The organism is Streptomyces sp. NPDC088553, assembly GCF_044752965.1.
Taxonomy (GTDB): domain Bacteria; phylum Actinomycetota; class Actinomycetes; order Streptomycetales; family Streptomycetaceae; genus Streptomyces.
The window spans coordinates 280599-337230 of sequence record NZ_JBIVMG010000001.1 but is presented as its reverse complement, the minus strand read 5'-3'; the positions used below and the strand labels follow the sequence as shown (position 1 = coordinate 337230).

The window sequence follows — 56632 nt, the reverse complement described above, 5'->3', positions numbered from 1 at the left end:
ACGCGTCCGGGAGAGCGGGGACGGTGAACAGCGGGAGATCCGGGAGGCCCTCACCCGGGTCGCGGGCCCGGTGGAGGTGGAGCGCGACGACCTGATCGGCCCCAGCCTGGGAGGCGAGCTGCGCACCCACGCCCTGCTCGCGCTCGGACTCGCGGTCGCGGCCCAACTCCTCTATCTGACCGTGCGGTTCCGCTGGACGTACGCGACGGCGGCGGTGGCCGCCATGACTCAGGACGTGCTGCTCGTGATCGGCCTGTTCGCCTGGCTGGGCAAGCCGGTGGACAGCGTCTTCCTCGCCGCTCTCCTGACGGTCGTCGGCTACTCGGTCAACGACTCGGTGGTCGTCCTCGACCGGCTGCGGGAGCTGCGGCGGCGCGGTGGGGGTGTCCCGCTCGCGGACCTCGCCGACCGGGCCGTCGCGCAGACCTTGCCCCGTACGGTCAACACCGGCATGGGCGCGCTGTTCGTCCTGGTGGCGCTCGCCGTCCTGGGCGGCGACTCGCTCACGGACTTCTCCGTCGCGCTGCTCGCCGGAGTCGTGCTCGGCATGGCGTCCACGGTGTTCACGGCGATGCCGTTGGCCGTGGCCCTGGAGACCAGGAACCCGGCGCCGGCCGCCGCGTCGGGCTCCGGCTCCGGCTCCGGCAGGCGGCAGCGGGCGGCCGGTGCCGGTGCGGACCGGGACCGCTCGGGCGCGGTGGTCTGACCCGGACGAAGCCCTCGTACGGTCTCCCTGTACGGCTTCTCCGCATGGAGCCCTCGTACGGTCTCCCCGTACGAGGGCTGACGGGTCGCCCCGGTCAAGCTCCCCCCCCCGATGACGCCCCCGATCACGCCCCCGCGGTCCCCCTCCCTCGATCACGCCCCCGCGAGCTCGGCCTCGATCAGGTCGGCGGCCCGGCTCGTGCCGCCCTCCCGGGCCATCGACTCCTGGATCTCCCGGGCGCGGCGGGCCACTTCGGGGTCGTCGAGGAGCGCGAGCACGTCCTTCCGCAGCCGCTCCGGGGTGACCTCGTCCATCGGCAGGTGCCGCGCCACGCCCAGCGCCTGGAGCATGTCGGCGTTCCCGAACTGGTCGACGGCCTGCGGAACGGCCACCATGGGCGTGGCCGTCGCCAGGCCCTCCTGACTGCCTCCCGCACCCGCGTGGGTCACGAACGCGTCGGCCTGCCGCAGGATCGCCAACTGGGGTATCCAGGAACGCACTTCGACGTTGGCCGGCACATCCCCGAGCTCGGCGGGGTCCACGAACTTCCCGATCTGGAGGACGACGTGCCAGCCGGGGAGCCCGGCGAACGCCGCCACGCAGTCCCGGTAGAAACCGGGCAGCTTGGTGAACGCGGAGCCGAGGGAGACCAGGACCACCTTCTCCGCGTCCGCCGGCCGCTCCCAGCCGCCCTGCTCGGCGCGCTCGCCCTGGCAGGCGCCGACGAAGGTGTAGACGGACTCGTCGACCCGGTCGGCCTGCGGCTGCAGTGCCTTCGGGATGAGGACGAGCGCGCGGCGGGGGCGGGCGACGAACCTGTCCGGGTCGGTGTCGAGCCCGTGCTCGGCGAGCCAGGCCTCGAACCGCGCGTAGTACGCCTTGCCGCGCGGTGACGCCTTGAGCTCGGCGAACATCGGCTCGGCGACCTCCTCCTCGTACCCCTCCCACGGCACGAGGTTCGGCCACAGCGAGACCGCCGGTACGCCCCAGCCGTGGGCGAGGACGCGGGCCGGGTAGGCGGTGATGTCGTGGAGGACGAGGTCGGGCACGTCCCCGTCGAAGGCCTCGGCGAGCTGCGGCAGGGCCTGCACGGCATCGTTCAGGAAGGGTTCGATGTTGTCGATCAGTTCCGTCCCCCAGGCCTCCGGGTCGTCGTCGGTCGGCAGGGTCGAGGCGTAGACGACGGGCGTGGCACCCGTCTCGGCGACCTTCTCGGCGAACGACGCGGGGATGGCGTAGCTGACGCGGTGGCCACGCGCGACGAGTTCACGTATCACCTCCAGGCTCGGGTTCACGTGGCCGTGCGCGGCGATGGAGAACATGGCGATGTGTGCGGGAGACGCGGTGGTGGTCATGACGACCACTCTAAATGAGACGAGACGTCTCGTCTATTCGATGTCCCCGAGGCGCCGGGTCGGAGTCGCGCTCCGGTCGACGGCGGCTCCGTGTCGGCCGGAGCGGTGGGGTGATCGGTCGCGGTCGCGTCGCGCCGAGTTCATGATCGAGCCTCACTCTGTATGAGCTGTCCATGCCAAGATGTCGCCTGTCGAATCATGCCGCCCGACCCAGGGGACACAGTGAAGACACAGGTGTACGCCACCAGGGGCGCGCTCGCCCTCGCCGCCGCCCTCACGATGATCATCGCCCTGCCCGGCAGTGCGTTCGCCGCACCGCCTCCTCCGCTCCCGGCCGACGCCGACGGCCTGGAGCAGACCTTCCAGCCGGCCTACGACTACGACACGGACGGCTGCTACTCCACCGCCGCGATCGGACCCGACGGCACCATCAACGGCGGGCTCAACCCCTCCGGCGCCCTCAACGGCCAGTGCCGTGACTCCTGGGACCTCACCCAGACCAACGGCTACTCCCGCGCCAAGTGCAACAACGGCTGGTGCGCGATCCTCTACGGCCTGTACTTCGAGAAGGACCAGGCCATCATCGGCAGCGGCCTCGGGGGACACCGCCACGACTGGGAACACGTCGTGGTCTGGGTGCAGAACAACCAGGCGCAGTACGTCTCCACGTCCGCCCACGGCAATTTCAACACCTACGGCCGGGACGCGATCCGCTGGGACGGCACCCACCCGAAGGTCGTCTACCACAAGGACGGCATCGGCACGCACTGCTTCCGACCCGCCAACTCCAACGACGAGCCGCCGGAGAACCACCAGCACAGCTGGCAGTTCCCGAGCCTGGTCGGCTGGAACGGCTACCCGCCCGGCCTGCGCGACAAGCTCAGCCAGGCCGACTTCGGCAGCGCGGTGTTCGGCCTGAAGGACGGCAACTTCGCCCCCCATCTGGCCAAGGCCAAGCCGGCGGGCATCCCCTTCGACCCGTACGCCTGACCTGACGGAGCCCTGAATCCCCGGCGGCGCGCGGCCGGCAGCCCGGTCCATGTCTGCCGACCCCGGCTGCCGCCGGCCCGCCGGAGTCGGCGGAACCCTCCAAGTCCGGCCGGGCATCGTTGTACCGGGTCAAGATCACCGAGCTCGTCCGCGCGGCAGCAGACTTGCGGGACGAGGCCGCCGCCGCGGCCTCGTCCGTATCGACACCTGGGACACCACACGTGAGCGAACGCGTCATCACGCCCAAGAGCCGGGGCTTTCTGTTCCTCGACTCCCACCCCGGCGGCTGCCGACAGCTGGTGGACGAGATGTGGCAGGCGGTTCCCGCCCCGGCCGCCGCCGGGGGCGAAGGGCCGGTGGCTCTGGTCATCGGCTCGTCCGCCGGGTACGGCCTGGCCGCGACGATCGCGGGCCTGGCCCGCGTCGGCATCCGTGGCATCGGCGTGTGCTTCGAGAAGGCGCCCGCGCGCCGCACGGGTACGGCCGGCTGGTATCGCACCGCCGCCACCGCACGGCTCGCCCGACAGCACGGGCGGGACATGGTCTTCCTCAACGGCGACGCGTTCAGCGACACGATGAAGGAGCAGGTCGCCGACCTCCTGACAGAGCGGTTCGGGGGACGACTCGACCACCTGATCTACTCGGTGGCCGCGCCTCGTCGCACCGACCCGGACACCGGCGAGGTGTACTCCTCGGTCCTCAAGCCGGTCGGCGCGCCCCACACCACCAAAACCCTCGTCTTCGACGAGCACGGCGCCCCGGAGGTCAAGGACGTCACCACGGCGCCGGCCGAGGGCGACGACATCGAGCAGACCGTGGCGGTGATGGGCGGCGCCGACTGGGAGCGCTGGATCACCTTCCTGGCCGACCGGTCCCTGCTCGCCGACGGCTTCACCACAGCCGCCCTGTCCTACATCGGCTCGCCGCTCACCGCGGCGATCTATCGGCAGGGCACCATCGGCGCGGCGAAGGCCCATCTGGAAGCCACCGCACGCACGTTGGACGAGCGCCTCGGCAAGACCCTGGGCGGTCGGGCCGTGACCTCGGTCAACGCCGCCGCCGTCACCCAGTCCTCCACCGCCATCCCCGGCATCGCCCTGTACGTCGGGCTGCTGCGCGGCGTCCTCGGCGACGCCATGACGGCCCCGATCGGTCAACTGGTGGAGCTGTGGGACCGGTTGACCGGCACCCGCCCCCTCGACGTCGACGACGAGGACCGGGTCCGTCTCGACACCTGGGAACTCGACCCCGCCGTGCAGAACGCCGTCGCCGAACGCTGGAGCAGCGCCACCAGCGACACCATCACCGAACTCGCCGACCTCGACTGGTTCAGCGACGAGGTCCGCCGCCTCTACGGCTTCTCCGTCCCCGGAGTCGACTACACCATCGCCGTCGAGACAGACGTCCCCTGGCCCGCTCCCACCACCTGAACTCGCGCCACGAGCACCACCGTCGCGCGAGCGTCGGCAACCCTTCCCCTTCCCACGACGACCACCGGGGGCCCGCCTCGTCCGGCGGGTCCCACGCGGAATCCCCAGACCTCCTGAGTCCCCCCGCCCCCGCTGCCGTCGCCCTCGTCCCGGTCAGGGCTCAAGCGGAGGGAGGCCGGCGAGACCCGTGTCACGCATGATGCGCTCGACGGTCTCGGCCAGAGAGCTGTCCGCTCCGATGACGGTCTCGACGCCGCCGGGCAGCAGATCGCGCTCCCGGTACCAGGAACGCATCTCCAGCTCGCCGTACGTGGCCGACTGAGGCTTGGTGGCGTGGCGGGCCACGGTCTCCGCGAACGGCACGTCCAGGTAGTAGCCGTGGGTCGGGCCGCGGTGGTCGGCGCGCAGCCGGGCGAGCATCGCGCCGTAGTGGTCGGCGTACAGGATGCCCTCGACGACGACGTGATACCCGGCGTCCAGGGCGTAGCGGGCCGTCACGTCGATGAGGCCGATGTTCGCGGCGCCGGGGCGGTCCCGCTCGCGCAGGACGCCCCGACGGAGGTTGTCCTGGCCGACCACGGCCAGGCCGCGGCCGAACTCCTCGCGGAGGCCGGCCGCGGCGCTCGACTTCCCCGAGGCGCTGTTGCCGCGCAGGATCACGAGCCGGGTCTCTTCGCTGCCCACCATCACGACGGCGACCCTAGCGGGCCGAGGAGGCCTGCGGGCGCCCTCGACCGGCGGCATCGTGCCCCCACCGACGTCGCCCGCCGCATGCGCGCATATTCACAGGCGAAGGGAGCAGGCCCGCGCCTGGGCTCGGCCCATGAGCAACTCCCTGGCCTCCGCCGTCCGCACGACCCCCGACCTGGTTGAGGCGGTGCGCGCGGTACGCACACTGCTGGCGGTCGCCGAAGTCCACGGGGCCGAGGGATCCGCGGAGGCGGGGGGCGAGGATCGTGGCCGGGGCCGCTCCTGATCCGCCGGGCAGGCTTCAGCCGGCATCGCCCGCGCCGCCGTGCGCGCGCACGGCCGGGTCCCGTGGGCCCCTGAGCTGCCGCGACACCCCGAAGTCCGCCATGGGATCATGCGACTGCCCCGGGGGTGGGCCGCCCGATCGGGCGTGTGCGATGCGAGGAGCGCGTGTGACATCGGGTGGGGACCGGGGCGATTCGTCCGTACCGGACGACGTTTGGGAGCAGTTCCTGCGGGATTCCGTGGAAGGTGTCGCGGACGCGCCCAAGGAGCCGTCCGCGCGGGCGCGGGTCGTGACGGAGCGGCTGCGCGACCAGCCTGCGGGCAACGACGGTTGGCGCGCGTACACGCCCGCCGCCCCCGCCCGGCGCACGAAGGGCTGGTACCTGGTCGGGCTGCTCGCCGCCGTGGCGCTGCTGGTCGCGGCGTTCGACCCGTGGAACATGATCGGCGCGTCAGGCGGGGACGGGGCGTCCGGACCTCCGCTCGCCCAGGAGTCGGCACGTCCGACCGACGCGCCGCCCGTGGAGCCGGCCGAACGTCCCACGCTCGCCGAGCCGTTCAGGGGCTCGCCCGCCGTGCGCTGGGCGGACGGCGCGGCCGGGATCACCGTCCCCGCCGCACGGGCGACCGGGTGGATGAGCAAGGAACAGGTGGAGAAGGCACTCCGGCAGACGCGCGACTTCCTCGTCGCGACCAGCCTGGACCCGGCCGTGCTGCGCGGCGAGCGTCCCGCCGAGGCGATCGCCCTGATCAACCCGCACCAGAAGGACGTCAAGGACTACCTGGCCGTCGCGTTCGGCACGCCGACGGAGGAGAACGACCCGCTCCTCCTCTTCAGCCGCTTCGACACGTCGTACGCGCGCCTGGCCGGCGACGTCGTCAAGACCCGGGGCCGGATGACGTTCCGGGAGGGCGATCGCGGCGCCCTTCAGGTGACCACCGACGTCACCTACGTCTACCCGGTGGTACGGGCCGGGGCCGGCGGCGACGAGGTCGTACGCACGATCGCACGGCGCGAGGTCGTGGTGAACTGGGACGACCCCTCGAAGATCATCACCAAGGCGGGAACCCTCTCCCTCGTCTCGTACAAGGTCGACATGACCAACGGCGGCTGCGACACCCACACCGGCTACTTCACCCCGGAGTTCGGCACCCGGGGGGCGGACAGCGGTTCGGCCGAGGGCGAGACCGTCGACCCGTACGACCGCAGCACGTCGATTTTCGGTGGGACGGGAAGCCCCGGCGGCGGGTGCAGGACCGCGTCGCGCTCCTGACGATCGGCCGGCCCCCGCTCCCGCCCCCCCCCGCTCCCGTACATTCCCGGCCGCCGTTCCATGGTCACGGGCGCACGGGGCGGGCACGATGGTGGCCACCGCGGCGGGGCGCCCCGAGCGCGTCGACAGGAACCGGAAGGGACACGTCACCCCATGCCCCAGCACTACGGCGACTACCAGCACGAGATCTACTTCGACGGGCTCTTCGGCGTCCTGCCCACCCAGCCGATGACCTTCGCCGAACTGGAGTCGAGGGCGCGGGCCGCGCTCCCGCCCTCGCTGTGGTCGTACGTGGCGGGCGGCGCGGGTGACGAGTCCACCCAGGAGGCCAACGTCACGGCCTTCCGCGGCTGGGGGCTCGTGCCGCGCATGATGGTCGGCGCGGCCCAGCGCGACCTGTCCGTCGACCTGTTCGGGCTGAAACTGCCGTCCCCGCTGTTCATGGCGCCGGTCGGCGTGATCGGCCTCTGTGCCCAGGACGGGCACGGCGACCTGGCGACCGCCCGCGCCGCCGCCCGTACCGGCGTGCCGATGATCGCCTCCACGCTCACCGTCGACCCGATGGAGGACGTCACCGCCGAGTTCGGCGACACACCGGGCTTCTTCCAGCTGTACACGCCCACCGACCGCGACCTCGCGGAGAGCCTCGTACGCCGTGCCGAGGCCGCCGGATTCAAGGGCATCGTCGTCACGCTCGACACCTGGATCACCGGCTGGCGGCCCCGTGACCTCGCCACCGGCAACTTCCCCCAGCTGCGCGGACACGCACTCGCGAACTACACCTCCGACCCGGTCTTCCGCGCCCGCCTGGCCAAGAGCCCGGAGGAGGACCCGCGCGCCGCCGTCCTGGAGTGGGTGGGCGTCTTCGGCAAGCCGCTCGTCTGGGACGACCTGGCGTGGCTCCGCTCGCTCACCGACCTGCCGATCGTCCTCAAGGGCATCTGCCACCCCGAGGACGTCCGCCGCGCGAGGGACGGCGGCGTGGACGGCATCTACTGCTCCAACCACGGCGGCCGCCAGGCCAACGGGGGTCTGCCCGCCCTGGACGCCCTGCCGGAGGTGGTCGCCGCCGCCGACGGACTCCCCGTGCTCTTCGACTCGGGGGTCCGCAGCGGCGCCGACGTCATCAAGGCGCTCGCCCTCGGCGCCACGGCGGTGGGGGTCGGGCGCCCGTACGCGTACGGACTCGCCCTCGGCGGCACCGACGGCATCGTGCACGTCCTCCGCGCCCTCCTCGCCGAGGCCGACCTGATCATGGCCGTCGACGGCTACCCGACGCTCGCCGACCTCCGTACGGACGGCGCGCTGCGCACGGTCCGGGCATAGGGGCGCGGGCCGCGGCCCTCGCCCCCGCACGGGGAACGGCTCCACCCACGCCGACCCCTACCCCTCCTGTCCCTCCTGCCCCTCCTCCTCGAAGCTGGCGAAGTAGGCGGCGGCCATGTCCTCCTCGCCGTGGCCCTGCGCGGCGGCGCGGGCGAAGCGTTCGGCGCCGGCCGCGGCCACGTCGAGGCGTACGCCGTGCCGGAGTCCGGCATCGACGATCAGCCGGGCGTCCTTCTCGGCCGTGGTCACCGCGAAGCTGGCGGGCGACAGCCGGTCCTCCAGGACGAGCGCGGCCTTGGCGTGCAGATAGCCCATGTCGAGGGGCCCGCCCGCGATGACGTCGAAGAAGCTCCGGGGATCCACACCGAGGGCCTTGGACAGGGCCAGGACCTCGCCGGTCGCGTTGGTGGCGGCGAGGACCCAGCTGTTGGCCACGAGCTTCAGGCGCGTGGCCGCGGCGTCCCCACCGTCCTCGCCGGTCCACACGGTGCGGGAGCCGACGGCCGCCAGGACGGGCGCGACGGCCTGCCGGCCCTCGCTCGGCCCCGCGGCCAGGACGACCAACTGCCCTGCCTCGGCAGGCGCGCGCGTTCCGAGGACGGGCGCGTCGAAGAAGACCAGCCCGTGCTCGCGCGCGAGGCCGGCCAGCTCGCCCACCTCCTCGATCCCCGCGGTCGTGGACTGCACCCAGGCGGTGCCCGGCCGCAGCCCGGGCGCGGCCTCCCGCATGGTCCGGAGCACGGCGGGACCGTCGTGGAGCACGGTGAGCACGACGTCCGCGCCCCGTACGGCCTCGTCGGGGGTGCCGGCGACGTACGCGCCGTCCGCGGCGAGGGGCTCGGCCTTGGCTCGGGTACGGTTCCAGACCCGGACGCCGAGTCCGGCCCGGAGGAGGCTGCGGGCCATCGCGGCGCCCATGATCCCGGTGCCCAGGACACCCACGGTCAGCTTGTCGGTCATGAAGTCGCTTCCTGTTCTCGGCGGTTGGTGGCGGTGCGGTGGTGCCGGTGCGTCAGTAGCCTGATCCGGTGACACCGTCAGACAGTCTCCTCCGGGCCCTGCACACGCCGGCCGATCCACCCCTTCGGCCGCTCCCGCCCCCGGTGGCGGAGCTCCTCCAGTCCCTCGCCGCGCCGCCGCGGTTGGCCGCCCACCTGCGGGCGGTTCACGACGTGGCGGTCCACCTGGTCGACTGGCTGGAGCGGCACCGTCCGGGCCTCGACGTGAACCGCGCGGCCGTTCTCTTCGGAGCGGCCACGCACGACATCGGCAAGACCGTCCACGTCGCCGAGCTGTCCGGGCCCGGCTCGGCGCACGAGGAGGCAGGGCGGGAACTCCTCCTTGCCCACGGGTTCAGCCCGGACCTGGCCCGCTTCGCCGGGACCCACGCCTCCTGGACGGCTCCCGACGTGACGCTCGACGACCTGCTGGTGAGCACGGCCGACAAGGTCTGGAAGAACAAGCGCGTCCCGGAGCTCGAAGACCTGGTCCTCACGCGGCTGACGCGGGCGTCGGGCAGAGAGCGCTGGGAGGAGTACCTCGCACTCGACGACCTCCTCGGACGCATCGGAGACGGCGCCGATCACCGGCTCGCCTTCCAGGCTGCCTTCCCGGTGTCCGGGTAGGAGCGGGGCGCACGGCGTACGGAGATCCGGCCCCGGTACGGGCTCAGCCGAGGGTGTCGGGGTCCGGCCCGGTGCGCAGTCCGCGGTCGAGGGCGCCGAGCGCGGTCATCTCCTCGGCGGAGAGGGCGAAGTCGAAGACGTCGATGTTCTCGCGGATACGAGCGGGGGTGACGGACTTCGGGATCACGACGTTCCCGAGCTGGAGGTGCCAGCGCAGCACCACCTGGGCGGGGGACTTGCCGTGCCGGGCGGCGATGTCCACGATGGCCGGCTCGGCGAGGAGGGCGCCCTGGGCGAGAGGGCTCCACGCCTCGGTGGCGATGGAGTGGGCGGCGTGCAGCTCGCGGAGTTCCCGCTGCTGGAGCGCCGGGTGGAGCTCGATCTGGTTGACGGCCGGCACGAGGCCGCCGCTGTCGAGCAGCCGCTTCAGGTGCGCGGGCTGGAAGTTGGAGACTCCGGCCGCGCGGACCCGTCCGTCGGCGACCAGCTTCTCGATCGCGCGCCAGGTGTCGACGTACAGATCACGCGCCGGGGCCGGCCAGTGGATCAGGTACAGGTCCACGTGGTCGAGGCCCAGCCTGGCGAGGCTGTCGTCGAAGGCCCGCAGGGTGGAGTCGTACCCCTGGTCGGCGTTCCAGAGCTTGGTGGTCACGAAGAGCTCGTCGCGGGCGATGCCGGAGTCGGCGAGCGCCCGTCCGACGCCGGCCTCGTTGCCGTAGATGGCGGCTGTGTCCAAGGAGCGGTAGCCGGCCCGGAGGGCGTGGCCGACGGCGGCGGTCGTCTCGTCGTCCGGGACCTGGAAGACACCGAAGCCGAGCTGCGGGATCTCCACGCCGTTGTTGAGCGTGACGGTGGGGAGGTGGGACATGAGTGAGCTGCTTTCTCTGCGGATGCGCTGCGGATTCTCAGCGGGCTCTCTGCGGGTCTCTCCGCTGGTGTCCCCGCGGAGAGAGTTGCGGGCTTCTCGCCGGTACGGATCAGGCGAGGGCCGCGGTGGCCGTGACCGCGAAGGAGTGGTCCTGCTCGGGCGCGCCGCCGCCCACACCGATGGCGCCGATGAGGGTGCCGTCGCGGTGGACGGGGACGCCGCCGGCGATGAAGAGGAGCGGGCGGTCCAGGGCCGTCGTCAGGGAGTGGAAGGGGCCGTCCGGCTTGACCAGGTCGACGAGGTCGGCGGTGGGGGCGTCGAGCTGCAGGGCGGTGTAGGCCTTGCGGGTGCTCGTCTCGCCGGAGATCAGTACGGCGCGGTCGTCGCGGCGGAAGGCGAGGAGGTGGCCGCCGGCGTCGAGGACGGTGACGCTGACGGTGACCCCGGCGGCCTCGGCGGCGCGACGGGCGGCGGTGAGCAGGATCTCGGCGTCCTGGGTGGTCAGCGGGACGACGGCGGTGGTGGTGGTGGTCATGGCGATTCTCCTGGGGTGGTGTGCGGCGGGGAAGGGGGTCAGTGGTGTACAGGGATGCGGGCGACGGCCTCGGTGCCGGCGGCTTCGGTGCTCGCGGGGGCCCGGCGCTCCAGCGCGGCCGACCAGAGGGCGAGGCCGAGAGCGGCTCCGGCGAGGACGGCGCCGACCCAGTTCGGTGCGGTGTAGCCGAGGCCGGCGGCGATCACGAGACCGCCCAGCCAGGCGGCGAGCGCGTTGCCGAGGTTGAAGGCTCCGATGTTGACGGCGGAGGCCAGGGTCGGTGCGCCGTGCGCCTGGTCGAGGACGCGCTTCTGCAGCGGCGGGACGGTGGCGAAGCCGAGCGCTCCGACGAGGAAGATGGCGATCGCGGCGAGGACCTTGTCGTGGGCGACCGCGGTGAAGAGGGCGAGGACGATCACGAGCCCGCCGAGGGCGGCGTACAGCAGGGGCATCAGCGCGCGGTCGGCGTACCGGCCGCCGAGCAGGTTGCCGAGGAACATCCCGACGCCGAAGAGGACGAGCAGCCAGGTGACCGCGCCGTCGGAGTAGCCGGCGACCTCGGTCATCATCGGTGCGATGTAGGTGATCGCGGCGAAGACACCGCCGAAGCCGAGCACGGTCATCGCCATCGCGAGCAGCACCTGGGGGTTGCGGAACGCCTTCAGCTCCCGGCGCAGGTGGGTGCCCTCGGGACGGGGCATGGCGGGGACGAGCTTGGCGATGCCGAGCAGGCCGATCACTCCGAGGGCGGCGACGATCGCGAAGGTGGTGCGCCAGCCGACCGCCTGCCCGATGAGGGTGCCGAGCGGCACGCCCACGATGTTGGCGACGGTGAGGCCGGTGAACATGGTGGCGATGGCGCCGGCCTTCTTGTCCGGGGCGACGAGGTCGGCGGCGACGACGGACCCGATGCCGAAGAACGAGCCGTGGGCGAGCGAGGCGATCACGCGGCCGGTCACCATCAGTCCGAAGCTCGGCGCGATCGCGGAGAGTATGTTTCCGGCCACGAACAGTCCCATGAGCAGCATGAGCATCCGCTTGCGGCTCACCTTGTTGCCGAGGACGGTCAGCAGGGGCGCGCCGACGACGACGCCGAGCGCGTAGCCGGTGACGAGCAGGCCGGCGGTGGGGATCGAGACGCCGTAGTCGCCGGCGATCTCGGGCAGCAGCCCCATGACGACGAACTCGGTCGTGCCGATGCCGAATGCCCCGACTGCCAGGGCGAGGAGTGCGAGCGGCATGGCTCCATCCTTCCGTGTTTGCTTGATCAAGCTGTTTACGTGCTGCCACAATAATTGCAGGCGCGCTATAAACGCAAACGCGGATTGCATGCTGCTGTTGGAAGGAGGCGTTGTCCTTGAGAATGCGCTGGCCCTGCGAGGCTGCGTCGGAACGCGCGAAGCCGGCCGGTGCCCGGTGCCGTGGTCAGGGGTCTACTGCTGGGTCGCGCAGCGGTTCATGTGTCGGAGCCGGATGACGGCGGCCGCCGCGGTGGCGCAGTCGCAGGGCGGGCCGGAGACGGCCCCGCCCTGACCGCACTCCCCGCCGCGGCCGCCGGTCGCCTCACCCGTTCTTGAGGAGGGCGCAGGCGAAGTCCTCCTGGACGGTGCGCAGCCGGGCCAGCAGGGCGGGCTTGATGCGAGGGCTGGTCTGGGTGTTGATGGAGAAGGTCAGGGAGCGGGTGCCGTCCGGGGTGGCGGCCATGAGTTGGGTGTAGCCGGCGGTGTTCCCGGTGTGGCCGTAGAGCACGCCGCACCGGGTGGTGTACTGGAAGATCGCCAGCCCGGCGGCGTTCGTGCCGGGCCCCGGGGGCTCGGAGGAGTCGCCGGGGCGGAACGCGAGTTGCGCCGTACGGGTCTGCTGCGAGAGCAGCGTGGGTCCGGCGTAGGCGCGGATGAACCTGCCCAGCTCCCGGGGGGTGGAGACGATTCCGCCCGAGGCCCAGGCTCCGGAGGCGCCGAAGGCCTCGCTCACGTCCTCGGGCGCGGCCGGCGGGGCGACGGCGTAGCCGTGGATGAAGGGCCGCGGGAGCCGGTAGCCCAGCGGGAGGCTGGTGCGGGGCAGGCCGAGGGGCCGGTACACGAGCTCTTCGAGGAGGTCCTCGTAGGAGCGGCCGGTCGCCGCCTCCGCCATGAGCGCCACCGCGATGTTGTCGGAGTTGGAGTACTCGTACAACGAGCCGGGACTGAAGAGCAACGGCTTGTCGGCGACGAAGTCGAGGAGCCGGCGCGGGTCGAAGACGTGGTGGGGGTCGGCGGTCAGGATGGCCACGAACTCGGGGGCGGCGGAGTAGTCGGGCAGGCCGCTGGTGTGCGCCAGGAGCTGGCGCAGCGTCACCGCGCCCCAGGCCGCGGGCTGGCCGGGAAGCAGGTCGGCGATGGTGTCGTCGAGGGAGAGTCGGCCCTGATCGACGAGCCGGAGGGCGACGGCGCCGCTGAACGCCTTGGCGGCGCTGGCGATCCGCATGTGGTCGTCGGGGCGCGGCGGGCGGCCGGTGGTGATGTCGCCGACTCCCGCGGTGTACACCTGCGTCCGGTCGCCCCTCGTGAGCAGGGCGATCACCCCGGGCGGCCCGTCCGCCTGGGCGACGAGCCGGTCGAGCTGCCGCTGCAGGTGCGGGTCGTGCCGCGTCGGGTGGCCGTCGGCGGCCTGCGCGGGCTGGAGCAGCGTCGCGCCGAGCACGGCGGCGGTGAAGGCGGCGGCGGACAGTGCGATGCGTGGGCGGCGGCCACGGGTGCGGGTGGGCACGTGCGGATCTCCCTGGGTGCGGTGAGCTGTCGGCGGCGAGCTCGCGCCCGCCCCGGCCCTGGGCCCGGGCCGGGAGACCCGGTCGGGGCATCTGCCTGCCTAGCAGAGCGGGAGCCGTACGGGCCCGCGGCACGCCCCGGCCAGGGCCGGTCGGCGGACCCGCTCCACCGGTACGTGCGGGGCGGACCCGCTCGGGGCAGAGAGCGGCGCGCAGGGATGCGCGGTGCCGCGGGGGATGCTCGGCGACGCGCGAGGCGACGACTCGGCGTCCCGACGGAAAGTCCAAGCGCCTCGGCGATTCGTCCCTATGAGCCGTGACGCAGGTGCGAGGAGTCTGAGTGCCGCTCGGCCGCATGCCGTGCACCCCGAGCCCTCACCCTCGCCCTCGCGGCTCCTCCGATCAGGGAGAACCATGCGCACTCCTCGTAGCAGACTGGCCGCGGCGCTCGTCGCCGCCGCGCTGGTCGTCACCGGCGGCAGCACGCTGGCGACGCCCATGGCGTCGGCGGCGGCCACGGCGGCCGCCGCACCCAGCGCCGCCACCTACACCGTCACCGTCGGTGCCAAGGGCTCGTGGACCCACCCCGACGACACCCCCGCCGGCACGTACATCGACAAGGACGGCACCTTCTACTTCCAGCAGGCGCACGCGCTGTACGGCGCGAGCGACCCCCGCAAGTGGACCTTCTACACCGGAACGGACTTCGACACCGCCACCCGGTCCGGCGCCCTCAGCGACGCGGTGAACCCGGCCAACTCCAGCGACCGCAACAACGACACCACCTGGCGCTGCAACAACAGCCCGACGGGCGTGGAGTCCACCCAGGCGCCGTCCACCGGTTCGTACGCGCACCGCAACTACTGCGACCTCGCCGGTGTCTGGGTCGACCCGGACACCGGCGACTGGTACGGACTCGTGCACAACGAGTTCACCCCGCAGCCCTTCGGCGACGGCGTCCACTACGACGGCATCGACTACGCCGTCTCCAAGGACCAGGGACGTACGTGGACCATCAAGGACCACGTCATCACCTCGCACTACAGCACCGAGCGCGGCGACACCGCAGCCTTCCCGCAGCAGACCTACCACTACGGCACCGGTGACCAGCGCCTGTTCGTCGACACGGCGTCCGGCTACTTCTACGCCTTCTACGGCTCCCGGATCGTGAACAAGGGCGGTGGCTGGGCCGCGTTCTACGGGCACGTCGCCCGGGCTCCGATCGCGTCGAAGATGGCGCCCGGCTCCTGGCAGAAGTGGTACGACGGCGCCTGGTCCGAGCCCGGCGTCGGAGGCCGCGAGAGCACCATGGTCCCGGTCGGCGCCGGCAGCACGACCGGCTACACCCCGCCGTCGAAGGAGTACGACCCGGCCAGCAGCGGCACCGTGAGCCAGCAGGTGGCCGCCGGACTGACGCCCCCGACGTCGCCGTTGTTCGTCATGGACATCACGTACAACGCCCATCTCGGCCTGTACATCGGCCAGCCCCAGGCGGTCGACCAGAGCGGCAACGCCTCCCAGGAGATCTATGCCACCGACAACCTGGCCACCCAGAAGTGGTTCCGCCTCGGGGACACCGGCAGCTACAAGAACGCGTCCTGGTACCGCTGGTTCCTCGACAGCGGCAACAAGACCAGCTCCGGGATCGTCGGCAAGAACTTCCGCTCGTACTGCTCCTTCGGCTGTTCCAGCGGCGCCGGCAGCGAGTACGTCAACCTGACGATCGGCACCACCGAGCCCGCTGCCCCCGTCGACACGACCAAGGCGTACCGCGTCTCCAGCGCCGGCGGCCGCGTCCTGGCCCAGGTCTCCGGCGGTTCGGCCACCACCTCGCTCGCCGCCGCCACCGGTTCCGGCCTCGAGTCGTGGATCTTCACCCCGAACGGGGACGGCTCGTACCGCATCGCCAACTCCGCCTCCGGACAGCTCCTCGGCGTCGGCACCACCTCCACCGCCACGCGGGCCTGGGGCACCAAGCCCACCGTCACGGCCGCCCCGACCGGCGGCCCCACCGTCGGACAGCAGTGGTTCGTCCTCCGGGGCACCTCGCCCACCGACGGCACCGCCACCGGCACGTACAAGATCGTCAACCGCTACAGCGGCCTCGTCATCGGCCTCTCCGCCGACTCCGGCCGCTTCGCCGAGACCACGCCCACCCGCAGCTGGAGCAACACCACGGGCAACGCGGTCGGCGGCACCCGGACGGCGGGAGAGCAGGCCCTCACACTGACCCCGACCACGCAGGTCCCCGAGACGGTCACGGTCACCCATCCCGGCAACCGCGCCACCACCCTGAACAAGCCCGTGTCCCTCCAGATCGAAGCCGCCGACTCCGCCGGCAAGCCCTTGACCTTCACCGCCACCGGCCTTCCCGCCGGTCTCGGCATCAGCGCCGGAGGACTGATCACCGGCACCCCCACCACGGCGGGCACGTCGACGGTCACCGTCACCGCGTCCTCCGGCAGCGCCACCGGCACGACCACGTTCACCTGGACCGTGACGGCCTCCCTCGACGGCGTCCACACCCTCACCGCCGCGGGCAAGGCACTCGACAACCCCGACCACAGCACCACCGCCGGCACCCGGCTCATCACCTGGGCGCCGACCGGCGGCCTCAACCAGAAGTGGAGCCTCACCCAGCAGACCGACGGGACCTACGAGCTCAAGAACAGCGAGTCCGGGCTGTGCGCCGACGTCGAGGGCGGCTCGACCGGCGCGGGGGCGCGCGTCATCCAGTGGACCTGCACCAAGGGTGCCAACCAGCGCTGGAACGTCGTCCGCCAGTCCGCCGGCACCTATACCGTCGCCTCAGCGGCGAGCGGGCTGCTCCTGACCACCGCCTCCGCCGCCGACGGAGCCCCCGTCACCCAGCAGCCCGACACCGGTACGTCGCTCCAGCGGTGGACCGTCAACTGACGGTGCCGCCACCGAGGCGGTGACCGACCTGCCGGGCCCTGGCGCAGCAGCCAGGGCCCGGCAGACGTTCCGTCGCCGGTCCGGCGTACGAGGTGCGCGGGCGTCGGCCCACCACCGAGAGCGTCCGCGCGTCCGCACGCCCCGTTCACCCGTACGGAGTAGTTGAACGATCGCTCCCGGAGCGACGGCCGGACGATGACCCCATGAGCCAGAACACCGCACCCCGCCCGCCCGGCCCCGACGCGAGCACCAGAGGCGCCGCAGGCGGAACCCTGTTCGCCGGTGTCCTCATGGCGGTCATCGGTATCCTCGACATCCTCCAGGGCATCGCCGCCATCGCCAAGGACGACGTCTACGCCGCCGTCGGCGACTACGTCTTCGAGTTCAACCTGACCAGCTGGGGCTGGACCCACGTCGTCCTCGGCATCCTCGTCGGCCTCGCCGGCACCGGAATCCTCATGGGCTCCGAGTGGGGACGGATGGGCGGCATCACGCTGGCCGGCCTGAACACCGTCGCCCAGTTCCTGTTCCTGCCGTATCACACGTGGTGGGCGCTCTTCTCGATGGCCATCTCGATCGTCGTGATCTGGGCCCTGGCCACGGACGACACCTCCTTCAAGAAGCACGGGGCGGCCTGATCGGCCCGAGGCCCTGCTCACGAAGGCGGCCGCGACCACGCGGCCGCGGCGGATCGTGAGGCGAGCAGGACCCCTTGGGTACTGAAGGGCACTGCGGCCTCGCCCACGAGGCCCACGAGGTGGCCCCCGGCCGTGACGCGTTCCAGGACCGCGCGGATCAGGGTCTCCGCGGCCGCGTCGACGGCCGTGACGTGCACGAGGTCGATGACGGCGCGTCCGTGGCCGGCCTCGGGCAGGCGCTCCGCCAGGGCGTAGGCCAGCCGTTCGGCGGCGGTGAAGTCGAGTTCACCCTGCGCCGAGACCCAGGCGGGCCGATCGCCGGCCGCCGTGTCGCCTCCGGCCCGTGACCACGCGGCCCCGCCGGGTCCTTCGCCCGGGCCGGGCTCGATGATCGTCGGCGTGCCGGGCGGAGGGTTGTGCATCAGATGGAGCCCGAGCTCCTGCGACATCACGGTCAGCGCAGCGACCGCGCGGACGGGGTTTCCGGCGGCGTCCAAGAGGGGGCTGTAGCAGCCCATCCCGGATCGCCCCGGACTGACGGCCACCAGGCCCCCGGAGACGCCGCTCTTCGCCGGCAGCCCCACGCGGAGCAGCCAGTCGCCCGAACCGTCGTACATCCCGCATGTCGCCATGACGGCCAGGACCTGCACGGTCACCGGCTCCGGGACGACCCTCGCGCCGGTGACGGGATTGACCCCGCCGTTCGCGAGCGTCGCGGCCATCACCGCCAGGTCGACGGCATGGACCCGGATCGCGCACTGCCGGAAGTAGACGTCGAGCGCTCCTGACGGGTCACCCGTGAGGGATCCTGCCGCGCGCATCAGGTGCGCGAGGGCGATGTTCCGGTCGCCCGTGGCTGCTTCGGCGCGGTAGACCTCCTCATCGACGTCCAGGGCCCGCCCGGCGAAGCCGCTCAGCGTCTCCAGGATGCGCGAGAAGCGCTGCTCCACGCCCGCGGCCGGCACCAGGGCGGTGGTCGCGATGGCCCCTGCGTTGATCATGGGGTTCGCCGGTCGGCCCGTCTCCGGATCCAGACTGATCGCGTTGAACGGCTCGCCACTCGGTTCGGCCCCCACGCGGCGGAAGACCTCGGCCGCGCCGAGTTCGCTCAGCGCGAGCGCGAGGACGAACGGTTTGGACACCGACTGGATCGTGAAGAGTTTGTCCGCCTCGCCCGCCTGGTAGCGGTGCCCGGACGCACTCGCCAGCGCGATGCCGAAGTCCGCCGGATCCGCCCGCGCCAGAGGCGGAATGTACGTGGCGAGGTGCCCGCTGTTCAGTTCCCGGAACTCACGGCACAGATTCGCCAGCACGGCGTTCACCGCGTCGACCACGACACCCTTCACCATGCGGCCATCCTCGTCCAGATCTCGGTGACGTCCCACCGGAGGACGGCGTCGGGTACGCAGGACGTGGCTGCGAGGAGGGCCGCGGTTCACCCACCGCGAGCCGCGGCGATCGCCTCGCCGAGTGCCTCGCGCGTCCGGGTCGACAGGCGGATGTCGCGGCCGGACGCACACCGAAGGGCCCGTTCGGCGTCGGCGGCACCCTGGCCCTCGTCCGCCTGCGGCGCATCCTGAACCCCGAGCGGACGCGGCGGAGCCACTGTGGCGCCGTGCGGCCGAGGCAGGTCACCCGGCGGCGCGGCTCAACCTCGTAGAGGCCCCGGCGCGCACCGGCCGCATGGCGGAGGCGGAACGCCGGCTGCGCTCCGTCGACACCGGCGCCGCCGCGTCCGCGACCTCGGCCTCCGCTCCCCAGGGCACGGGTTCGCCGGAAGCGCCGGCCGCCGAAGAGCAGCCGATCGGACCCGACCTCGCGGCCGTGGCCGACTGGCTCAGCGGCCCCGCCCGCGCGGGCGACGCCGACGCCCGCGCCGCGCTCGACCTCCTGGACGGCGCACCAGGCACCCGCTGGAATCAGCGAGCGCCGCGCGCGTCCGTGCGGGAGATCCGGTACAGCACACACGGGCGCAGCGGCCCCTCGGGCACGCTCGGGTCCTCGAAGTCGTCCGCCGGGTCCCGGGTCATGCCGATCCGGCGCATCACGGCTTGGGAGCGAAGGTTCCTCACCGTCGTCGTCGCGATCACCTCCGGCAGCCGGAGCGTCTCGAAACCGAAGGCCAGGCAGGCCAGGGCCGCCTCGGTGGCGTAACCGTGTCCCCACGCCGAACGGGTCAGCCGCCATCCGACGTCCACCCCCGCGAACGGCATGTCCGGACCCACCACGTCCAGGCCGGCGCGGCCGATGAACTCACCGGTCTCGCGCGCTTCGAGCGCCCACCACCCGAAGCCTCGTTCCTGGAAGTCGGTTCGCATGGCGGACAGCACGGCGTCGCTCTCCTCCCGCGTGAGCGGTTCACCCAGGTGCTCCCGGACTTCGGGGTCGGCGTTCATCGCGGCCCATGGTTCGCGGTCGGATTCCCTCCACGAGCGGAGCACGAGACGTTCGGTACGCAGCTCTGGCATGCCGACCAGCCAACCTGATCGACATCGGGGTGTCGAGGGGTTTCGTCGCGCCCTTGTGGATCACCGCGCTCCGGTCGCCGATCGGTGTGCGTGGAGTTGTGATCACTTGTGTAGACCCGGCGACCATGTGTGATCACTGCGTGATTAAGATGCGCGCGTTGGACTGCACCAAACCAACCAAAGCATCCAGAGCACCAAGCGTCCGAGCATCCGAGTAGTCGTCAGACTGCTTCTCTCCAAGGAGCATGCCCTGCGCACGCGCCCGTCACGGCGGACCCGTACGACATCGTCCATGTCGCTGGGAACAGCCCTGCTCATCCTCGCGTTCGTCCCCGGCGTCGCCCTGGTCGCCCTCTGGGGCGTCACCAGTGGCCAGACGTTCCTCGACTTCCAGCGCCAGGCGGGCCAGGGGCTGTTGGCCGAGAAGGCGGGACAGCCGTCCAACCTCGTGTACTTCAACCTCCAGGAGGAGCGACGGCTCAGCGCCGAGGTCCTCGCCGGCCGCGCCGGCGCCCCCGACGCGCTGGCCGGTCAGCGGGTGAAGACCGACAAGGCGGTCGAGCGGTTCCGGGAGCTGTCGGACGTGACCGAGGACGAAGCCCCCGACGAGGTCCTGAACGCCGTCGCCGGTGCCCGCGACGCGATCGGCCGGCTGCCCGTACAGCGTTCCCTCGTGGACGGAGGCGACGACGACCAGCAGCAGGCCGTGTACGACTACTACACCGACCTGATCGCCGTCGACCTCGAACTCTTCGCCGCGCTCAGCCGCGTCGACAACGGCCGGATCACCACACTCTCGCAGCCCCTCGTCGACCTCTTCTGGATCAAGGAGATGACCTCCCGCGCGGACGCCCTCCTCGCCCGCGGCCGGCACGACGGCGAGCTGAGCCCCGCGGAGGTCAGGGCGTTCCGGGAAGCCTCCTCCGCCCAGACCTTCCTCGCCACCACCCACGTCGTACCGCTCCTGCCGGCCGAGGAGCGGGCCATGTGGACCGCGATCGTCGAGAGCCCGGCCTGGAAGACCAAGACCGAGATCGAGACCGAGGTGCTGCGCCCGGCCCCACCGGCCCCCGGCGGCGCGGTCATCCTGCCCACCGGAGGCGCCGCCGGGGAGGAGCGCTGGCGCGACGCGATGGACACGCTCACGCCCCGGCTGGAGGCGCTCCTCCAGCACCGGACCGCGCTCGTCGTCGAAGAGGGCAAGGCCAGCGTCCTCTCCCTCCTCACCCGCATGGCGCTCACCACGGTCATCGGCCTCCTCGCCGTCATCGCCGTCATCTGGACCACCTGGCGCCTCACCCGCACCCTGCGCCTTCGCATCGGCCGGCTCCAGGAGCAGGCCGAAGCCCTGGAGAAGGCCCTGCCCGAGGTCGTCGAACGGCTCGGCAAGGGCGAACGCATCGACGTCGAGACCGAGGCGCGAGCCATCCGGCAGGACGAGGGCGACCGGGCGTCCGACGAACTCACCCGGCTCGGCGAGGCCCTCAACCTCGCCCGCACCAGCGCGCTCCAGGCCGCCGTCCGCCAGGCCGACCAGCACCGCGGCTTCGAACGGCTCCTCCAGCGCATCGCCCGCCGGACGCAGCAACTGATCGGCCAGCAGCTCAAGAAGCTGGACGAGCTGGAGCGCCGGCACGAGGACCCCGAGATCCTCGACGGACTCTTCGACCTCGACCACCTCACCGCCCGCCTGCGCCGGTACGAGGAGAACCTGGTGATCCTCGCCGGCGGCGCCCCGCACCGGCGCTGGCGCAAGCCCGTCCCGCTGCTCGACGTCATGCGCTCCGCCCAGGGCGAGGTCCAGGACTACCGGCGCGTCGTGATCGACCTCGACGACAGCCCCTGGATCGCGGCCCGCGCCGTCGGCCCGGTCGCCCACGTCCTCGCCGAACTGACCGAGAACGCCCTCGTCTTCTCCCGCCCGCCCAGCCCCGTCGAGATCCGCGCTTCCCAGGTGGGCCACGGCCTGGCCATCGAGATCGAGGACCGCGGCCTGGGCATGGAGGCGGAGCAACTCGCCGAGGTCAACGACCTGATGATCCACCCGCCCCGGATGGACCTCCTCGCCCACGCCGAGGACATCCGGCTCGGACTGCACGTCGTCGCGCAGCTCGCCCAGCAGTACGGGCTGCGGATCGAGTTCCGGACCTCGGCGTACGGAGGCACCCGCGTCGTCGTCCTCGTCCCTCAGGACCTCGTGGTCGAGGGACTCGACACGGAGCCGCAGTCGAAGGCCGGCCCCGCGCCGGCCGTCGCCCCCGTCCCTGTCCCCGTATCCGCGTCATCCGCGTCGTCTGCGCCCGACGCCGTGTCCGCGGCCGCGACCCTTCCCGCCGCGGGATCCGCCCCGGCGCCCGTCAGCCCCCGGCCGCTGCCCGCCCCGCGTGCGGCGGCGGGGGACGGCGCCCTGCCCACGCGCGTACGGGGGAGGGCACTGGCCGATACGGCGGCCTCCCCGGCGCAGGACACGGAATCGCCCCTGCCCCGCCGGGTCCGCCAGGCCAGCCTCGTGGAGGAGCTCCGCGTCGCACCGGCCCCGGCGCCCGCACCCGCTGCGGGCCCGGCCCCCGGCCCCACCACCTCCGCGCCCGCCCAGCGCCGCGCGGGCGCGACCATCGGCGCGTTCCAGCGCCGGTCACGCGCTGCCCGTACGACCGCGGAAGGGCCGGCGGCCCCCGAGCCCACCGCACCCACCCACCCCACGGGAGAAGACCGGTCATGACCCGCACAACCGCCACCCACAAGGACCTGGACTGGCTGCTCGACGGCCTGGTGGACTCCGTGGCCGAGACCCGTCACGCCGTCCTGCTCTCCGACGACGGCCTCGTCGTCAGCCACTCGCGGAGCATCGAGCGGGCGGACGCGGAGCGGCTCGCCGCGATCAGCACCGGCCAGCAGAGTCTGGCCCGCGGCGTCGGCCGGCTCTTCGACGGCGGCGACGTGCACCAGGTCATCGTGGAACTGTCCGGCCTCTGGCTCTTCGTCATCTCGGCCGGCCAGGGCACCCATCTGGCCGTCGTCGCCTCGCAGGAGGTGGACGCCGAAGTCATGTCGCTCGCCATGCACAACCTCGTCCAGCAGGTCGGCCAGAAGCTGGGCACCCCCGCGCGAGCCCCGTTCGAAGCCGACGGCACCGGGGTCGGGCAGGGCACGTGAGCACGGGCGGGGAGAACGGGGACGGTCACGAGGGCATGGGCGAGGGAGTCCGCGAGGACGACGGGAGGCGCGACCGTGAGACACACGGCGCGTACGACTCCGAGCACGATCCCGAGTTCGACGGGGGTGGCGAGGACGGCTCGGGAACGATGGTGCGCCCGTACACCATCACCCGCGGCCGCACCGCCCCCGACCGCGACGACCTCACCCTCATCACCGTCCTCACCACGGTGGAGCAGCCCCCCGACGAACAAGGCCGGTCACCCCGCCCGGCCCTCCGCCTCCAGCCGGAACACCGGCTGATCCTCGAACTCTGCCGTCGGCCCGCCGCCGTCGCCGAGGTCGCCGCGGGTCTCGACCTCCCCGTGTCGGTGACCAAGATCCTGCTGGCCGACCTCGTCGGCCACGGCCTGCTGACCGCCCGGGCGCCACTCCTCGTGGCGCGGGCGGCGGGAGGCGCCGACGGCAGCCTGCTGGCCGCCGTCCGTGACGGACTCCGGAGACTCTGAACCCCATGAGCAGCACTCAGGCGGCCCCCGCCGCAGTCAAGATCCTCATCGCCGGCGGTTTCGGCGTCGGCAAGACGACCATGGTCGGCGCGGTCAGCGAGGTCACCCCGCTGCGCACCGAGGAGTACCTCACCAAGGCGAGCGTCGGCGTGGACGACCTGGCCGGCGTCGGAGCCAAGGAGACGACCACGGTCGCCCTGGACTTCGGGCGCATCACGGTCAGCGACGACATCGTCGTGTACCTCTTCGGAACGCCCGGCCAGGAACGCTTCTGGTTCATGTGGAACGACCTCGTCAACGGCGCGCTCGGCGGAGTGGTCATCGCCGACACCCGCCGGCTCGACACGAGCTTCGCGTCGATCGACTTCTTCGAGAGCCGCGGGATCCCGTTCGTGGTCGCCATCAACTGCTTCGACGGGCACAACACCCGTACGGCGGAGGAGATCAGGGCCGCGCTCGACCTCGACCCGCAGGTCCCCCTGCTCATCGGCGACGTCCGGCTGCGCGGCTTCGACAAGGACGTGCTGCTCTCGCTCGTCGATCACCTGATGGGGCTGCCGGCACCGGCCTGACCGACCCGCCTCCCGCTCCCGCACCTCCCGTGCGCCCCGAGTTCCCCCGTCACCTTCCCTCGCCTCCCCGACACGTTCTGGAGACATCCGACATGGCATCATCCCTGCGCGTCCTCATCCACGGCGGAGGCATCGGCGGTCTCACGCTCGCCGCCGACCTCGCCCGGCGCGGCCACACCGTGGAGGTCGCGGAGATCCGCGACGAACTGGACGCCCTCGGCGTGGGCATCATCCAGCCGACGAACGCCCTGCACGTCATGCGGGAGATCGGAGTCCTCGACGCGTGCCTGGAAGCCGGGTTCGAGTGGGAGGTCCTCACGATCGCCGACCCCGCGGGGAACGCCCTCGCCCGCATCCCGCAGCCGCGCATGGGCGAGGTGCCGGCCGCCAACGGCATACCCCGGCCCGCGCTCGCCAAGGTCCTCGGTGACGCCGCCGTCGCCGCCGGCGCGAAAGTCCGGTTCGGCGTGACGATCACCGAACTCGACGACGACGGTGCCGGCGTCGATGTGACGCTCTCCGACGGCTCCACCGGCCGCTGGGACCTGGTGGCCGGCTTCGACGGGATCGGTTCCCCGCTCCGTACCCGGCTCTACGGCGACCGGTACGCGCCCGCGTACACCGGCTTCGCCAACTGGCGGGTCACCCTGCCCCGCCCCGCCGACGTCCAGGGTGTGGTGATGGCCACGGCGGGCAAGGAGGCGAAGGCGCTGCTCACCCCGATCACGGACGAACTGATGTACCTGGGTGCCGTGTTCGCCGAGGCCGAGGACTTCCGCCCCGACCCGGAGCACGCGCACGAGGAGCTCGCGAAGCGCCTCGCCCTGTTCTCCGGCCCCGTCGCCGAGGCGCTGGCCGCCGTCACCGACCCCTCGGCCGTGGTCTACTCCCGTATCTCCCAGGTGACCGTCGAGGAGCCCTGGCACGTGGGCCGGGTGGTCCTGGCCGGTGACGCGGCCCACGCCTCCACCCCGCACCTCGCACAGGGCGCGGCCATGGCCGTCGAGGACGCCCTCGTCCTGGCCGAGTCCCTGGACACGGCGACCACGGTGCCGGCGGCCCTGGAGGCCTGGGAGGCCCGGCGCAGGCCCCGGGCCATGTGGGTGCAGGCCATGTCGCGCGCGGTCCTCAAGCAGGAGATGGGCGCGGAGACGACCGCCGAGGAGGACGCCCTCCTCGCGGTCGGCATCCCGGGCGCCGCCCACGTCCTGGCGAAGCCCTACTAGGACACCTGCGACCTCCGCGGGCGGCGCGCCCGCTCGGCGGAACACCCGACGGCCGGTCGGCTCCGGCCTCTCCACGTCACGGAGGGGCCGGAGACGACCGGCCGTCCCGCTGTGCGCGGAAGGGGTTCGGGGACGCCGGCCAGGGGTCCTCAGGACACGGTCCAAGGGCGTTGTCAGTGGCCGGGGTTAAGTTCGTTCCTGTTCCGCCGCGACGGCGAGAACATCCCCTTTGACGTGCATGGGAGAGGTACGTTGCCGGTCTGGGAGCTGTCGAGCGCGGCGCGGGTGGTACCGCCCGCGCGACCGCGGAAACTCGCCAAGGTGCCGTTCGTCGAACTGGCCGACGGACGGCTGCAGGGAGTCGTGTCCAGCGGGTCCGACGCAGGACGCGTGTACGTGTCCTCGATCGCGACCGGGACGTACGCCTTCGCCTGCAGCACGAACAACAACCGCCCCTGCGGCGGCGCTCGGGGCGGCTTCTGCAACCACATCCGGGCCCTCGTCGGCGAGGCCGTCCTGCAGTACGGCGCCGAGCGCGTCGCCCGCTACCTGAAGGCCGACACGGGCGACACGCCGGGCACCGAGCCCGACGCGCACAAACTCGTCGCCTCGATGACCGCCACGCGGCCCTCGCAGGGCGACACCTCGGCGGCGGCACCGGTGTTCAGCCGCTTCCTGCGGCACCTCGCCTATCTGGAACTGGAGCCGACCACCGCACCGCTGCCCGAGATGCAGTGGTTCCCGCCGACGAGGACGGTCGCCTGATGCGTACGGACCTGTTCACCGACCCCGTCGACGGGCTCGACGAGGCACTGTCCGCCGTCGACGCCTTCGACCGGGCACTCGTCCCCGGACTGCTCCGCCCGCAGCCCGACCAGGCCGCGGGACTGGCGGCACTCGCCACCGCCGTCGCCGGAACGCCGCTGGCAGCGCCGGTCGCCGAGGCGGCCGACAAGGCCGCCGCCGGTGCCGCCGGTGAGGACCACCTCGTGGCGCTCGCCGCCGCCCGCACCGCCCTCATGGGCTCCGTCCACGACGCCCTGACCGAACGCGTCGCGGACATCACCGGCCGGCCGCGCGCCGGACGGGACGCACCGGGCGCCGCACCGGACGCCGCACCGGACGAGCCCGGCGCCAACGTGCTCGCCGCCGCACGCGCCTGGCTGTGCGACCTCGCACGCGCGGGCTGGCAGGGCATCGACCACGATCTGGTCGCCGGCGCCGCGCCCGTCGTCTCCGCGATGCTGCCGGACATGCGGCTGCGCCGCCAGGCCACCCTCCTCGACGGCTTCGCCGCCGAACTCGCGGCCTCCTGCCCCGGGGCCACCCTGGACCGCGTCCCGGTCCGCCGCTGGGCCGACCTGTGGACACGCGCCCTGCTCCTGACCCTGCCGGGCGCCGCCCGGACCCCGGCCCCGTCCACCGCCACCGGCCGGCTGCTGCCGCTCGGCGTGGACGTACAGGAGCACGCGACGGCCGTACAGGCCCAGGTCCACGCGGTGTTCGAACCCGCCGACGGCACGGAGCCGCGGCTGGTCCGGGCGGCCGTGTCCGCGCCCAAGCCGGACACGGTCGTGGGCGCGGGCCTGTGGCAGCTGCTCCGGCCGCGGATGTCGCTGCTCGCCGCCGCGGGGGAGTGCCGCGCCATGGAGCTCGACGGCATGCCGGTCACGGACGAGGGCGACCTCGTCTGGGACGACGAGCGGGCGCGTACGGGAGAGCCCGTCGACCCGTTCGGCACGGCCCGGGTCGTCCTCTCCACCGCCACCGACCCGGTGACCGCGCCCCTGGACCGCCACCCCGCGCGGATCGCCGTCCCCGTCCTCCTGGAGGGGTACGCGGTGGAGGACGAGGGCGACGGCCGGCTGACGTTCGCGCTCGCCGGACACCGGCTGGCCGTCGACACCGACCGCGTCCCGACCGCCGGTCCGCTCACCCCGGAGGCGGTCGCCGCGTCCGGCGCGTGCCTGGGGCTGCTCCGGTGGGACGCGGGGGAGTTCGTCCTCCAGCCGCTGGCCGTCGAGACGACCGTCCGGAAGAAGGCCGTCGCCGTCCACGCGGGCGCGTGGGCCGGGGGCACCGCCGACAAGGTGGGTGCCAGGGCGGAGAAGGCGGCCACGGACTCCGTCGCCGTCCTGCGCGAACGAGCCGGGAAGCTGCTGCGCGCATGACCGACGCCGACACCTTCTCCACCGACGTTCCGCCGGCCGGCCCCCGGCCCACGGACCTCCCGCCGGCCGGCCCCGACCCCGACGACAACCGTCGGCAGGTCCTCTACTGGCGGCTCCTCGCCCGGCTCTTCGACCCAGAGGAGCAGGCCGCCCTGGAAGCGGCGAGCCTCGCCGTCGTCGAGGACATCGGCCTGCCGTCCACGCTGCTCGACCCGGGCGCGTCCGTCGACTCCGTCGTCCAGCGCCATCCGGAACTGGCCGACGAGTTCGACGGCTTGATGACCCCCGAGCCCGATCCGGACGGCGCCCGCGACCGGGCGGCCGAGGTGCGGCGCGCCGCACTCGCGTCGAAGCTGCTGCTCAACGTCTTCTCCACCGGGTCGGGGACGGTCTCGGCCGGACAGCTGGCCCGCTGGCAGTCGGACGCCGGCTGGCTGGAGCGATCGCTAGGCTGCCCGCCCGGCGGGCTGCGCGGCGGCCGGGGCGCCGGGGCCGTCTTCGACGGCGGCGGCGCGGGGCTCGAACTCGGCGCCGTCGAGGCCGACCTCGTCCGCCGGATGCACCTGCGCGAAGTGCTGGCCGATCCCGCACTCGCCGCCCGGCTCACCCCCAGCATGTCCTTGATCGAGCAGCTCCTGCGCGACAAGGGAAACCTGTCCGGCGTCGCGCTCGCCAACGCCAAGTCCCTCATCCGGCGTTACGTCGACGAGGTCGCCCAGGTGCTCCGCACCCAGGTGGAGAAGGCCACCGTCGGGGAGCTGGACCGCTCGGTCCCGCCCAAGCGGGTCTTCCGCAACCTCGACCTCGACCGCACCATCTGGAAGAACCTCACCAACTGGAGCCCGGAGGAGGAGCGGCTCTACGTCGACCGCCTCCACTACCGGCACACCGTGCGCCGGACCACACCGCAGCGGCTCATCGTCGTCGTGGACCAGTCCGGCTCCATGGTCGACTCGATGGTCAACTGCACCATCCTCGCCTCGATCTTCGCCGGACTGCCGAAGGTGGACGTCCACCTCATCGCGTACGACACCCGCGCGATCGACCTCACCCCCTGGGTGCACGACCCCTTCGACGTGCTCCTGCGCACCAACCTCGGCGGCGGCAACGACGGACCCGTCGCGATGGCCATGGCCCGACCCAAGATCGCCGAGCCGAAGAACACCGTCATGGTGTGGATCTCCGACTTCTACGAGTTCGGCCGCTCACAGCCCCTGTTCGAGGGCATCGAGGCGGTCCACCGGTCCGGCGTGCGGTTCATCCCCGTCGGCTCGGTGACCAGCTCGGGACGGCAGGAGGTCAACCCCTGGTTCCGGGAGCGGTTCAAGGCGCTCGGCACCCCGGTGGTCTCCGGCCACATCAACAAGCTCGTGCACGAACTCAAGACCTTCCTCACCTGAGCCCGCCCCAGAAAGGCCCCTCGCATGTCCGACCTGCTCCGCGCCCCCGCCGAGATCAAGTACGCCGAAGAACTCGACTGGCTCGAGTCGATCGACGACAACCCCAAGCCGTTCTCGTGGCGTCTCTCCCCGAAGATGGTCCGCCTCTTCATCCTCGGCTCCGAGCGGGCCGACGGCCTGGACCGGGAGGTGACGCAGAAGTGGTTCGGCGACCGCAGCTTCGTCGAGCGCTCCATCGTCACCCTCGCCTCCGACCGCGGTCTGCTCCTGATCGGCGACCCCGGCACGGGCAAGAGCTGGCTCGCCGAGCTCCTCTCCGCCGCGATCAGCCGCAACTCCACCCAGGTCGTCCAGGGCACGGCGGGCACCACCGAGGACCACATCAAGTACTCCTGGAACGTCTCGATGGTCATCGCCAAGGGCCAGTCCCGCGAGTCGATGATCCCCTCGCCGATCATGACCGCGATGGAGACCGGCACCATCGGCCGCTTCGAGGAACTCACCCGCTCCACCAGCGACGTCCAGGACGCGCTCATCTCGATCCTCTCCGAGAAGTACATCTCGGTCCCCGAACTCGACAGCGCCGGCGGCGAGAACATCGTCTTCGCCCAGCCGGGGTTCTCGGTCATCGCCACCGCCAACAGTCGCGACCGCGGCGTCAACGACCTGTCCTCCGCGCTCAAGCGCCGGTTCAACTTCGTCCGCATCCCGGTCGTCACGAACAAGAAGAGCGAGGCCGAGATCGTCCGCTTCCGCACCGAGGAACTCCTGCGCCGGCACTCGATCGAGCTGGACGTGCCGCCCACCCTCCTCGACGTGCTCCTGCAGAGCTTCGCCGACCTCCGCGCCTCCGCCGCCGCGGCTGGCAGCGACGACGAGAAGCTGGAGTCCGCCCTGTCCACCGCCGAGCAGATCGGCGTCCTGGAGGACGCGGTCCTGCACAGCGACTTCTTCGGTGAGCGCGCCCTCACGGCCCGCGCCCTCGCCGCCTCCCTGGTCGGCACGCTCGCCCGCCGCGAGCCCGAGGACCTGGCCATCCTCAACAAGTACCTGCACGGCGTCGTCGAGCCGCGCGGCAAGGAGCAGGGCGGCTCCTGGCCCGAGTTCCTCGAGGGCGGCCGCGAGGCGATCGCGAAGCTGGCATGAGCACGACCTCCGAGACTCCGGCAAGCGCCTCCTTCGCTGCCCTGCGCGGGCAACTCCACGAAGCGGCGGCCGAGTTCGCCGGCGGCCGGGACGCTCTGGAAGGCATCCTGCTCGGCATGGTCGACGACGTCGGCCGGGCGGCCGCCGAGCCGCTGGAGATCTTCCCCGTCTGTCACCACTCACCCGCCTCCGCCCTCGCCATGGCCCGCCGACTGCGCGAGAAGCAGCCCAAGGTCGTGTACCTGGAGCTGTGCGAGGACATGGCCCCGCTCCTCACCGAGCTCCGCAACTGCCGGCTGCCCGTCGCCGTACAGGCCTTCGCGAGCGACATCGACGGCTTCCCGCCCGACTGGGCCCCGCTCTCGGTCGTCGCCCCGATCACCGAGGCCTCCGCCGAGTACCAGGCCATCGCGTACGCCCTCGACACCCCCGGCGTGGAGCTCGTCCTCGTCGACCGCTCCTCCGACCACGTCTTCCAGTGGGACACCCGACAGCCTGCCGCCGGCGAGGCCGACGCCGCCGAGGCCGGAGCCGAGTCCGTGGCCGAGACGGAGCCCGAGGCGGCCCTCCACGGCGAGGCCGTCGGCGTCGAGATCGGCGACCTGCGTCCGCGCTTCGCCGAACTGGAGGAGCACCTGCTGCGCCACGGCAAGGTGCGGCACTGGTCGGAATGGTGGCACCAGTACGTCGAGGTCCCCCTCGGGGACAGCGACCACGACACCTACCGCCAGGTCATGTTCCTCATCGGCAGCCTGTTCCGGCGCCTCGCCCCGGGCCGGGACGAGCGAGTACGGGTCGACGAGGACCGCGAGCGCTACATGTGGACCCGGATGCGCGAGCACCTCGCCGCGACCGGCACCGACCCCGCGGACTGCCTGTACGTGTGCGGCGCCTTCCACGCGGCCAGCCGCGTCGACGAGTTCGGCGTCCACGGCACGGGCGACTTCGCCATCTCCCCGCGGACCGCCACGACCTGGCAGTACGGGCTGATCCCCTCCAGCCACGCGGCGATCGAGGCACAGTTCGGCCTCGCGTCCGGCTCGGTGTCGATCGCCGCGACGGAATGGGCGAAGAACCTCAAGCGCACCCGGGTGAAGCCGTACCGCCTGGAGGGACAGTCCGGCACGAAGAAGCCGAGCGCGAGGAGGACGGCGGCCAAGACCCCGGCGCCCACGCCCGCGCCCGTACCCGCGTCCGGCCTCACGCCCGGTCCCGCCTCCGGCCCCACCTCAGGTGCCACCGAGGACCGGCTCACCGGCTTCCTCCGGCAGCCGCCCGCCCTCCACACCCTCGACGAGACCGAACTGCTCGGCTGGTCCGTGGACATCGTCCGCGCCGCCCGCCGCAGCGGCTATCTGGCCTCCACCGCCGACGCCATCGCCGTGTTCGAGACGTCGATCCTGCTCGCCGCCATGCGGGACCGGGCCAAGCCGACGCCGTACGACTTCCAGGACGCGGCGGTCACCTGCATCGAGAAGGACACCGTCCCCGGCCGACGGGACGTGCGGCGGCTCGTCGAGATCATGATGGGCGGCGACCGGATCGGCCAGGTCGGCTACGACGCGCTGCCGCCCCTCGCCCGGGACGTGCACGACCGGCTGGCGCCCCTGGCGCTCAACCTCCAGCAGCGCGGCGTACGCCGGGCCCTGCTCGACATGGCGTCCCGGCCGGAGCTGCGCGCCTGCTCGGACGTCCTGTGGATGCTGCGCCGTCTGCTGCCGCCCGGCGCGGCACGCACGGTGATGGGCGAGCGGCGGCTCGGCGAGCGGTCGATCCAGGAGTCCTGGGACCTGTCGCTCGGCACCCACCAGCGCGCGCTCATCGAGCTCGGGTACGAGGGCGTGAGCCTGGAGCAGGTGCTGGAACAGCGCCTGCGCCGTACCGCGTACGGTCCGCGGGCCACCACGGCCGAGGTCCTGGAAGCCGTCGAGGACGCCACGCTCCACCTCGGCGGCCGACGCCTCGCCGACGAGCTCGGGACCCGGGCCCTGGAGGTCCTCGCAGGCGAGCGCACGGTGGACGGCGCCCCGGAGGTACTGCGCCGGGTGCGCGGCCTCCTCGCCCACTACCGCACCAGCGAACCGGTCCTCCCGCCGTGGATCGAGTCCTTCGTCAGAGCCGGGTACGCGCACTACTGCACTCTGCTGCCGACGGCCTTCCGGGACGAGGACGCGACCGTGGGGCAGGTGGCGGCGATGCTGGGCTTCCTGTTCAGCATGGAGAGCCTGGCACTGTCGCTCGGCTGCGACCGGACCCAGCTGGAGCTAGCGGTCGCGCAGTCACACCCGAACGACCCGGCCAAGACGGCCCTGCTCTGGGCCGCACAGGTCCAGCTCGGCACGCTCTCCCGGGGCGAACTGCGAGGCCGCTGCGACGAACTCCTCGGCAACCCCCTGGTGGTGCCCTCGTACCCCCGCTACCTCAGCGGCTTCGTACACGCCCTGGAGCCGGTCCCGGGACTCGCGGACGTCGTCGTGGAGGCCGTGTCCAACGCCTTCGGACGGCTCCCCGACCCCGTCCTGCTGCCGTGGCTGCCCACCCTCATCACCACGCTGCGGTCGAACGCCGCCGACCTCGCCCCGTTGCTCATCCGCGAGGCGGGCCGGATCTTCCCGGCACGGCTGGCGGCCCTGGACACCTGGGTCCCGCCGTGGCACGCACGGCCGGCGGCCCAGGCGCCCCTGGCCGCGCCCGCGCCACGCGGCGCGGCGCTGCTCCCCCTCCACCCGGAGACATGCGACGCGGTCGCGGCCCTCCTGGGCCGCGCGGACGGGTGGGCCCCGGCGGGCGGGCCGACGACGGCCCCGGCGGGCGCGGCGCTCCTGTTCACCCACCGCGCCACCTGCGACGCCGTCGCGGACCTCCTGGGCTGTGGCGATCCCTGGACGACCGTGGGCCAGGCACTCCCCGTCGCGTCCCTGACGACGAGACACCCCGCCACGGCCCAGGCGGTGGCGGCGCTCCTCGCGACGCCGTGACGGCGCACCGGCCGCCGGGTCGTCGGACCCCGGCGGCCGGTGCGGGTGAGGGAGAGCGGTCGTGAGACGGATCAGTCGTCGATGGCGTCCAGGACGGTGCCGAGGTCGACGAACTTGAAGTCGGTCGCGGGGCGGTCACCGTCGCCGGGGGCGTCGTGGCCGTCCTGCACGACGAGGAGGCCGTTCGGGTACTGCGAACCGAGGGGAGCGTTCAGAGCGGCGGCGCCGTCGCACTCCTCGGAGCCGTCGAGGGCGCCGCTCGCGGGCGCGACCCGGAAGCCGCCCTCGTACTCGTTGCGGTCCGCGAGCTCGCGGTCGTAGGCGGCGAAGGTGTTGTCGCCCTGGCTGGAGGCGAGCAGGTATCCGTCGCCGTCGGACTCCTCGACCAGCGTCAGACCCTCGACGTCCGAAGAGATCCTGGTCCCGCCGTAGCCGGGGTCGGCGCCCGGCGTGCACTCCTCGGTCTCCTCGTCGTAGACGCCGGGGACGCCGTACTCGCGGACCTTGTCGAGGAGCTTCGGCGTGCCGGTGAGGTCGGCGCGCAGCCGCCAGATGCCGATGTCCTCCTGGCCTGCGTACAGGGTGCCGTTGGCGGGGTCGACGACCATGCCCTCGACCTGCGGCAGCTCGCCGGGCTCGCCGCACGGCGCCCACGAGGTGCCGTTCGGCAGCCGGAACGTGGCCGGCAGGTCCAGGGTGCGGACCTTGCGGTACGTGACCTTGCCGCCGGCGGCCGGGAGCAGTTCGAGCAGGGCGATACTGGTCCGCTCGCGGCGGCTGACGAGCGCGAAGGACTTCCCGGACGCCGGGTCCGTCCAGGTCGCCAGACCGTACGCGGTCCGCTGGTCGTTGATCTCGGCCTGGTCCTGCGAGAAGACGGCCGGCGCGGCGGGATCGGTGACATCGGTCAGCGGGCCGCCGGCGCGGTCGCGGTCGATGCGGTAGAACCGCAGCCGGTCGTGGCCGCGGTCGCTGGTGACGGCGAGGTCGGCCCGCCCCGAGGAGAGCCGCAGGCCCTGGACGAGGTCCACGTTGTTGAACCGGCCGGGGGCGTCGTCCGGTCCGTCCGCCGGAGGCGGGGCTATCGACTGCACCGGGCGCGCGTCCAGGTCGTAGACGCGGAGCCCGCCCTCCTTGGCGGTCGCGATGACCAGGCTGCGGCCGGGGGCGGCGGCGTTGCGCCAGATGGCGGGGTCGTCCGCGTCGGCGTTGCCGCCCGCGTCGTCGTCGTGCAGCACCGGCGTCTCCGCGCGGGGGGTCACGGCCGGCAGCGAGCCGGCGGGACCACGTTGGCGGCCCTGCGCCTGAGCATGGGCATCGGCCTGGGCGGGCACGGCGAGGGCGGCCGCGGCGAGCGCCGTGGTGACGGCGAGCACGAGCGACCGGGTGGTACGGGGGCGAGTCACGCAAGTCTCCTCAGGAGGGGGGCTTGTACGTCCTGCGTGAGCGTGGTGCCCTTCCGTGTCGGCCCGGCGGCCTCCGCCCGGCCGGAGGTCCGAAGTCCAGGTGTACGGACGATGAACCGCCACGGCAGGCGATCAGGTGGGGATCCTCCCGTGCGCCGGGCAGCGCGCACCGATGAGGCGGTCGGGCAGCTCGTAGCGGGGCGCGGCGGCCCCGCCCGCACCTGGTGCGAGCCCATGAGGCCGCCGAGGCGAGCACCTCGGTCGGCGACCGCACGGAGCGCGGCGCCGCTCGGGGTGGCCCCTGTCGGGTCCGCCGCTCAGGGCGAGGGGGTGAGCAGGTGAGGGGCGAGCGGGCGAGCGGGTCGGGTGGTTCGCGCCGACCAGCCGCCCGGGGATGACGGTGGCGCCCCGGCGGGCTCCCGTCCCGTCGTCGGGGCTTCCGCTCGACCCAGCAGTTCGGCCAGGCCCGCGCGGGTGGCCGCGACGACGACGCGAGCGCCGGGGTGGAGCACGTAACCGGGGCGGAGGTCCCAGACCGCGGGGCGAGGCACCCCGGCTCTCCCGGCGCCGGGGGAGGACCGGTTCATGCCGCTGGTTCCGGCCCGCGTCGGCGGGGCCGCTCCCAGCCTTCCAGCCGGACGGTCGCCCCGGCACGGGGGCTGACACCCGACTTCGGTGCCGGTGTCGCCATGTGGCGGTGGCGACGGCCCGTTCACTCCTCGGCGACCGCGGCTCCGTCGCGCCACGCCGTCTCCACGGCCGCCGGGATGTCCGTGACGGGGAACTGCACGTGCCGTACGGTCCGTTCGCGGTCCACGACCAGGATCGCGCGCTTCAGCCGGAGGGCCTGGCCCGCGCGGAACGTCGGGAGCCGGAGTGCCGCAGAGAACCCGTTGTCCATGTCGGAGAGGAGGGGGAAGGGGATCTCCTCGGCCACCGCGAACGCCCGCTGTTCGTCCGGGCGTTGGGTGCTGATGCCGCGCACCGCGACGCCCGCCGCCGTGAACCTCTCGTACTCCTCACGGAACAGCCGGTTCTCCAGGGTGCAGCCGGCCGCGCCGGGGATGTCCGTCCAGCCCTCCGGCAGCGGGGCGGGCCGGGCGGTCGCGGGGTAGCAGAACAGGACGGTGGCGCCGGCTCCGGCGTCGACCGGGTCGAGCGCGCCGCCCGTGTGAACGGGCAGCGCGAGCCGGGGCAGCCGGGTGCCGGGCAGGTCGTGGACGCGGTGCGCCTCGGCGCTCCGCTCGTCGGCGGAGGCGGTCAGCGAGCCGTCGCCCAGCAGCCAGCGGTCGGCCCAGTCCTGCATCGAGACCAGGACGGGCAGCAGCGCGCGCCCGGCGTCGCTCAGGCGGTACTCGAACCGGACCGGCCCCTCCTGGTACGGGACCTTGTCGAGCACCCCGCTGTCGACGAGGTGGTTGAGCCGCTCGGTGAGCACCTTGCGGGAGATGTCCAGCTCGCGCTGGAGCTCGTCGAAGCGGTGCCGCCCCCGCGCCGTCTCACGGACGAGGAGCAGGCTCCACCAGTCGCCGACGACGGCCGCGGCCTGGGCGATGGCGCAGGCGGCGTCGCGGTCGGGAACGGCTCGTGCCATGACGTGTCCTCCTCGTTCGGGTCACCGGTCCGGTCAGTGATCCATCTTGCGCCATCGAGTGGGTTCCCGATAGAAACTCACTGTAAGTTCCCCATGGGAACTCGCTCGATTCCAGTGTCTTCGGGGGAGGGATCCTTTTCATGCCCATAGTCTGGGCAACCGCCTGGCGCACCTGGCAGATGACCCGTCGCGCCTACCCATGGACGTACGCCGTCGGCACCGTCCTGCCCGCCGCGCTCACCATCGCGCTCGCCTACCTCGGCTTCCACGTCATCGGAGGCGGCGCCGTCGGCGATGACTTCGCCGCGGGCAGCGGCACCACCGCCTACCTCGCCTACATCGTCGTCGGCACCACCGCCTTCCACTTCGCCGTCCGGCTGATCCTCTGGTCCGCGAAGGCCCTCATCACCGAACAGCGGCAGGGCACCCTCGGCGCCCTGCTCATCGCCCCCGCCGGCCGCCTCCCGTACCTGCTCGGCTTCACCGGCTTCGCGGTGCTCAGCAGCGTCGTCGAGTTCCTCACCCTCGGCGTGGTCGTCGCCGTCCTCGGCATCACCGTGCCGGTCTCCTCCGTGCCCGGCGCGTTGCTCGGCGCCCTCGCGCTGATCGCGGCCGTCTTCGCGCTCTCGGTCGGCCTCGGCGGACTGATGATCGCGGCGGGCGAGGCGCACATCTCGCAGAACACCGTCTTCATCGTGCTCGGCCTGGTCGGCGGCTTCACCTTCCCGCGCGACTACCTGCCGGAACCCGCCCGCTGGTTCGCCGAACTCCTCCCCACCACCTCGGCCATGGACGTCCTGCACGGCAGCTTCACCGGCGGCCAGTCCCTCCCCGAACTCCTCCCGAGGCTCGCCGTCTGTGCCGCCCTCACCTGCGCCTACCTCTTCCTGGGGCTGAGCTACCTGCCGCGGGCCGAGGCCCGTGCCGTCGAAAGGACGTACTGATGACCACGACCACGGCGATCGAAGTCCGGGGCCTGCGCAAGGACTTTCCGGTACGGGACAAGGGGATTCTGGGCCCCCGCACCCTCAAGCGCGCCGTCGACGGCCTCGACCTCGACATCCCCCGAGGCCGCGTCACCGGGCTCCTCGGCCTGAACGGCGCCGGGAAGACCACCACCATCAAGATCCTCGCCACGCTCCTGCGACCCAGCGCCGGCACCGTCCGTGTCGAGGGCCTGGACGCGGTCGCCGACGCCCGCGCCGTACGCCGCCGCATCAACCTCATCGCCGGCGGCGAGCGCATGGTCTACACCCGTATGACCGGCCGCGAGAACCTCTGGTACTTCGGCCAGCTCTACGACGTCCCGAAGGCCGAGCTGCGCCGCAGGACGGGCGAGCTCCTCGACCTCGTGGGCCTGTCCGACGCCGCCGACACCATGGTCGAGCGGTACTCGCGCGGCATGACCCAGCGGCTCGCCATCGCCCGCGGCCTCATCAACCGCCCGGACTACCTCCTGCTCGACGAGCCGACCCTCGGCCTCGACGCCCCCATCGCCCGCGACCTGCGCCGAGTCGTCGCGGACCTCGCCGCGCACGACGGCACAGGGGTGCTGCTGACCTCGCACTACCTGGCCGAGGTCGAGGAACTCTGCGGCCATGTGTACGTGATCTCCGCCGGCCGCCACCTCGCCCAGGGCAGCCCGGCCGAGCTGAAGGCCGCGACCGGCAGCCACCGGACCGTCCGTCTGACCGTCACCGACCCGACGGAGCGCACCCGGGCCGTCGCGGACGCCTTCGGGGCCACCCGTGAAACCCTTCCCGACGGGGGAGAGCTGATCACCCTGCGCCACCCCGGCGACATGGCGGGACCGCTGACGGCGGCGGTGTTCGAGGCGGGCGGCTCCATCGGCGGCCTGGAGATCGCCGAGGCGAGCCTGGAGGACGCGATCCTGACCCTGGCGGAGCGGGGCGAGGCGGGCCTCGCGGGCCCGGGGCCCGATCGGCCCGAAGCCACGCCCACCCGCTCCGAAGCCGCGACCGTCCGCTCCGACGCCGTGCCCATCCACACCAGTGCCACGCCCACCCGCTCCGAAGCCACGCCCACCCGCTCCGAAGCCACGCCCACCCGCTCCGACGCCGCGACCGTCCGCTCCGACGCCGTGCCCATCCACACCAGTGCCACGCCCACCCGCTCCGACGCCGCGACGGTCCGAACCGACGCCGAGACCGTCCCCTCAGCGGCCGCGACCGCCGGTTCCAAGGGCGGCACCCCGTGAACCAGCTCCGTCACGCCCTGCGGGTCTTCGCCGCGGAGACGCTCAAGCAACACCGCCGGCTCTTCGGCCAGCCGCTCGTCGTCTTCTCCATGCTCGTCTGGCCCGTCCTCCAACTGGCCACCACCTACTACACCCTGCGCCCCGTCGCCACGGCCTCGCGGGCCGCCGAGAACTGGCCCCTCGCCGCCGACCCCGAGCGCCTGCTCGCCTTCCTGGCCACCGGCACCCTCGCGTACGCCTTCTTCTTCTCCCTCGTCCAGAGCGCCTGGCACCTCTCCTTCGAGCGGACCACCGGCACCCTCGAACTCCTCTTCCTGTCCCCGGCCGGCCGACTCACCCTGATGATCGCCAACGGCGCCGGCGCGCTCCTCCAGAACGCCTGGCTGCTCACCTGCTTCACCGTCGCCGCCCTGACCGGCTTCGGCACGCTGTCGGTCTCGGCCTGGTGGATGTACGGGATCGTCCTCCTCGCTCTGCTGATCCCGGCGGTGGCGTGGGGAGCGTTCCTCAACAGCCTCCTGGTCTTCTCCCGGGACTCGGCCTTCCTGTACACGATCCTGGACGAGCCCCTCTGGTTCGTCTCGGGAGTCCGCCTCCCGCACTTCGCCCTCCCGGCCGCGGTCCAGGTCGTCGGCGCGGTCTTCCCCCTCACCGGCAGCCTGCTCGCCGTCCGCGGCGCCCTGCTCGAACACCGCACGGCGAGCGAACTCGCCCCGACCCTGCTCGGCCTCGGAGCCCTGAGCGCCCTGCTCCTCGTGGCCGCCGCGCTGATCCTCCGGGTGGGCGAGGCACGCGCCCGGCAGACGGGCGCGCTGAGCCTGGCCTGAGAAGGGCGGGCCGCCGGTACGGTCGTCTCCGACCGTCGGCGGCCCGACGGCGGGCGCTGCGGTCACCTGACCCGCGCGGCCAGCCGCGTCATCGCCTCCTCCAGCTCGCGGCGCGCGCCGAACGGCACCAGTGCCGCGCGCCCGGGCACCCGTACGCCACCGGTGAGCGCGACCCGCGTGTGCCCGCTCCCGTCCGCGGCCTCCACGGCCGCCATCCCGATCACCAGGAACCGGCTCTGCAGCCAGCACCAGCCGGGCCGCAGCACGCCGTGGAAGTGCGCCCGCAGCCCGTAGCGGCTGCGGGCGAGGGCCTCCACCCGGTCGCCCTCGCGCCGCAGGACCCGGACCGACCGCATGTCGGGCTGGAACTCCCCGAAGCCGCCCTCCAGATCACCCATCACCCGCCACACCCAGGGGAGCGGCGCGGGGAGCACCCGCTCGACGAGCCGGGCACCCCGGACCCCCGCGACCATGACGTGCATCCGCCGCACGTCGTCGAGCAGCGGGCCACCCCCGCCCCCGTCGCGCGGGTCGCCCCCACGGCTCCCGATGCCCCCATCGCTCGCGTTGCTCTCGTTCACGCGGACCACGCCTTTCGGAAGCTCTGCCGGGCCCGGTGCAGCCGGGACTTCGCCGTGCCGGTCGGTACGCCGAGGAGTGCCGCCGCGGACTCCTCGTCCATCCCCTCGATGTCCCGCAGCACGAGGACGGCCCGGTGCGCGGGCGACAGCCGTGTCAGGACGTCGTCGATGTCGGCGGCCAGTTGTGGATCTCCCCGCTCCGGTACGTCGGCGAGCTCGGCCGGTCGCGCCCGCCCCGCCCGTTTCGCCACCCGAACCGCCTCCCGCACGGAGATCGCCCTCACCCACCCGTAGAGCGCCTCCGGCTCCCGCAGTGAACGAAGAGAGGTGAAGACGGCCACCAGGGCCTCCTGCGTGGCGTCCGGACCGTCGTCCAGCGCGATGGGACGGCAGATCCGGGAGATGTACGGGGTGAGGTGATCGAGCAGGTCGTGCAGGGCCAGGGTGTCGCCGCGCCGGGCGGCCCGGACCAGCGCGACGCCCCGGTCGACGGGGGCGCCGGCGTGGACGGGGTCAGCGCGCGGCACGCAGGGCCGCCCCTCCGAAGACCAGGCACAGCGGCGTGTACACCAGCGCGTTCAGCCACGGGAACGCCGCCCCCGAGCCGTCCTTGCCGACCACGATCCACACCAGCCCGACGGCCCCGCGGAGCAGTATCCCGGCGGCGACGGCGGCCGTGACCAGGCGCGGGATTCCGCGTCGGCGGCCACCACCGCGCGCGTGGAGCGCGACGGCGAACGCCGCGCACCCTTCGAGGGCCGCGAGCGGCAGGACCACGGCCGGTCCGAAGGACACGACGCTGCCGAGGACGGCGAGCGACAGGGCCCGCTCGTCGGCGGCGGGCCAGGTCAGGCCCGTGGCCCAGGCGAGGTGCACGAGCGCGAGGACGGCGAGCAGCGCCGCGACGCCGCGTCCGCCGATGATCGTGCGAGGCCGCTCGATGTCGATGACCGCCATGGGGTTCCCCTCCGTTGCGAGGCCGGCGCCGCAGCGCGCCGACACCCCGAGGAGGAGCGGGACCACCCGAAGGTTCCCTGTGATCCGGCTCACAGTGGCGGGCGCAGGAGGGGTGCGGGGGGAGGGGAAGGGGCCGGGAACGCGGACGACCCGTGGGCCTTGGTCCCGTCCGCTCGAGTTGGGACGGGAGCCGGCCGGATTACCGGCGGCCCACGGGTCGGGTGACTGCGTGGTTTTCGGCAGATGACCTGCCGAGGTGCACAGAGTGCGACGGCAGGCCGTTAGCCCGCAGTCACCTCACGAATCCGAAAAGAAACCATGTTCTCGGATCACCTCCTTTCAGCGTGTGACCACAGCCTAGGAAAGCCCGCGGCGACGCTCAAGCGATTTATTCGAGCACTTTTCTGATCAGCCGAGTTCCGCCGCCACCAGCGCGGCCGCGTCGGCCACCAGCGGATCGACGGGCGCCGCGTCCTCCACGAAACGCGTGGTCAGCACGGTGAGCACGATCGGGCCGCCGCCCGGCGGCCAGGTGACGCCGGCGTCGTTGTTGCCGCCGTAGCGACCGCCGCCGGTCTTGTCGGCGAGGACCCAGTCGTCGGGCAGACCCTTGCGGAACCGCTCACCGCTGGTCGTGTTTCCGAGCATCCACTCCGTCAGCCGCTCCCGGTCCCGGCGCGGGAGCGCGTCGCCGAGGATGAGGCGCCCATAGCTCCGTCCGATGGCGCGGGGCGTCGAGGTGTCGGTCTCGCGCCACGGCTCCGCCGAGTTCAGCTCGGGCTCCCAGCGGTCGAGCCGGGTCGTACGGTCGCCGATCGACCGGGCGAACCGGGTGACGGCGGTCGGACCGCCCAGCTCACGGAGGAGCAGATTCGCGGCGGTGTTGTCGCTGAAGCGCAGCGTGGCGTCGCACAGCTCGGCGACGGTCATCCCGTGGGCGAGGTTCTCGGGCAGTTCCGTCCTGGGGGACCAGCCGGACCGCTCGACGTCCGCCGCCGTGTACCGGATGCGCCGCGCGAGGAACGATCCGTCGTGGTCGAGGTCGCGCAGCACGGCCGAGACGGCGAAGGTCTTGAAGACCGAGCACATCGGGAAGCGTTCGTCGGCGCGGTACGCCACGGAGCGCCCGGTCCGCACGTCGTGGGCGAACACCCCGAGCCGTGCGGAGTGCCGCTCCTCCAGCTCCCGAAGCCGGGCGACGAGGTCCGCCCCGGCGGGCGTGGAGGCGTACGCCGTCCCGCCGAGCGGTAACGCGACGGCGAGCGCGGCACCGGCACCGAGGCCGAGGACACTGCGACGGGACGGGCTGAAACCTGTGATGGACAAGGTGATTCCCTTTCCGGAGCGATCACTGCGCAGGGAAACACGCACAGGAGCCCCGGACCGGTTTCGACAAGTACCTCTTCGGAAGGTCGCGCGGCCGGTGTCAGCCGTCCCGCCCCTGCCACGTCGTGATGCAGACCTCGTTGCCCTCGCGGTCGGCCAGGACCCAGAACGCCGGGGCCCGATCCTCGGACACGAGACGCCCGCCCGCCGTCAGCGCGGCGTCGATCCTCCGCGGCGCCTCGTCGTGCGGCACGCAGAGGTCGAAGTGGACGCGGTTGCGCTGCGGACGCGGAACATCCATCTGCTGGAACCACACCGCCGGGCCCTGCCAGAGGGGATCGACGAGCGCGTCGGTGGGGCCGTCGCGACCCGGCTCGTCCGCGTACCCGAGGAGCGCCTTCCAGAACGGCCGGATCGCGGCGATGTCGAGCGCGTCGATCGCGATCTCCAGGAGCTGGAGCGACCGCGGTGCCCCCGTCGCGATCTCGGGTTCGGTGCGCAGCCCAAGGCCGCCGACGGCGGTGGACACCCGGTGCGCGAGTTCGACGTCCAGGGTGGTGACGCCCGCGTGCTCGGCGGACTGCAGCGTCAGAAGGATCCGCCCGGGCCGGATGTCGAGGGCCAGGTGCCGGTCGGCGTCGTCACCGCACGCGGCGACCACGAGCGCCGCGACGTCCGCCGCCTGCGCCAGCGACCCGACCGGGACGGCCGTGCGGAGGCCGCCCAGCAGATAGCGCCAACCCGAATCGCCGACCGCGGCCGAGGCGCGCGAGCCGTTCAGTGTCGTCTCCATACCGGGCATCCTCGCAGCCGAGGCACCGAGGTGATGAGCCATCAGGGAAACTGGCTGATGGGTGTCAACAGCCTTGTCCACCAGCAGGGTTGCCGTGCCACCAGGGTGAGATCAGCGCCCGTCGAACGTCCAGGCCTCGATGTCGCGGTACCGGATCGGCCCCGGGCCCCGGCCGAAGTCGCTGGCCACCAGGTGGAGCCGCTCGGCCCGCCAGGGGCGACCGGCGAAGCCGACGAGACCTGCCGCCACGTCCACCACGCTCGACTGGTCGTCGCGGCGGGCGCGGGCCAGCGTCAGATGGGGCCGCAGCGGCCGGTCCTCGAAGGGGATGCCGCACTCCTTGACCACACCGCGCACGTCGGCGGCGAGCCGGTGCAGTCCGTCGACGTCCCCCTCGATCCCGCTCCACAGCACCCGCTCGTCGAAGTGGCCGCCGCCCCGCAACGCCAGCTCCACCGGTCCGCGCGACGCCGCGAGGTCCGCGAGCGGCGGCCGGAGCAGCGGAACGGTCTCGACCGGCAGCTCACCGAGGAACGCCAGGGTGATGTGCCAGTCCTCGATGCGGTTCCACCGCATCCGGGGGTACGCGTCGTACGCGGGGCGGAGCTCCCGCTCCAGCTCGTCCTTCGCCTCGTCGGGCGGGGCGAGGGCGATGAAGACGCGAACCGTCCCCGCCCGGTCCCGGCCTCGCTCGCCCCCACCGGGCTCCGTCCCCTGCCCCCGTGCCTCAGTCATGTTCCGTTTCCCTGCTCGCCCTGCTCGCCCTGCTTGACCTGCGCCCGGCGAGGCCGGTGGCCGTGTCCGATGTGAGGGTACGCGGTGTCCGGGCGTCCCCCGTCCCTGGGGACCCCGGCCTTCAGCGCGCGAACAGGGCGCCGACGAGACGCTGGGCGACCGCCGGGGCGCCGTTCCCGGACGCTGTCGAGGTGCCCGTCGCGTACACCGCGCGCAGGTTCAGGTCGCGGGTGGCGAAGACACCGCTCCGGTAACCCATGTCCGAGCCCGTCTTGCCCCACAGGACCGAGCCGTCCGGCAGTGGCGTGTACATCAGGCCGACGCTGAAGCAGGCCGTTCCCTTGGCGGGCCCGGTGTTGCAGTTGGAGGTGCCGGCGTAGGGCAGGGGCTTGCCGTCGGGGCCCTTCGGCAGCGCGAACAGCTCGGCGGTCTGGGCCGGTCGCAGCAGTCGCCCGTCGAACATGCCTCTGATGAAGCGGTCCAGGTCGCCCGTGGTGGAGGTCATGCTCGCGGGCAGTCCGCCCTGCACGTTGACGTCGACGAGCCGGCCGTCGCTCCCCGGCTGGTAGCCGGGCAGGTAGGGGCGCGGCACGGGCGTACTGCGGCCGGGCACGGTGGCACGCGTCTCCCGCATCCTGAGCGGTTCGAGGATGCGGGCCGTCACCTCGTGCTGGAACGAGTGCCCGGTGACATCCTCGATGAGCTTCCCGGCGACGCGGTAGCCGAAGGAGTTGTACTCCTGCCGGGTGCCGGGGCTGAAACGCGGGCCGGGAGCCGGCCTGCCCTCCGGGCGGAGCGTCTGCCGTATCGCCTCGTCGAAGGTGATGTAGTCGAGGCGGCGTTCGATGTCCTCGTCCGGGGACGTGGACGCCGGGGCACCCTCGAACTCCTGGGGCAGGCCGCTGGTGTGGTCGAGCAGCTGCCGTACGGTGACCGGCTCCTTGAACAGGTTCTCCGGCAGCAGCCCGGGGAGATAGTCCTGAACACTCCCGTCCAGGGCGACGCGACCCTCGGCGGAGAGCTGGAGCAGGATCACGGCCTCCATGGGTTTGCTGATGCTGCCGATCCGGAAGTGGGCGTCACGGCTGAGCCGCTGCCCGGTCACGATGTCGCCCGAGGTGCCCCGCCAGGTCTCTCCCTCCCTGTGCACCTGAGCCAGGACACCCGCGGTCCCGTCCTCCGGGCGCACGGTGATCGCCTCGCGCAGGGCGGCACGGTCCAGACCGGGGGCGGCACGGCCCGGACCGGGGCCGTGCGCGCCGGCCCCGGTCGCGGCGAGCGCGGGGGCGGCGGCACCGATCGTCATCGCGGCGGCCAGGGCCAGCGACAGGCGGAACGGCAGGGACGAGTGACGGGGCATGGGGACTCTCCTGGGAAGGTGCTGATCAACTTCTTCGAGTCTTCCCGACCGCCAGGCCCGTTTGGCCAGGGACCACCCCGGCTTCCCCCTGAACCATCCCTGACATCGCATCAGGGGATCAGTTCCCGCCACCGCGGTCCCGCACGGCCATCGGGCACGACGTTCCGGCGCGACCGTCCGGCACGGGGATCGCGCCCCGCGCGCTCCCTCGCGGGGGTGGTTCCCGGGGGCCGGTGGGCGTAGTCCGGCACGGCCCGCGGGAACGGGGCTCGCTCCGGCACGAAGCTGTGCGCTGCTCCCCGTACACCACGAAGACGGAGGTTCGTACGCAGATGACCCACGTACAGCTGAGACCGGCGGTTCGGCGGCGCAGGCCAGGAGGAAGGCCCGGTGGAAGGGCCGGGGTGCCGGCCGCGCTCGGCATGGCGCTCGTCCTCGCGCTGCCCGGCACGGCGCTCGCCGCGCCCGGAGATCTGGATCCGACGTTCGGCCCCGACGGCCGGGTGACGACCGCGATCACCGGGTACGCGGAAGGCCACGACATCGCGCGGCAGGCCGACGGGAGGCTGGTCGTGGTCGGTGTGAGCGAGGCCGGCTTCGCGCTCGCCCGCTACGACACCGACGGCGGGCTCGACACCGGCTTCGGTGGCGACGGCACGGTGACCAGCGACTTCGGCGGTGGCGCGCACACCGCCAACGCCGTCGCGATCCAGCCGTCCGACGGAAAGATCGTCGTGGCGGGCACCACCGAGGTGATCGCGGAGGAGGGCGGCGGCTGCTGCTTCTTCTCCGTGGCCCGGTACAACACCGACGGCAGTCTCGACACGGGCTTCGGCGACGGCGGTCTGGTGCGCGTCGAGGAGTTCGGCGGGTCCGCGGACGGCGCGGACGTGGCCGTCCAGCCCGACGGCAGGATCGTCGCCGTGGGCAAGGGCGCCGGCGGAGGCTTCGCGCTCGTCCGCCTCGGCACCGACGGCACCCTCGACCCCAGCCTCGGCGGTGACGGGGCGGTCGTGGCGGGCTTCACCCCCACCTCGCCGCAGGACGGAGGCGGCATCGCCCGGGGCATGGCGCTCCAGCCGGACGGCAGGATCGTGTCCGTCGGCTACGTGGGCAACACCGCCTTCGACATCGGCGTGGCCCGGTACAACAGCAACGGAACCCTCGACACGAGCTTCAGCGGTGACGGCATGGTGACCGCGGACTTCGGCGGCACCGAGTTCGGCAACGCCGTGGCCGTCCAGCCGGACGGCAGGATCGTCGCCGCGGGTTCGGGCGGCCTCGGTTTCGCCGTCCTCCGCTACGACGCCAACGGAACCCCGGACGTCGGCTTCGGCACGGGCGGCCGTACGTCGGTCAACGCCCCCGGCGACGGAGGCATCGCGTACGGTCTGGCGCTCCAGCAGAACGGCAAGATCGTGCTCGCCGGTCGCGCGGACGACCCGAACAGCTCCGAGGCCAACGACTTCGGCCTGGCCCGTCTCCACGTCAACGGCGCGGTCGACACCGGCTTCGGCGGCGACGGCTTCGTCGTGACCGGCTTCAACGACTTCGACGAGGCGCGCGGGGTGCTCGTCCAGCCCGACGGCAAGATCGTCGCGGCCGGGTACGGAGCGGGATTCGCCTTCGCCCTCGCCCGTTACCAGGGCGGTGACGGCACGACCCCGCCCCCGCCGCGCGCCGACCTGTCGGTGACGAAGACCGGGACGAGCACGGTGAGCATCGGCGACCGCGCCACCTACACGGTGCAGGTCACCAACGCCACGACGTCCACGGCCACCGCGACCGGAGTCTCGCTCTCCGACACGCTCTCCGGAGCCGGTGCGACGCTCATCTCGGCCGTTCCCTCACAGGGCAGCTGTACGACGACCACGACCGGTGCCACCTGCGCCCTCGGCTCCCTGGCCCCGGGCGCCAGCGCGACCGTCACGGTCACGGCCGAACCCCGCGCCGTCGGCACCCTGACCAACGCTGTCGGCGTCAGCGGCTCGCCGCAGGACCCGGTGACCTCCAACAACACGGCCACCGCAACCACGTCGGTGAACAACGCGCGCGGGTGCACCGTCATCGGCACCAGCGCCGCGGAGACCATCAACGGAGGCTTCGGCAACGACGTGATCTGCGGCCTCGGCGGCAACGACACCATCCGGGCGAGCTACGGCAACGACACGGTCCACGGCGGCTTCGGGAACGACAACATCGATGGCGGCTACGGCGACGACACCCTGAACGGGGGCCCGGGCAACGACACCCTGACCGGCACCTACGGCAACGACCGCCTCACCACCACCGACGGCGTCTCGGGCAACGACACCGCCAACGGCGGCGCCGGCACGGACACCTGCACCACCGACCCGGGCGACATCCGCGTCAGCTGCCCCTGAGGCCGCGGGCGTTCACGCCCTCTCTCCTTCGAGTGCCGTCGCCGCCGTCACGGCGACGGCACTTCCACCCCGGCCGCCGCCAGCCACGCGCGCGCGACGACGCGGTGGCCGAGCGCGCTCGGATGGACCCCGTCCGGGGCGAGGGCCGCCGCGCCGTCTACCTCGGCGGCGCGCGCCAGTGCCAGGTCCGTGCGGACCACCGTCGCGCCGTGCGCGGTCGCCGTGCGCAGGACGGCGTCGGTACGGGGCGCGAGGTCCTCGAACCATGTCTCCTGTTCGGGGCCGGCCGGGAGAAGGAACGGCGTCATGACGAACAGCCGGGCGGCACACTTCTCCTCGGCGAGGGTGAGGACGCGGTCGAGTGAGGCCGCGAACTCCGGTACCGGGCTGAGGAGGCCGCTGTCGTAGCGGCGCCAGGTGTCGTTGATGCCGATCAGGACGGTGACGACCGTAGGGTTGAGGGCGAGGACATCGGTGGCCCAGCGTGCCTCCAGGTCGTGGACCCGATGACCGTTGACGCCCTTGTTGACGACGGTCGCGGGGAAGGGCAGGGCCTCGGCGATCATCCGTACGTAGCCGTCGCCGAGGGACCTGGGGTCCTCGCGGTCGCGGCCGGTGTCGGTGACGGAGTCACCGATGAAGAGCAGTCGGTCGTCCTGGGTGAACCGCATGGCGCGTCGCCTCTCAGGCCTGTCGGAAGGTCTGGCGCATGGTACCGAGGCCGTCGATCCCGCACTCGACCACATCGCCGGGCCGCAGGTACGGCCGGGGCTCGGGCCGGCCGAGGGCCACACCGGCCGGGGTGCCGGTGTTGATGACGTCCCCGGGGTACAGGACCATGAACCGGCTGAGATGGCGAATGACGCCGCCGACCGGGAACACCATGTCCGCGGTCGAGCCGTGCTGGCGCTCGACGCCGTTCACCGTCAGCCGGAGCGAGAGCTTCTGCGGGTCGGGGACCTCGTCCGGAGTGACGAGCCACGGGCCGAGCGGGTTGAACGTCTCGCAGCTCTTCCCCTTGTCCCACTGACCGCCCCGCTCCAGCTGGAACGCGCGCTCGGAGACATCGTGCGAGACCGCGTACCCGGCGACGCACGCGAGCGCCTCCTCGTCGCTCTCCAGATACCGGGCGGTCCTGCCGATCACCACGGCCAGCTCGACCTCGTAGTCGGTCTTGACGCTGCCCCGCGGGATCAGCACCTCGTCGTACGGCCCCGAGACCGTCCACGGGTCCTTCATGAAGACCACGGGCTCGGCCGGGAGTTCGGCTTCCGTCTCCTCGGCGTGGTCACGGTAGTTGAGGCCGATGCACACGACCTTCCCGGGCCGCGCGACCGGCGCCCCGACGCGTACGCGGTCACCCGCGACGCCCATGGCCGGCAGGGAGCCTGCCGCCGCGGCCTCGGCGAGCCGGTCGAGCACACCGTCGGCGAGCGAGCGGTGGTCGATGTCGCCGGCGACGCCGGAGGCATCGAGCAGCCCACCGGCTCCGTCCAGGACCGCGACGCGCTCCGCCCCTGCTTCCCCGACCCTCAGCACGCGCATGCCAGCCACCCCTCACCGTAGACATCGGATGTATCGACTCGGGAATGCAAGCAATCGCCCGCAGTTTTGTCCAGCCTTTCGACCGGATCGGACTTGTCATCCGATGTATCGTGTGGCCCGCCGATACCGCCACGCCCCAGGAGGCCGAGTCGATGGCAGCTGCGACAACAACACCCCACGTCCTGCTGGTCATGGAGGAGGAGCGCAGAGCCGATGTCTACCCGGCGCACGTCCTGGAGGACATCGGACGCCTGGCACGCTGGCACGCCCCCGCGCTCACCCGTGACGCCCTTCTCCGTGACCCCGGCGTGCTCGAAGGGGTCGACGTCCTCCTCACCGGCTGGGGAGCCCCGGTGCTCGACGCGGCACTGCTCTCCCGCGCGCCGAGGCTCGACGCGGTGATGGTGGCGGCCGGTTCGGTACGACACCTGACGCCGCCGGAGTTCTGGGCCCGCGGCATCCCCATCGTGTCCGCGGCCGCCGCCAACGCCGTCCCGGTCGCCGAGTTCAGCCTCGCCCAGATCCTGCTCGGCCTGAAACAGGCCCACCGCCTCGGCCGTGAGGCGACGGCCGCCCGCCGCTTCCCGCACGACCCGCGCGTGCCCGGAGGATACGGCTCCCGCGTGGGCCTCCTGGGACTGGGCGAGATCGGCCGGCTCGTCGCCCGGCACCTACGGCACTTCGGCGTCGAGGTGCTCGCCTGCGACCCGGTGATCGACCCGGCCACCGCCGGGGAGATGGGTGTCCGACTGGCGGGAATCGATGAGCTGTTCGCCTCCTGCGACGTCGTGAGCGTCCACGCCCCCCTCCTGCCTGAGACCGAAGGCCTCGTGGGCAAGCGGCTGATGGCACTGCTGCCCGAGGGCGCGACCCTGGTCAACACGGCCCGCGGTGCCGTACTGGACGAGCCGGAGGTCATCGGGGTGCTCCGCGACCGGCCCGACCTCACCGCCGTACTCGATGTGACCTGGCCCGAACCTCCCGCCCCCGACTCGCCGCTCTTCACGCTGCCGAATGTCCTGCTCACCCCGCACCTCGCCGGCGCCATGGGCCGGGAACGCGCCCGCCTGGGTGAGCTCGTACGGGACGAACTGCGGCGGCTGGTACGCGGCGAGCCCCTGCGGCACGCCGTCGCGCCGGCCCAGGCGTCGACCAGGGCGTAGCTGTCCTGTTTCCCATGCCCCGAGCTCTCAGGTCCGCTCAGACATCGGAGCTTTGATCGATGTCTGAGCGATGACCCCCGGGAGCGCTCCCGGCGCCGAGGTGAAGCGCTTCGCCTCTCGATCGCGCTCCCTGACTGCTCAAGTGGGTGATGAGGCCCTCGACTCATACGTGTCATTCAGCGCCCTCAATCGTTTCAACTCTTTTCAGTCATCGGACTATTGACCCTCGTTCGGCCGCGCGTTAGCGTCCCCGGCAAGCGCTTACAGGCCAGCTGCCGACGGCGGCGAACAGGAGTTGTCATGCAGAGAACGCGATGGATCGGTGCGGGTCTCCTCGCCTCGGCGTTGGCCCTGACGAGCTGTACGTCCGGTCCTGCCGGGGCGGACGCCAAGCAGGACGACAAGGCGGAGCTTGAGCTGTGGACCAGGACCACACCCGGCGGCCCCGGCGAGAAGGCCACCCTGCGGCTGGTCGAGGGATTCGAGAAGGCCACCGGACACAAGGTCAAGGTCACGGCGATCTTCGACGACTTCGAGACGAAGCTCCAGCAGCGCGCCGCCCAGCGGCAGTTGCCCGACATCGTCATGAACGACGTCACCCAGCTCGGAGCGATGCACAGCCAGGGGCTCCTCAGGGAGATCGACCTCAGCACGATCAAGAACAGCCAGGACCTCGTCGAGCAGGGCCTGAACTCCGGCAAGAGCGTCGACGGCAAGCAGTACGGCATCCCGTACTCCGCCCAGGCCGGCGCCCTCCTCATCCGCAAGGACTGGCGCGAGAAGCTGAAACTGGAGGCCCCGAAGACCTGGGACGACCTCGCCGCGCTCGCCACCGCCTTCACCACCCGCGACCCCGACGGCAACGGCAAGCAGGACACCTACGGCCTCGCCGCCCCGCTGTCGACGAAGCGCGGCTACGCCTCCTGGTACTTCTCCAACTTCCTCTGGGCCGCCGGCGGGGACTTCATCACCGAGACGGGCAAGGGCACGTACAAGCCGTCGATGACGAGCAAGGAGTCGACGGAGGCCATGCGCTGGTTCCGCGCCCTCGCCTGCGACACGAAGGTCGTCCAGCCCGGCGCCGTCACCATGGACACCCCGCCGACGAACGAGACGTTCGAGGCGGGCAGGACCGGCATGTTCGTCGTCGGCCCCTACCTCATGCCCCGCTTCGACAAGTCCCTCGGCAAGGACACGTACGAGGTCGTCCCCATGCCCAAGGGACCGAAGGACGCCACCGTGCTCGCCGAGGGCGGCACCGTCTATCTCATGGCCGGTTCGGAGAACCACGCAGGACAGGACGCCTTCGCCGGCTACGCCATCTCCGCCGAGGGCCAGAAGCTCGGCATGGAGGGCGTCGACGGCTCCACCGTCCAGCTCCCCGTGAACAAGACGGTCGACGTCACCGAGGTGCGCCCGGACCCCCGCTGGAAGACGTACGCAGACGTCTACCGCTCCTCCGGGCGCTACGCCCCCTCCATCCCCAACTGGACCCCCGTACGGCAGACCACCGCCGAGACCGTCAACGCGCTGATGGCCGACTGCTCCCTCGACCTCGGCGAGAAGCTGCGTGAACTCGACACGAAGCTCGCCGGGATCCTCCAGGAGCAGGGAATCGCCGGATGACGAGCCTCGACCAGGTGAAGGCGGCCGCCGGCCCGGCGCCCGGCTCCACCCCACCCGCCCGGCGCGGGCCGACGCCGACCGCGACAGGAGGAAGCGCGCCGCCCGCCTCCCGCCGGGTGAGGAACCGCCGCGGCGGCAGATGGTGGACGCCGTGGCTCTTCCTCGCCCCGGCCCTGATCCTCTTCCTCTACTTCAAGTTCATCCCCATGGCCAGCGCGCTGACCATGTCCTTCCAGGAAGTCCGGCCCTACCTCGGCAACCGGTGGGTCGGCGGCGAGAACTACGCCACCGTGCTCTCCTCGGACGGTTTCCGCGAGGCCGCCTGGCACACCGTCGTCCTCGCCGTCGGCCAGACCGCCGGCTCGATGCTGCTCGGCCTCACCCTCGCCCTCCTCATGGAAGGACAGGGCCGCAGACTCGGCTTCGTCCGCTCGGCGGCCTTCCTCCCCGTCGTCGTGCCCATCGCGGTGGTCGCCGAACTCTGGCGGATCATGTACCACCCCACCGAGGACGGCATGCTCAACTCCCTCCTCGGCCTGGTCGGGTTCGGCCCGTCCGGATTCATCAACGACCCCGACACCTCGATGGCCTCCCTCATACTCACCGGGATCTGGAGGGGCGCCCCCTACGACATGATGATCTTCCTCGCCGGCCTCGCCGGAGTGGACCGCGGACTGTACGAGGCCGCCAAGGTCGACGGAGCCTCCAGGTTCCAGCGCATCCGCCATGTGACGCTCCCCGGCCTGCGCGCCGTCCTCACCATCCTCTTCATCCTCGCCGCCATCCGGGGCCTGCGCGTCTTCACCGAGGTCTTCCTGCTCACCAACGGCGGCCCCGACGGCTCGACCGAGGTCGTCATGACCGTGATCTACAAACTGGGCCTCGAACAGAACCGGCTCGGTGTCGGCGCCGCCGGAGCCGTCCTGCTGTTCCTGGCGACGCTGCTCCTGACGGTCGGCGTCCACCTGTTCCGACGGAGGGGCAACGAATGAGCGCGCCGACCGAGACCGCCCTCGGGCTGACCGAGAGCCGCAGCGCCGCCGGCCGCGCCCTCAAGCTCCTCACGTACCTCCTCGTCCTCGTGGTGTTCGCGGGACCGCTGCTCGCCCTGCTCGTCGGCGCGTTCAACCACGTCAAGGACCCCACCCAGCTCGGCGTCGTCCCCTCCGACCCCACCGTCGACAACTTCACCGTCGCCTTCGACCAGGGCGTCCTGAAATACCTCCTCAACTCGTTCTTCGTCGTCGGCCTCGGACTGCTCCTCCAGGTCGTCGTCTCCGTCCTCGCGGGCTACGCCCTCGCGAGGAAGCGGTTCCGGGGCATGACCCTCGCGTTCGTCGCGATCCTCGCGACGCTGATGCTGCCCGAGGAGATCCTGGCCATCCCGCTCTCCGTGATCCTCGCCGACCTGCCGGTCGTCCACATCAACCTGATCGGCTCCCTCGCCGGCATGATCGTGCCCGTCGGCGCCTGGGCGTTCTCCATCCTCGTCATGACCGAGTTCATGAAGGAGGTACCGAAGGAGCTGGAGGAGGCGGCACGCATCGACGGCGCCGGAGACCTGCGGATCTTCGCGCAGATCATCCTCCCCATGTGCAGGCCCGCGCTCGGCGTCATCGGAGTCTTCGGCTTCACGATGATCTGGGACCAGTACCTGCTGCCCCTGCTCGTGGCCACCGACTCCTCCTCGTACACCCTGCCGCTCGCCCTGCGCACGCTGCGGGTCGACCCCCTCGTCACCCCCGGCGTGGTGATGGCCGCGTCGCTGCTCGCCCTGCTGCCGTCCGTCATCGTCTTCCTCTTCTTCCAGCGCTCCTTCGTCCACGGCCTGTCCAGCGGCGCCCTCAAGGGCTGACCCGAACGGCGCCGACCCCTCCGAAAGGACCACCTCCCGTGATCCCGTCCGGCCTGATGTCCTTCCCGCTCACGCCGTTCACCCCCGCCGACGAGGTGAACCCGAGCGTGTTCGCCGACCACATCGAGGACCAGCTCGCCCACGGCCCCGCCGCGCTCTTCGTCGCCTGCGGCACGGGGGAGTACTCCTCGCTCAGCGCCCCCGAGTACGCCGAGGTCGTCCGGCACGCCGTACGCGTCGTCGCCGGCCGCGTGCCCGTCTTCGCCGGCGCCGGGGGCGGCCTCGGCAACGCCCGGGCAGCAGCCGCCGCCGCCTCGGACGCGGGCGTCGACGGGATCCTGCTCCTGCCCCCTTACCTCGTCGGAGGCACCGAGGACGGCTACCTCGCCTACGTGGAGTCCGTCGCCCGCGCCGCACGCCTCCCCGTCCTCGTCTACCGGCGCGGCCTCGCCAGGATCGGCGCGTCCACCGCCCTCCGGCTCCTCTCCGTGCCCCAGGTCGCCGGCATCAAGGAGGGCGACGGAGACCTGGACTCGATGGCCCGCATGGTCACCGCCGTACGCACCAGCGGCCACCCCCGCGCCGAGACCTTCGCCTTCCTCAACGGACTGCCCACCGCCGAGGTCAGCGCGACCGCCTGCCGGGCCATCGGCATCCGCGACTACTCCTCCGCCGTCCTCTGCTTCGCCCCCGACATCGCCCGCGCCTTCCACACGGCCCTCACGACCGGCGACACCGCCACCACCGGCCGGCTCCTCGCCGACTTCTACCTGCCGCTGACCGCCCTGCGCGACCAGGTCCCCGGATACGCCGTCTCCCTCGTCAAGGCCGGAGCCCGCCTGCGCTCGCTCGACGTCGGCCATGTCCGGGCACCCCTGGTGGACGCGGCACCCGACCACGTCGACCAGCTGAAGGACCTCCTGGCCCGGGGCCGGCGCACACTGGCCGAAGCGACGGGCGGCGGCGCCGGGTCCCCCGTGACGGAAGGCGCCGGCGCCGGACTCGCGCCGGGACAAGGCGCCCCCGCCGTGGCGGTCGCCTCATGAAGGTCACCTCCGTCGTCGTCACCCCCGTCGCCTTCGCCGACCCGCCGCTGCTCAACGCCGTCGGCGTCCACGAGCCGTACGCCCTGCGCGCGGTGGTGGAGGTCAGGACCGACACCGGCGCGTACGGCCTGGGCGAGAGCTACGGCGACGCCGCCCACCTCGAACTGCTCCGCGCCGTCGCCGACGACCTGCCCGGCCTCGACCCCTTCGACCTGAACGCGCTGTCCCGGCGAGTCGAAGCGATCGTCGGCGGCCGGGTGGCGCGCGACGCCCACGGCCTCATCGGCGAGGGCGGGGCGGCCAAGACGGTCGCGAGCGTCACCTCCCCGTTCGAGGTGGCCTGCCACGACCTCCAGGGCAAACACCTCGGCAGGCCCGTCTCCGACCTCCTCGGCGGCGCCACCCGCGCCCGGATCGACTTCTGCGGCTACCTGTTCGCGAAATGGGCCGCGCACCCCGGCCACGAGCCGGACGCGTGGGGGCCGGCCCTCGACCCGGCCGGACTCGTGGCGCAGGCCCGGCTCCTGGCGGACCGCTTCGGCTTCCGCTCGTTCAAGCTCAAGGGCGGCGTCCTCCCTCCGGACGACGAGGTCGCCGCGATCCGTGCCCTGCGCGAGGCGTTCCCGGACCATCCGCTCCGCCTCGACCCCAACGCGAGCTGGGACCCGGAGACCGCCGCCCGGGTGGCCGACGAGCTGACAGGAGTACTGGAGTACCTGGAGGACCCGGTCGCCGGCATCCCCGCCATGGCGGACCTCGCCAGGACCGCCCCGATGCCCCTGGCCACCAACATGTGCGTGGTCACCTGGGAGCACCTCACCGAGGCGATCCCCGCCCGGGCCGTCGGCGTCCTGCTCGGCGACCACCACTTCTGGGGCGGCCTCAAGGCCACCCAGCAACTGGCGACCGCCTGCCACCACTTCGGCATCGGAATGTCCATGCACTCCAACTCCCACCTCGGGATCAGCCTCGCCGCGATGGTCCACCTCGCCGCCGCCACCCCCGCCCTCACCCACGACCTGGACACCCACTGGCCCTGGAAGCGGCCCGAGGACGACGTCGTCACCACACCGTGGACCTTCGCCGACGGCGCGATCACCGTCCCGCGCACACCCGGACTCGGCGTCGAGCTCGACCGCGACGCACTGGACCGGCTGCACGAGCAGTACCTGGCGTGCGGCCTGACCCGCCGCGACGACGCCGGCTACCTGGCCCGCGTCGCCCCCGGCGTACGGCTCCGCGAAGACGTCCACGAACCGGCCTGACGGCGCCGCCGGACCGCCCGCCGCCCCTCCCCACCGCACAGGAACGATGCCCCATGACCTCCACCAGCGCCGACGCCGGCCTCCCCACGGCCCCCTCGCCCGACACGACCTGGTTCACCCACGACCGCTTCGGCATGTTCGTCCACTGGGGCCTCTACTCCCTCGCCGCGCGCCACGAGTGGGTGAAGACCCGGGAGAAGATGACGGACGAGCAGTACCACGTGTACTTCGACCACTTCGACCCCGACCGCTACGACCCGGTCCGGTGGGCGCGGACGGCGAAGGCCGCCGGCATGCGGTACGTCGTCCTGACCACCAAGCACCACGACGGCTTCTGCCTCTGGGACAGCCGGCTCACCGAGTACAAGGTGACGAAGACACCCCACGGCCGCGACCTGGTCGGACCCTTCGTCGAGGCGTGCCGCGCCGAAGGCCTCAAGGTCGGCTTCTACCACTCCCTCATCGACTGGCACCACCCCGCGTTCCCCGTCGACGGAACCCACCCGCGGCGCGACGACGAGGAGTTCAAGGCCGCGGCGGCCGACCGCGACATCCGGGAGTACCAGGAGTACCTGCACGGCCAGGTCCGCGAACTGCTCACCGAGTACGGACGCGTCGACTACCTCTTCTTCGACTTCTCCTACGCGGGCCGCGAATGGTGGGGCGGCAAGGGCCCCGACGACTGGGACTCCCCGCGGCTCATGGCGATGGTCCGCGACCTCCAGCCGCACATCCTGGTCAACGACCGGGCCGGCCTCCCCGGGGACTTCGTCACGCCCGAGCAGTACCAGCCGTCCGCCCCGATGACCGTCGACGGCCGTCCCGTCCTGTGGGAGGCGTGCCAGACCCTCAACGGAAGCTGGGGCTACGACCGCGACAACCTCGACCACAAGAGCCCCGACCTGCTGATCCGGATGCTCGTCGACGGCGTCTCCAAGGGC

At 72.5% G+C, this 56632-nt stretch carries 50 protein-coding genes (2 of these 50 only partly in view); 30 read left to right on the top strand and 20 right to left on the bottom strand.

What is annotated here, in order from left to right; genetic code table 11:
• On the top strand, positions 1-706 hold the 3' portion of the coding sequence (secD, locus tag ACIP8Z_RS01550) for a protein translocase subunit SecD (RefSeq protein WP_402077333.1). 1709 nt of this gene lie to the left of the window's left edge; the window shows 706 of its 2415 coding nt (coding positions 1710-2415); its start codon lies off the left edge, out of view; its stop codon occupies positions 704-706.
• 152 nt (positions 707-858) lie between these two features.
• On the opposite strand, the gene mgt is transcribed toward secD, so the two are convergent.
• A complete protein-coding gene (gene mgt / locus ACIP8Z_RS01545; RefSeq protein ID WP_402077330.1) occupies positions 859-2061 on the bottom strand; it encodes a macrolide-inactivating glycosyltransferase in 1203 nt (400 codons plus the stop codon).
• Positions 2062-2340: 279 nt separating this feature from the next.
• On the opposite strand from mgt, the gene ACIP8Z_RS01540 reads away from it, so the two are divergent.
• Together ACIP8Z_RS01540 and fabV are read left to right on the top strand one after the other, a co-directional pair.
• Complete coding sequence (locus tag ACIP8Z_RS01540) at positions 2341-3051, top strand: NPP1 family protein (RefSeq protein WP_402078858.1); 711 nt, start codon at positions 2341-2343, stop codon at positions 3049-3051.
• 221 nt (positions 3052-3272) lie between these two features.
• Positions 3273-4481, top strand: a complete 1209-nt coding sequence (fabV, locus tag ACIP8Z_RS01535) for an enoyl-[acyl-carrier-protein] reductase FabV (protein ID WP_402077328.1) — start codon at positions 3273-3275, stop codon at positions 4479-4481.
• 153 nt (positions 4482-4634) lie between these two features.
• On the opposite strand, the gene ACIP8Z_RS01530 is transcribed toward fabV, so the two are convergent.
• The gene (locus ACIP8Z_RS01530) at positions 4635-5168 is read right to left on the bottom strand and encodes an AAA family ATPase (RefSeq protein WP_402077325.1); all 534 of its coding nucleotides are present in this window, start codon (positions 5166-5168) and stop codon (positions 4635-4637) included.
• Between the two features lie 136 nt (positions 5169-5304).
• Here ACIP8Z_RS01530 and ACIP8Z_RS01525 point away from each other — a divergent pair, with 136 nt between their 5' ends.
• The 3 genes from ACIP8Z_RS01525 to ACIP8Z_RS01515 all read left to right on the top strand — a co-directional run bounded on the left by ACIP8Z_RS01525 (position 5305) and on the right by ACIP8Z_RS01515 (position 8056).
• Positions 5305-5457 (top strand): hypothetical protein, encoded by a 153-nt coding sequence (locus ACIP8Z_RS01525; RefSeq protein ID WP_402077323.1) that lies wholly within the window; start codon positions 5305-5307, stop codon positions 5455-5457.
• Positions 5458-5608: 151 nt separating this feature from the next.
• Positions 5609-6730, top strand: a complete 1122-nt coding sequence (locus tag ACIP8Z_RS01520) for a hypothetical protein (protein WP_402077320.1) — start codon at positions 5609-5611, stop codon at positions 6728-6730.
• A 153-nt stretch (positions 6731-6883) separates the two neighbouring features.
• Positions 6884-8056 (top strand): alpha-hydroxy-acid oxidizing protein, encoded by a 1173-nt coding sequence (locus tag ACIP8Z_RS01515; RefSeq protein WP_402077318.1) that lies wholly within the window; start codon positions 6884-6886, stop codon positions 8054-8056.
• 57 nt (positions 8057-8113) lie between these two features.
• On the opposite strand, the gene ACIP8Z_RS01510 is transcribed toward ACIP8Z_RS01515, so the two are convergent.
• Complete coding sequence (locus ACIP8Z_RS01510) at positions 8114-9016, bottom strand: NAD(P)-dependent oxidoreductase (protein WP_402077315.1); 903 nt, start codon at positions 9014-9016, stop codon at positions 8114-8116.
• Positions 9017-9084: 68 nt separating this feature from the next.
• Between ACIP8Z_RS01510 and ACIP8Z_RS01505 the strand changes: the two genes are divergently transcribed.
• Positions 9085-9681, top strand: a complete 597-nt coding sequence (locus ACIP8Z_RS01505) for an HD domain-containing protein (RefSeq protein ID WP_402077312.1) — start codon at positions 9085-9087, stop codon at positions 9679-9681.
• A gap of 43 nt (positions 9682-9724) precedes the next feature.
• Here the strand turns inward: ACIP8Z_RS01505 and ACIP8Z_RS01500 are convergent, their stop codons facing one another.
• From ACIP8Z_RS01500 to ACIP8Z_RS01485, 4 genes are all read right to left on the bottom strand, one after another.
• The gene (locus tag ACIP8Z_RS01500; RefSeq protein WP_402077309.1) at positions 9725-10549 is read right to left on the bottom strand and encodes an aldo/keto reductase; all 825 of its coding nucleotides are present in this window, start codon (positions 10547-10549) and stop codon (positions 9725-9727) included.
• A 109-nt stretch (positions 10550-10658) separates the two neighbouring features.
• Positions 10659-11084 (bottom strand): heme-binding protein, encoded by a 426-nt coding sequence (locus ACIP8Z_RS01495; RefSeq protein WP_402077306.1) that lies wholly within the window; start codon positions 11082-11084, stop codon positions 10659-10661.
• A 38-nt stretch (positions 11085-11122) separates the two neighbouring features.
• Positions 11123-12325: an MFS transporter gene (locus ACIP8Z_RS01490; RefSeq protein WP_402077303.1), complete on the bottom strand. Its 1203-nt coding sequence runs from the start codon at positions 12323-12325 to the stop codon at positions 11123-11125.
• A gap of 322 nt (positions 12326-12647) precedes the next feature.
• Entirely contained in the window at positions 12648-13832 is a 1185-nt protein-coding gene (locus ACIP8Z_RS01485; RefSeq protein WP_402077300.1) for a serine hydrolase domain-containing protein, read from the bottom strand.
• 412 nt (positions 13833-14244) lie between these two features.
• Here ACIP8Z_RS01485 and ACIP8Z_RS01480 point away from each other — a divergent pair, with 412 nt between their 5' ends.
• Both ACIP8Z_RS01480 and ACIP8Z_RS01475 read left to right on the top strand, forming a co-directional pair.
• Complete coding sequence (locus tag ACIP8Z_RS01480) at positions 14245-16746, top strand: RICIN domain-containing protein (RefSeq protein ID WP_402077298.1); 2502 nt, start codon at positions 14245-14247, stop codon at positions 16744-16746.
• Between the two features lie 203 nt (positions 16747-16949).
• Positions 16950-17384 carry a hypothetical protein gene (locus ACIP8Z_RS01475; protein WP_402077295.1) on the top strand — a complete coding sequence of 145 codons (435 nt, stop codon included), beginning with the start codon at positions 16950-16952 and terminating at the stop codon, positions 17382-17384.
• A gap of 17 nt (positions 17385-17401) precedes the next feature.
• Here ACIP8Z_RS01475 and glsA read toward each other — a convergent pair whose 3' ends face one another.
• A complete protein-coding gene (gene glsA / locus ACIP8Z_RS01470; RefSeq protein ID WP_402077292.1) occupies positions 17402-18733 on the bottom strand; it encodes a glutaminase A in 1332 nt (443 codons plus the stop codon).
• Positions 18734-19303: 570 nt separating this feature from the next.
• Positions 19304-19852 (bottom strand): GNAT family N-acetyltransferase, encoded by a 549-nt coding sequence (locus ACIP8Z_RS01465; RefSeq protein ID WP_402077290.1) that lies wholly within the window; start codon positions 19850-19852, stop codon positions 19304-19306.
• 292 nt (positions 19853-20144) lie between these two features.
• Between ACIP8Z_RS01465 and ACIP8Z_RS01460 the strand changes: the two genes are divergently transcribed.
• From ACIP8Z_RS01460 to ACIP8Z_RS01415, 10 genes are all read left to right on the top strand, one after another.
• Entirely contained in the window at positions 20145-22574 is a 2430-nt protein-coding gene (locus ACIP8Z_RS01460) for a nitrate- and nitrite sensing domain-containing protein (protein ID WP_402077287.1), read from the top strand.
• Positions 22571-23008, top strand: a complete 438-nt coding sequence (locus tag ACIP8Z_RS01455; RefSeq protein ID WP_402077284.1) for a roadblock/LC7 domain-containing protein — start codon at positions 22571-22573, stop codon at positions 23006-23008. The genes ACIP8Z_RS01460 and ACIP8Z_RS01455 overlap by 4 nt, the downstream gene beginning before the upstream one ends.
• A 149-nt stretch (positions 23009-23157) precedes the next feature.
• Positions 23158-23517 (top strand): DUF742 domain-containing protein, encoded by a 360-nt coding sequence (locus ACIP8Z_RS01450; protein WP_402078855.1) that lies wholly within the window; start codon positions 23158-23160, stop codon positions 23515-23517.
• 5 nt (positions 23518-23522) lie between these two features.
• Positions 23523-24089: a GTP-binding protein gene (locus tag ACIP8Z_RS01445; protein WP_402077281.1), complete on the top strand. Its 567-nt coding sequence runs from the start codon at positions 23523-23525 to the stop codon at positions 24087-24089.
• 92 nt (positions 24090-24181) lie between these two features.
• Entirely contained in the window at positions 24182-25315 is a 1134-nt protein-coding gene (locus ACIP8Z_RS01440; protein ID WP_402077278.1) for an FAD-dependent monooxygenase, read from the top strand.
• A gap of 252 nt (positions 25316-25567) precedes the next feature.
• Entirely contained in the window at positions 25568-26080 is a 513-nt protein-coding gene (locus tag ACIP8Z_RS01435; protein WP_402077276.1) for a hypothetical protein, read from the top strand.
• Positions 26080-27486 (top strand): hypothetical protein, encoded by a 1407-nt coding sequence (locus tag ACIP8Z_RS01430; protein WP_402077273.1) that lies wholly within the window; start codon positions 26080-26082, stop codon positions 27484-27486. The genes ACIP8Z_RS01435 and ACIP8Z_RS01430 overlap by 1 nt, the downstream gene beginning before the upstream one ends.
• Positions 27483-28886 (top strand): VWA domain-containing protein, encoded by a 1404-nt coding sequence (locus ACIP8Z_RS01425; RefSeq protein WP_402077270.1) that lies wholly within the window; start codon positions 27483-27485, stop codon positions 28884-28886. Before ACIP8Z_RS01430 ends, ACIP8Z_RS01425 begins: the two co-directional genes overlap by 4 nt.
• Positions 28887-28910: 24 nt before the next feature.
• On the top strand, positions 28911-30032 hold the full coding sequence (locus tag ACIP8Z_RS01420) for an AAA family ATPase (RefSeq protein WP_030314967.1): 1122 nt from the start codon (positions 28911-28913) through the stop codon (positions 30030-30032).
• Complete coding sequence (locus ACIP8Z_RS01415) at positions 30029-33010, top strand: hypothetical protein (protein WP_402077268.1); 2982 nt, start codon at positions 30029-30031, stop codon at positions 33008-33010. Before ACIP8Z_RS01420 ends, ACIP8Z_RS01415 begins: the two co-directional genes overlap by 4 nt.
• 71 nt (positions 33011-33081) lie before the next feature.
• Here the strand turns inward: ACIP8Z_RS01415 and ACIP8Z_RS01410 are convergent, their stop codons facing one another.
• Together ACIP8Z_RS01410 and ACIP8Z_RS01405 are read right to left on the bottom strand one after the other, a co-directional pair.
• Positions 33082-34416 carry a phytase gene (locus ACIP8Z_RS01410; protein WP_402077265.1) on the bottom strand — a complete coding sequence of 445 codons (1335 nt, stop codon included), beginning with the start codon at positions 34414-34416 and terminating at the stop codon, positions 33082-33084.
• 712 nt (positions 34417-35128) lie between these two features.
• Positions 35129-36010: a winged helix-turn-helix transcriptional regulator gene (locus ACIP8Z_RS01405; RefSeq protein WP_402077262.1), complete on the bottom strand. Its 882-nt coding sequence runs from the start codon at positions 36008-36010 to the stop codon at positions 35129-35131.
• Between the two features lie 140 nt (positions 36011-36150).
• Here ACIP8Z_RS01405 and ACIP8Z_RS01400 point away from each other — a divergent pair, with 140 nt between their 5' ends.
• Genes ACIP8Z_RS01400 through ACIP8Z_RS01390 form a run of 3 tightly spaced genes read left to right on the top strand, consistent with a single transcriptional unit; the run spans position 36151 to position 39055 of the window.
• Positions 36151-36954 (top strand): ABC transporter permease, encoded by an 804-nt coding sequence (locus tag ACIP8Z_RS01400; protein ID WP_402077260.1) that lies wholly within the window; start codon positions 36151-36153, stop codon positions 36952-36954.
• The gene (locus ACIP8Z_RS01395) at positions 36954-38228 is read left to right on the top strand and encodes an ATP-binding cassette domain-containing protein (RefSeq protein ID WP_402077258.1); all 1275 of its coding nucleotides are present in this window, start codon (positions 36954-36956) and stop codon (positions 38226-38228) included. The genes ACIP8Z_RS01400 and ACIP8Z_RS01395 overlap by 1 nt, the downstream gene beginning before the upstream one ends.
• On the top strand, positions 38225-39055 hold the full coding sequence (locus tag ACIP8Z_RS01390; RefSeq protein WP_402077255.1) for an ABC transporter permease: 831 nt from the start codon (positions 38225-38227) through the stop codon (positions 39053-39055). Before ACIP8Z_RS01395 ends, ACIP8Z_RS01390 begins: the two co-directional genes overlap by 4 nt.
• A gap of 62 nt (positions 39056-39117) precedes the next feature.
• Here the strand turns inward: ACIP8Z_RS01390 and ACIP8Z_RS01385 are convergent, their stop codons facing one another.
• The 7 genes from ACIP8Z_RS01385 to ACIP8Z_RS01355 form a co-directional block, all read right to left on the bottom strand.
• Positions 39118-39636: a hypothetical protein gene (locus ACIP8Z_RS01385; protein ID WP_402077253.1), complete on the bottom strand. Its 519-nt coding sequence runs from the start codon at positions 39634-39636 to the stop codon at positions 39118-39120.
• Entirely contained in the window at positions 39633-40163 is a 531-nt protein-coding gene (locus ACIP8Z_RS01380) for an RNA polymerase sigma factor (RefSeq protein ID WP_402077251.1), read from the bottom strand. Before ACIP8Z_RS01380 ends, ACIP8Z_RS01385 begins: the two co-directional genes overlap by 4 nt.
• Complete coding sequence (locus ACIP8Z_RS01375) at positions 40150-40593, bottom strand: DUF3995 domain-containing protein (protein WP_402077249.1); 444 nt, start codon at positions 40591-40593, stop codon at positions 40150-40152. Before ACIP8Z_RS01375 ends, ACIP8Z_RS01380 begins: the two co-directional genes overlap by 14 nt.
• Before the next feature lie 408 nt (positions 40594-41001).
• The gene (gene bla / locus ACIP8Z_RS01370; protein WP_402077247.1) at positions 41002-41919 is read right to left on the bottom strand and encodes a class A beta-lactamase; all 918 of its coding nucleotides are present in this window, start codon (positions 41917-41919) and stop codon (positions 41002-41004) included.
• Positions 41920-42019: 100 nt separating this feature from the next.
• Positions 42020-42712, bottom strand: a complete 693-nt coding sequence (locus ACIP8Z_RS01365) for a VOC family protein (RefSeq protein WP_402077246.1) — start codon at positions 42710-42712, stop codon at positions 42020-42022.
• A 111-nt stretch (positions 42713-42823) separates the two neighbouring features.
• Entirely contained in the window at positions 42824-43447 is a 624-nt protein-coding gene (gene thpR / locus ACIP8Z_RS01360) for an RNA 2',3'-cyclic phosphodiesterase (RefSeq protein ID WP_402077244.1), read from the bottom strand.
• 121 nt (positions 43448-43568) lie between these two features.
• Positions 43569-44807 carry a serine hydrolase domain-containing protein gene (locus ACIP8Z_RS01355; RefSeq protein WP_402077241.1) on the bottom strand — a complete coding sequence of 413 codons (1239 nt, stop codon included), beginning with the start codon at positions 44805-44807 and terminating at the stop codon, positions 43569-43571.
• Between the two features lie 404 nt (positions 44808-45211).
• Here ACIP8Z_RS01355 and ACIP8Z_RS01350 point away from each other — a divergent pair, with 404 nt between their 5' ends.
• Entirely contained in the window at positions 45212-47191 is a 1980-nt protein-coding gene (locus ACIP8Z_RS01350) for a calcium-binding protein (RefSeq protein ID WP_402077238.1), read from the top strand.
• A gap of 47 nt (positions 47192-47238) precedes the next feature.
• Here ACIP8Z_RS01350 and ACIP8Z_RS01345 read toward each other — a convergent pair whose 3' ends face one another.
• Both ACIP8Z_RS01345 and ACIP8Z_RS01340 read right to left on the bottom strand, forming a co-directional pair.
• Complete coding sequence (locus tag ACIP8Z_RS01345) at positions 47239-47862, bottom strand: SGNH/GDSL hydrolase family protein (RefSeq protein ID WP_402077236.1); 624 nt, start codon at positions 47860-47862, stop codon at positions 47239-47241.
• A 13-nt stretch (positions 47863-47875) separates the two neighbouring features.
• On the bottom strand, positions 47876-48736 hold the full coding sequence (locus ACIP8Z_RS01340) for a fumarylacetoacetate hydrolase family protein (RefSeq protein WP_402077233.1): 861 nt from the start codon (positions 48734-48736) through the stop codon (positions 47876-47878).
• A 152-nt stretch (positions 48737-48888) separates the two neighbouring features.
• Here ACIP8Z_RS01340 and ACIP8Z_RS01335 point away from each other — a divergent pair, with 152 nt between their 5' ends.
• The 7 genes from ACIP8Z_RS01335 to ACIP8Z_RS01305 all read left to right on the top strand — a co-directional run.
• The gene (locus ACIP8Z_RS01335) at positions 48889-49899 is read left to right on the top strand and encodes a hydroxyacid dehydrogenase (RefSeq protein ID WP_402077230.1); all 1011 of its coding nucleotides are present in this window, start codon (positions 48889-48891) and stop codon (positions 49897-49899) included.
• Positions 49900-50199: 300 nt separating this feature from the next.
• Positions 50200-51525, top strand: coding sequence for an extracellular solute-binding protein (locus ACIP8Z_RS01330; RefSeq protein WP_402077228.1), 1326 nt, complete (start codon positions 50200-50202; stop codon positions 51523-51525).
• On the top strand, positions 51522-52517 hold the full coding sequence (locus ACIP8Z_RS01325) for a carbohydrate ABC transporter permease (RefSeq protein WP_402077225.1): 996 nt from the start codon (positions 51522-51524) through the stop codon (positions 52515-52517). The genes ACIP8Z_RS01330 and ACIP8Z_RS01325 overlap by 4 nt, the downstream gene beginning before the upstream one ends.
• Positions 52514-53380, top strand: coding sequence for a carbohydrate ABC transporter permease (locus ACIP8Z_RS01320; protein WP_402077223.1), 867 nt, complete (start codon positions 52514-52516; stop codon positions 53378-53380). The genes ACIP8Z_RS01325 and ACIP8Z_RS01320 overlap by 4 nt, the downstream gene beginning before the upstream one ends.
• Before the next feature lie 38 nt (positions 53381-53418).
• Positions 53419-54426, top strand: a complete 1008-nt coding sequence (locus tag ACIP8Z_RS01315; protein WP_402077221.1) for a 5-dehydro-4-deoxyglucarate dehydratase — start codon at positions 53419-53421, stop codon at positions 54424-54426.
• The gene (locus ACIP8Z_RS01310; RefSeq protein ID WP_402077219.1) at positions 54423-55691 is read left to right on the top strand and encodes an enolase C-terminal domain-like protein; all 1269 of its coding nucleotides are present in this window, start codon (positions 54423-54425) and stop codon (positions 55689-55691) included. Before ACIP8Z_RS01315 ends, ACIP8Z_RS01310 begins: the two co-directional genes overlap by 4 nt.
• Positions 55692-55744: 53 nt before the next feature.
• Positions 55745-56632, top strand: the 5' portion of a protein-coding gene (locus ACIP8Z_RS01305; protein WP_402077217.1) for an alpha-L-fucosidase. The gene runs 444 nt beyond the window's last position; 888 of the gene's 1332 nt are visible here — the first part of the coding sequence; the start codon lies at positions 55745-55747; the stop codon falls past the right edge of the window.

Bases quoted from the DNA above. Each gene is read 5' to 3' on its own strand.
- ACIP8Z_RS01500 (WP_402077309.1), bottom strand. From the start codon at position 10,549: ATGTCCCACCTCCCCACCGTCACGCTCAACAACGGCGTGGAGATCCCG.
- ACIP8Z_RS01455 (WP_402077284.1), top strand. From the start codon at position 22,571: ATGACCCGCACAACCGCCACCCACAAGGACCTGGACTGGCTGCTCGAC.
- ACIP8Z_RS01465 (WP_402077290.1), bottom strand. From the start codon at position 19,852: ATGCCAGAGCTGCGTACCGAACGTCTCGTGCTCCGCTCGTGGAGGGAA.
- ACIP8Z_RS01375 (WP_402077249.1), bottom strand. From the start codon at position 40,593: ATGGCGGTCATCGACATCGAGCGGCCTCGCACGATCATCGGCGGACGC.
- ACIP8Z_RS01540 (WP_402078858.1), top strand. From the start codon at position 2,341: ATGATCATCGCCCTGCCCGGCAGTGCGTTCGCCGCACCGCCTCCTCCG.
- ACIP8Z_RS01510 (WP_402077315.1), bottom strand. From the start codon at position 9,016: ATGACCGACAAGCTGACCGTGGGTGTCCTGGGCACCGGGATCATGGGC.
- ACIP8Z_RS01525 (WP_402077323.1), top strand. From the start codon at position 5,305: ATGAGCAACTCCCTGGCCTCCGCCGTCCGCACGACCCCCGACCTGGTT.
- ACIP8Z_RS01530 (WP_402077325.1), bottom strand. From the start codon at position 5,168: ATGGTGGGCAGCGAAGAGACCCGGCTCGTGATCCTGCGCGGCAACAGC.
- thpR (WP_402077244.1), bottom strand. From the start codon at position 43,447: ATGACTGAGGCACGGGGGCAGGGGACGGAGCCCGGTGGGGGCGAGCGA.
- mgt (WP_402077330.1), bottom strand. From the start codon at position 2,061: ATGACCACCACCGCGTCTCCCGCACACATCGCCATGTTCTCCATCGCC.
- ACIP8Z_RS01520 (WP_402077320.1), top strand. From the start codon at position 5,609: ATGCGAGGAGCGCGTGTGACATCGGGTGGGGACCGGGGCGATTCGTCC.
- ACIP8Z_RS01420 (WP_030314967.1), top strand. From the start codon at position 28,911: ATGTCCGACCTGCTCCGCGCCCCCGCCGAGATCAAGTACGCCGAAGAA.
- ACIP8Z_RS01450 (WP_402078855.1), top strand. From the start codon at position 23,158: ATGGTGCGCCCGTACACCATCACCCGCGGCCGCACCGCCCCCGACCGC.
- ACIP8Z_RS01495 (WP_402077306.1), bottom strand. From the start codon at position 11,084: ATGACCACCACCACCACCGCCGTCGTCCCGCTGACCACCCAGGACGCC.
- ACIP8Z_RS01430 (WP_402077273.1), top strand. From the start codon at position 26,080: ATGCGTACGGACCTGTTCACCGACCCCGTCGACGGGCTCGACGAGGCA.
- ACIP8Z_RS01400 (WP_402077260.1), top strand. From the start codon at position 36,151: ATGCCCATAGTCTGGGCAACCGCCTGGCGCACCTGGCAGATGACCCGT.
- ACIP8Z_RS01490 (WP_402077303.1), bottom strand. From the start codon at position 12,325: ATGCCGCTCGCACTCCTCGCCCTGGCAGTCGGGGCATTCGGCATCGGC.
- ACIP8Z_RS01335 (WP_402077230.1), top strand. From the start codon at position 48,889: ATGGCAGCTGCGACAACAACACCCCACGTCCTGCTGGTCATGGAGGAG.
- ACIP8Z_RS01425 (WP_402077270.1), top strand. From the start codon at position 27,483: ATGACCGACGCCGACACCTTCTCCACCGACGTTCCGCCGGCCGGCCCC.
- ACIP8Z_RS01310 (WP_402077219.1), top strand. From the start codon at position 54,423: ATGAAGGTCACCTCCGTCGTCGTCACCCCCGTCGCCTTCGCCGACCCG.
- ACIP8Z_RS01395 (WP_402077258.1), top strand. From the start codon at position 36,954: ATGACCACGACCACGGCGATCGAAGTCCGGGGCCTGCGCAAGGACTTT.
- ACIP8Z_RS01445 (WP_402077281.1), top strand. From the start codon at position 23,523: ATGAGCAGCACTCAGGCGGCCCCCGCCGCAGTCAAGATCCTCATCGCC.
- ACIP8Z_RS01330 (WP_402077228.1), top strand. From the start codon at position 50,200: ATGCAGAGAACGCGATGGATCGGTGCGGGTCTCCTCGCCTCGGCGTTG.
- ACIP8Z_RS01320 (WP_402077223.1), top strand. From the start codon at position 52,514: ATGAGCGCGCCGACCGAGACCGCCCTCGGGCTGACCGAGAGCCGCAGC.
- ACIP8Z_RS01325 (WP_402077225.1), top strand. From the start codon at position 51,522: ATGACGAGCCTCGACCAGGTGAAGGCGGCCGCCGGCCCGGCGCCCGGC.
- ACIP8Z_RS01440 (WP_402077278.1), top strand. From the start codon at position 24,182: ATGGCATCATCCCTGCGCGTCCTCATCCACGGCGGAGGCATCGGCGGT.
- glsA (WP_402077292.1), bottom strand. From the start codon at position 18,733: ATGGTGAAGGGTGTCGTGGTCGACGCGGTGAACGCCGTGCTGGCGAAT.
- ACIP8Z_RS01405 (WP_402077262.1), bottom strand. From the start codon at position 36,010: ATGGCACGAGCCGTTCCCGACCGCGACGCCGCCTGCGCCATCGCCCAG.
- ACIP8Z_RS01415 (WP_402077268.1), top strand. From the start codon at position 30,029: ATGAGCACGACCTCCGAGACTCCGGCAAGCGCCTCCTTCGCTGCCCTG.
- ACIP8Z_RS01345 (WP_402077236.1), bottom strand. From the start codon at position 47,862: ATGCGGTTCACCCAGGACGACCGACTGCTCTTCATCGGTGACTCCGTC.
- ACIP8Z_RS01460 (WP_402077287.1), top strand. From the start codon at position 20,145: ATGTCGCTGGGAACAGCCCTGCTCATCCTCGCGTTCGTCCCCGGCGTC.
- ACIP8Z_RS01365 (WP_402077246.1), bottom strand. From the start codon at position 42,712: ATGGAGACGACACTGAACGGCTCGCGCGCCTCGGCCGCGGTCGGCGAT.
- ACIP8Z_RS01480 (WP_402077298.1), top strand. From the start codon at position 14,245: ATGCGCACTCCTCGTAGCAGACTGGCCGCGGCGCTCGTCGCCGCCGCG.
- ACIP8Z_RS01515 (WP_402077318.1), top strand. From the start codon at position 6,884: ATGCCCCAGCACTACGGCGACTACCAGCACGAGATCTACTTCGACGGG.
- ACIP8Z_RS01475 (WP_402077295.1), top strand. From the start codon at position 16,950: ATGAGCCAGAACACCGCACCCCGCCCGCCCGGCCCCGACGCGAGCACC.
- ACIP8Z_RS01355 (WP_402077241.1), bottom strand. From the start codon at position 44,807: ATGCCCCGTCACTCGTCCCTGCCGTTCCGCCTGTCGCTGGCCCTGGCC.
- ACIP8Z_RS01340 (WP_402077233.1), bottom strand. From the start codon at position 48,736: ATGCGCGTGCTGAGGGTCGGGGAAGCAGGGGCGGAGCGCGTCGCGGTC.